52 protein-coding genes (1 of these 52 cut by a window edge) are annotated in these 56,467 nt (G+C 71.1%); 27 read left to right on the top strand and 25 right to left on the bottom strand.

The genetic code is table 11. From position 1 onward, the window contains the following. Positions 1-183: 183 nt before the first annotated feature. From ACSC1Q_RS18525 to ACSC1Q_RS18535, 3 genes are read right to left on the bottom strand one after another with little or no spacing between them, the layout of a single operon-like run. The gene (locus ACSC1Q_RS18525) at positions 184-1,269 is read right to left on the bottom strand and encodes an alcohol dehydrogenase catalytic domain-containing protein (RefSeq protein ID WP_436759950.1); all 1,086 of its coding nucleotides are present in this window, start codon (positions 1,267-1,269) and stop codon (positions 184-186) included. An 11-nt stretch (positions 1,270-1,280) separates the two neighbouring features. After that, positions 1,281-1,475, bottom strand: coding sequence for a ferredoxin (locus ACSC1Q_RS18530; RefSeq protein WP_436759951.1), 195 nt, complete (start codon positions 1,473-1,475; stop codon positions 1,281-1,283). 9 nt (positions 1,476-1,484) lie between these two features. Continuing rightward, positions 1,485-1,949, bottom strand: coding sequence for a pyridoxamine 5'-phosphate oxidase family protein (locus ACSC1Q_RS18535; RefSeq protein ID WP_436759952.1), 465 nt, complete (start codon positions 1,947-1,949; stop codon positions 1,485-1,487). Positions 1,950-2,025: 76 nt separating this feature from the next. Between ACSC1Q_RS18535 and ACSC1Q_RS18540 the strand changes: the two genes are divergently transcribed. After that, on the top strand, positions 2,026-2,673 hold the full coding sequence (locus ACSC1Q_RS18540; RefSeq protein ID WP_436759953.1) for a class I SAM-dependent methyltransferase: 648 nt from the start codon (positions 2,026-2,028) through the stop codon (positions 2,671-2,673). On the opposite strand, the gene ACSC1Q_RS18545 is transcribed toward ACSC1Q_RS18540, so the two are convergent. The 6 genes from ACSC1Q_RS18545 to ACSC1Q_RS18570 all read right to left on the bottom strand — a co-directional run bounded on the left by ACSC1Q_RS18545 (position 2,609) and on the right by ACSC1Q_RS18570 (position 10,378). Beyond that, positions 2,609-3,712: an enediyne biosynthesis protein UnbU gene (locus tag ACSC1Q_RS18545; protein ID WP_436759954.1), complete on the bottom strand. Its 1,104-nt coding sequence runs from the start codon at positions 3,710-3,712 to the stop codon at positions 2,609-2,611. The genes ACSC1Q_RS18540 and ACSC1Q_RS18545 overlap by 65 nt on opposite strands. Then, on the bottom strand, positions 3,709-5,835 hold the full coding sequence (locus ACSC1Q_RS18550; RefSeq protein ID WP_436759955.1) for a CRTAC1 family protein: 2,127 nt from the start codon (positions 5,833-5,835) through the stop codon (positions 3,709-3,711). The genes ACSC1Q_RS18545 and ACSC1Q_RS18550 overlap by 4 nt, the downstream gene beginning before the upstream one ends. Before the next feature lie 34 nt (positions 5,836-5,869). After that, positions 5,870-7,168: a DUF1702 family protein gene (locus tag ACSC1Q_RS18555; protein WP_436759956.1), complete on the bottom strand. Its 1,299-nt coding sequence runs from the start codon at positions 7,166-7,168 to the stop codon at positions 5,870-5,872. A gap of 141 nt (positions 7,169-7,309) precedes the next feature. Beyond that, positions 7,310-8,362 (bottom strand): prenyltransferase, encoded by a 1,053-nt coding sequence (locus ACSC1Q_RS18560; RefSeq protein ID WP_436759957.1) that lies wholly within the window; start codon positions 8,360-8,362, stop codon positions 7,310-7,312. A 17-nt stretch (positions 8,363-8,379) separates the two neighbouring features. Next, positions 8,380-9,093: a class I SAM-dependent methyltransferase gene (locus tag ACSC1Q_RS18565; RefSeq protein WP_350969293.1), complete on the bottom strand. Its 714-nt coding sequence runs from the start codon at positions 9,091-9,093 to the stop codon at positions 8,380-8,382. 40 nt (positions 9,094-9,133) lie between these two features. Further along, positions 9,134-10,378: a glycosyltransferase family 4 protein gene (locus ACSC1Q_RS18570; protein WP_436759958.1), complete on the bottom strand. Its 1,245-nt coding sequence runs from the start codon at positions 10,376-10,378 to the stop codon at positions 9,134-9,136. A 292-nt stretch (positions 10,379-10,670) separates the two neighbouring features. On the opposite strand from ACSC1Q_RS18570, the gene ACSC1Q_RS18575 reads away from it, so the two are divergent. Further along, positions 10,671-11,699, top strand: a complete 1,029-nt coding sequence (locus ACSC1Q_RS18575) for a GDP-mannose 4,6-dehydratase (protein WP_436759959.1) — start codon at positions 10,671-10,673, stop codon at positions 11,697-11,699. 187 nt (positions 11,700-11,886) lie between these two features. Beyond that, positions 11,887-13,086, top strand: coding sequence for a macrolide family glycosyltransferase (locus ACSC1Q_RS18580; protein WP_436759960.1), 1,200 nt, complete (start codon positions 11,887-11,889; stop codon positions 13,084-13,086). Positions 13,087-13,098: 12 nt separating this feature from the next. On the opposite strand, the gene ACSC1Q_RS18585 is transcribed toward ACSC1Q_RS18580, so the two are convergent. Together ACSC1Q_RS18585 and ACSC1Q_RS18590 are read right to left on the bottom strand one after the other, a co-directional pair. Beyond that, the gene (locus ACSC1Q_RS18585; RefSeq protein WP_436759961.1) at positions 13,099-13,533 is read right to left on the bottom strand and encodes a DNA-binding protein; all 435 of its coding nucleotides are present in this window, start codon (positions 13,531-13,533) and stop codon (positions 13,099-13,101) included. A 58-nt stretch (positions 13,534-13,591) separates the two neighbouring features. Then, complete coding sequence (locus ACSC1Q_RS18590) at positions 13,592-14,317, bottom strand: TetR/AcrR family transcriptional regulator (RefSeq protein ID WP_436759962.1); 726 nt, start codon at positions 14,315-14,317, stop codon at positions 13,592-13,594. 87 nt (positions 14,318-14,404) lie between these two features. Between ACSC1Q_RS18590 and ACSC1Q_RS18595 the strand changes: the two genes are divergently transcribed. After that, complete coding sequence (locus ACSC1Q_RS18595) at positions 14,405-15,349, top strand: ATP-binding cassette domain-containing protein (protein WP_436759963.1); 945 nt, start codon at positions 14,405-14,407, stop codon at positions 15,347-15,349. Next, positions 15,346-16,167, top strand: coding sequence for an ABC transporter permease (locus tag ACSC1Q_RS18600; protein WP_436759964.1), 822 nt, complete (start codon positions 15,346-15,348; stop codon positions 16,165-16,167). Before ACSC1Q_RS18595 ends, ACSC1Q_RS18600 begins: the two co-directional genes overlap by 4 nt. Before the next feature lie 128 nt (positions 16,168-16,295). Here ACSC1Q_RS18600 and ACSC1Q_RS18605 read toward each other — a convergent pair whose 3' ends face one another. Next, on the bottom strand, positions 16,296-17,501 hold the full coding sequence (locus ACSC1Q_RS18605) for a cytochrome P450 (RefSeq protein WP_436759965.1): 1,206 nt from the start codon (positions 17,499-17,501) through the stop codon (positions 16,296-16,298). A 387-nt stretch (positions 17,502-17,888) separates the two neighbouring features. Next, positions 17,889-21,107 (bottom strand): glycosyl hydrolase family 95 catalytic domain-containing protein, encoded by a 3,219-nt coding sequence (locus ACSC1Q_RS18610; RefSeq protein WP_436759966.1) that lies wholly within the window; start codon positions 21,105-21,107, stop codon positions 17,889-17,891. Positions 21,108-21,574: 467 nt separating this feature from the next. Here ACSC1Q_RS18610 and ACSC1Q_RS18615 point away from each other — a divergent pair, with 467 nt between their 5' ends. From ACSC1Q_RS18615 to ACSC1Q_RS18645, 7 genes are all read left to right on the top strand, one after another. Then, positions 21,575-22,417, top strand: coding sequence for a fumarylacetoacetate hydrolase family protein (locus tag ACSC1Q_RS18615; protein ID WP_436759967.1), 843 nt, complete (start codon positions 21,575-21,577; stop codon positions 22,415-22,417). Then, positions 22,414-23,781, top strand: coding sequence for an L-fuconate dehydratase (locus ACSC1Q_RS18620; protein WP_436759968.1), 1,368 nt, complete (start codon positions 22,414-22,416; stop codon positions 23,779-23,781). Before ACSC1Q_RS18615 ends, ACSC1Q_RS18620 begins: the two co-directional genes overlap by 4 nt. Next, the gene (locus tag ACSC1Q_RS18625; RefSeq protein ID WP_436759969.1) at positions 23,774-24,520 is read left to right on the top strand and encodes an SDR family NAD(P)-dependent oxidoreductase; all 747 of its coding nucleotides are present in this window, start codon (positions 23,774-23,776) and stop codon (positions 24,518-24,520) included. Before ACSC1Q_RS18620 ends, ACSC1Q_RS18625 begins: the two co-directional genes overlap by 8 nt. Positions 24,521-24,585: 65 nt before the next feature. After that, entirely contained in the window at positions 24,586-25,650 is a 1,065-nt protein-coding gene (locus tag ACSC1Q_RS18630; protein ID WP_436759970.1) for a sugar ABC transporter substrate-binding protein, read from the top strand. Continuing rightward, positions 25,650-27,146, top strand: a complete 1,497-nt coding sequence (locus tag ACSC1Q_RS18635) for a sugar ABC transporter ATP-binding protein (RefSeq protein WP_436759971.1) — start codon at positions 25,650-25,652, stop codon at positions 27,144-27,146. Before ACSC1Q_RS18630 ends, ACSC1Q_RS18635 begins: the two co-directional genes overlap by 1 nt. Further along, positions 27,143-28,156 carry an ABC transporter permease gene (locus ACSC1Q_RS18640; RefSeq protein WP_436759972.1) on the top strand — a complete coding sequence of 338 codons (1,014 nt, stop codon included), beginning with the start codon at positions 27,143-27,145 and terminating at the stop codon, positions 28,154-28,156. Before ACSC1Q_RS18635 ends, ACSC1Q_RS18640 begins: the two co-directional genes overlap by 4 nt. 245 nt (positions 28,157-28,401) lie before the next feature. Then, entirely contained in the window at positions 28,402-29,337 is a 936-nt protein-coding gene (locus ACSC1Q_RS18645; RefSeq protein WP_436759973.1) for an aldo/keto reductase, read from the top strand. A 109-nt stretch (positions 29,338-29,446) separates the two neighbouring features. Here ACSC1Q_RS18645 and ACSC1Q_RS18650 read toward each other — a convergent pair whose 3' ends face one another. From ACSC1Q_RS18650 to ACSC1Q_RS18660, 3 genes are read right to left on the bottom strand one after another with little or no spacing between them, the layout of a single operon-like run. Next, positions 29,447-29,680, bottom strand: a complete 234-nt coding sequence (locus tag ACSC1Q_RS18650; protein ID WP_436759974.1) for a hypothetical protein — start codon at positions 29,678-29,680, stop codon at positions 29,447-29,449. Then, positions 29,677-29,997, bottom strand: coding sequence for a hypothetical protein (locus ACSC1Q_RS18655; RefSeq protein ID WP_436759975.1), 321 nt, complete (start codon positions 29,995-29,997; stop codon positions 29,677-29,679). Before ACSC1Q_RS18655 ends, ACSC1Q_RS18650 begins: the two co-directional genes overlap by 4 nt. Further along, entirely contained in the window at positions 29,994-30,368 is a 375-nt protein-coding gene (locus tag ACSC1Q_RS18660; RefSeq protein WP_436759976.1) for a hypothetical protein, read from the bottom strand. The genes ACSC1Q_RS18655 and ACSC1Q_RS18660 overlap by 4 nt, the downstream gene beginning before the upstream one ends. A gap of 148 nt (positions 30,369-30,516) precedes the next feature. On the opposite strand from ACSC1Q_RS18660, the gene ACSC1Q_RS18665 reads away from it, so the two are divergent. Then, a complete protein-coding gene (locus ACSC1Q_RS18665) occupies positions 30,517-31,884 on the top strand; it encodes a helix-turn-helix domain-containing protein (RefSeq protein ID WP_436759977.1) in 1,368 nt (455 codons plus the stop codon). Between the two features lie 405 nt (positions 31,885-32,289). Then, a complete protein-coding gene (locus ACSC1Q_RS18670; RefSeq protein ID WP_436760262.1) occupies positions 32,290-32,904 on the top strand; it encodes a phosphotransferase family protein in 615 nt (204 codons plus the stop codon). 298 nt (positions 32,905-33,202) lie between these two features. Here ACSC1Q_RS18670 and ACSC1Q_RS18675 read toward each other — a convergent pair whose 3' ends face one another. Further along, positions 33,203-33,868 (bottom strand): LysE family translocator, encoded by a 666-nt coding sequence (locus ACSC1Q_RS18675; RefSeq protein WP_436759978.1) that lies wholly within the window; start codon positions 33,866-33,868, stop codon positions 33,203-33,205. 98 nt (positions 33,869-33,966) lie between these two features. Next, positions 33,967-34,710: a metallophosphoesterase gene (locus tag ACSC1Q_RS18680; protein ID WP_436759979.1), complete on the bottom strand. Its 744-nt coding sequence runs from the start codon at positions 34,708-34,710 to the stop codon at positions 33,967-33,969. Between the two features lie 241 nt (positions 34,711-34,951). Here ACSC1Q_RS18680 and ACSC1Q_RS18685 point away from each other — a divergent pair, with 241 nt between their 5' ends. Continuing rightward, positions 34,952-35,569 (top strand): CGNR zinc finger domain-containing protein, encoded by a 618-nt coding sequence (locus ACSC1Q_RS18685; RefSeq protein ID WP_436759980.1) that lies wholly within the window; start codon positions 34,952-34,954, stop codon positions 35,567-35,569. A gap of 94 nt (positions 35,570-35,663) precedes the next feature. On the opposite strand, the gene ACSC1Q_RS18690 is transcribed toward ACSC1Q_RS18685, so the two are convergent. Then, positions 35,664-36,662 carry a TIGR03564 family F420-dependent LLM class oxidoreductase gene (locus tag ACSC1Q_RS18690; protein WP_436759981.1) on the bottom strand — a complete coding sequence of 333 codons (999 nt, stop codon included), beginning with the start codon at positions 36,660-36,662 and terminating at the stop codon, positions 35,664-35,666. A gap of 245 nt (positions 36,663-36,907) precedes the next feature. Between ACSC1Q_RS18690 and ACSC1Q_RS18695 the strand changes: the two genes are divergently transcribed. The 3 genes from ACSC1Q_RS18695 to ACSC1Q_RS18705 all read left to right on the top strand — a co-directional run bounded on the left by ACSC1Q_RS18695 (position 36,908) and on the right by ACSC1Q_RS18705 (position 39,145). Further along, the gene (locus ACSC1Q_RS18695) at positions 36,908-37,489 is read left to right on the top strand and encodes a dihydrofolate reductase family protein (protein ID WP_436759982.1); all 582 of its coding nucleotides are present in this window, start codon (positions 36,908-36,910) and stop codon (positions 37,487-37,489) included. A gap of 73 nt (positions 37,490-37,562) precedes the next feature. Next, positions 37,563-37,919, top strand: coding sequence for a YciI family protein (locus ACSC1Q_RS18700; RefSeq protein WP_436759983.1), 357 nt, complete (start codon positions 37,563-37,565; stop codon positions 37,917-37,919). Positions 37,920-37,927: 8 nt separating this feature from the next. After that, the gene (locus tag ACSC1Q_RS18705; RefSeq protein ID WP_436759984.1) at positions 37,928-39,145 is read left to right on the top strand and encodes an RNA polymerase sigma factor; all 1,218 of its coding nucleotides are present in this window, start codon (positions 37,928-37,930) and stop codon (positions 39,143-39,145) included. A 101-nt stretch (positions 39,146-39,246) separates the two neighbouring features. On the opposite strand, the gene ACSC1Q_RS18710 is transcribed toward ACSC1Q_RS18705, so the two are convergent. From ACSC1Q_RS18710 to ACSC1Q_RS18725, 4 genes are all read right to left on the bottom strand, one after another. Continuing rightward, positions 39,247-39,921, bottom strand: coding sequence for a FadR/GntR family transcriptional regulator (locus ACSC1Q_RS18710; protein WP_436759985.1), 675 nt, complete (start codon positions 39,919-39,921; stop codon positions 39,247-39,249). A 37-nt stretch (positions 39,922-39,958) separates the two neighbouring features. After that, positions 39,959-40,978 carry an MBL fold metallo-hydrolase gene (locus tag ACSC1Q_RS18715; protein ID WP_436759986.1) on the bottom strand — a complete coding sequence of 340 codons (1,020 nt, stop codon included), beginning with the start codon at positions 40,976-40,978 and terminating at the stop codon, positions 39,959-39,961. A 225-nt stretch (positions 40,979-41,203) separates the two neighbouring features. Next, positions 41,204-42,361 carry a steroid 3-ketoacyl-CoA thiolase gene (locus tag ACSC1Q_RS18720; protein ID WP_436759987.1) on the bottom strand — a complete coding sequence of 386 codons (1,158 nt, stop codon included), beginning with the start codon at positions 42,359-42,361 and terminating at the stop codon, positions 41,204-41,206. A gap of 278 nt (positions 42,362-42,639) precedes the next feature. After that, entirely contained in the window at positions 42,640-43,245 is a 606-nt protein-coding gene (locus tag ACSC1Q_RS18725; protein WP_436760263.1) for a TetR family transcriptional regulator, read from the bottom strand. 298 nt (positions 43,246-43,543) lie between these two features. On the opposite strand from ACSC1Q_RS18725, the gene ACSC1Q_RS18730 reads away from it, so the two are divergent. The 5 genes from ACSC1Q_RS18730 to ACSC1Q_RS18750 all read left to right on the top strand — a co-directional run bounded on the left by ACSC1Q_RS18730 (position 43,544) and on the right by ACSC1Q_RS18750 (position 48,582). Then, complete coding sequence (locus ACSC1Q_RS18730; protein WP_436759988.1) at positions 43,544-44,638, top strand: acyl-CoA dehydrogenase family protein; 1,095 nt, start codon at positions 43,544-43,546, stop codon at positions 44,636-44,638. Further along, positions 44,638-45,792 (top strand): acyl-CoA dehydrogenase family protein, encoded by a 1,155-nt coding sequence (locus ACSC1Q_RS18735; protein WP_436759989.1) that lies wholly within the window; start codon positions 44,638-44,640, stop codon positions 45,790-45,792. The genes ACSC1Q_RS18730 and ACSC1Q_RS18735 overlap by 1 nt, the downstream gene beginning before the upstream one ends. Next, entirely contained in the window at positions 45,789-46,928 is a 1,140-nt protein-coding gene (locus ACSC1Q_RS18740) for a bifunctional MaoC family dehydratase N-terminal/OB-fold nucleic acid binding domain-containing protein (protein ID WP_436759990.1), read from the top strand. The genes ACSC1Q_RS18735 and ACSC1Q_RS18740 overlap by 4 nt, the downstream gene beginning before the upstream one ends. Continuing rightward, positions 46,928-47,338, top strand: coding sequence for a MaoC/PaaZ C-terminal domain-containing protein (locus ACSC1Q_RS18745; RefSeq protein WP_386162404.1), 411 nt, complete (start codon positions 46,928-46,930; stop codon positions 47,336-47,338). The genes ACSC1Q_RS18740 and ACSC1Q_RS18745 overlap by 1 nt, the downstream gene beginning before the upstream one ends. A gap of 71 nt (positions 47,339-47,409) precedes the next feature. Then, the gene (locus tag ACSC1Q_RS18750) at positions 47,410-48,582 is read left to right on the top strand and encodes a lipid-transfer protein (RefSeq protein ID WP_436759991.1); all 1,173 of its coding nucleotides are present in this window, start codon (positions 47,410-47,412) and stop codon (positions 48,580-48,582) included. 166 nt (positions 48,583-48,748) lie between these two features. Here the strand turns inward: ACSC1Q_RS18750 and ACSC1Q_RS18755 are convergent, their stop codons facing one another. Beyond that, positions 48,749-49,822 (bottom strand): glycoside hydrolase family 19 protein, encoded by a 1,074-nt coding sequence (locus tag ACSC1Q_RS18755; RefSeq protein WP_436759992.1) that lies wholly within the window; start codon positions 49,820-49,822, stop codon positions 48,749-48,751. Positions 49,823-50,304: 482 nt separating this feature from the next. Between ACSC1Q_RS18755 and ACSC1Q_RS18760 the strand changes: the two genes are divergently transcribed. Further along, positions 50,305-51,288 carry a helix-turn-helix domain-containing protein gene (locus tag ACSC1Q_RS18760; protein ID WP_436759993.1) on the top strand — a complete coding sequence of 328 codons (984 nt, stop codon included), beginning with the start codon at positions 50,305-50,307 and terminating at the stop codon, positions 51,286-51,288. Positions 51,289-51,341: 53 nt separating this feature from the next. Here ACSC1Q_RS18760 and ACSC1Q_RS18765 read toward each other — a convergent pair whose 3' ends face one another. Continuing rightward, positions 51,342-53,462 carry a hypothetical protein gene (locus ACSC1Q_RS18765; protein WP_436759994.1) on the bottom strand — a complete coding sequence of 707 codons (2,121 nt, stop codon included), beginning with the start codon at positions 53,460-53,462 and terminating at the stop codon, positions 51,342-51,344. Positions 53,463-53,772: 310 nt separating this feature from the next. Here ACSC1Q_RS18765 and ACSC1Q_RS18770 point away from each other — a divergent pair, with 310 nt between their 5' ends. From ACSC1Q_RS18770 to ACSC1Q_RS18780, 3 genes are all read left to right on the top strand, one after another. Beyond that, positions 53,773-55,023 carry an ABC transporter ATP-binding protein gene (locus tag ACSC1Q_RS18770; protein WP_436759995.1) on the top strand — a complete coding sequence of 417 codons (1,251 nt, stop codon included), beginning with the start codon at positions 53,773-53,775 and terminating at the stop codon, positions 55,021-55,023. Next, positions 55,016-55,678: an ABC transporter permease gene (locus ACSC1Q_RS18775; RefSeq protein WP_436759996.1), complete on the top strand. Its 663-nt coding sequence runs from the start codon at positions 55,016-55,018 to the stop codon at positions 55,676-55,678. Before ACSC1Q_RS18770 ends, ACSC1Q_RS18775 begins: the two co-directional genes overlap by 8 nt. Positions 55,679-55,811: 133 nt before the next feature. Then, positions 55,812-56,467, top strand: the 5' portion of a protein-coding gene (locus tag ACSC1Q_RS18780; RefSeq protein WP_436759997.1) for an ABC transporter permease. The gene runs 16 nt beyond the window's last position; 656 of the gene's 672 nt are visible here — the first part of the coding sequence; it begins with the start codon at positions 55,812-55,814; its stop codon lies off the right edge, out of view.

Here is a 56,467-nt window from a genome sequence, read left to right on the forward strand (position 1 = left end):
CCTGGCCGTCATCCGCAGGCTCAACGCCATCACCCCGCCCACCGCCGCCTTCGACGCCGCCTTCTCCTCGGAGTGACCTTCCGGCCAAGGCGCGCGCGGTGAGAACGGTGAGAAGGGCCGGGCCGCCGGTCCGCCCCGCTCAGGTGGGCGGCCCGATGGCCCGGCTCCCGGATGTGCCGACCCTCAGTCCATGACGACGATCTGGCGCAGCACCTCGCCGCCCCTGAGCGCCGCCACGGCGTCGTTGAGGTCGGCCAGCTTGATGCGAGAGCTGATCATGCTCTCCAGGTCGAGTTTGCCCGCCTTGTAGAGCCCGGCGAAGAACGGGAAGTCGCGGCGGACGTCCGAGCCGCCGTACAGCGAGCTGAGGATGTTCTTGCCCTCGAACAGCAGGCTGAAGGCGCTCAGCGGGACGTTGTCGTCCACCGCGCCCGCGCCCACCACGATCGTGTCGCCGCCCCGGCGGGTCGCCTGCCAGGCCGTCATGATGGCGGCGGACTTGCCGACGGCCTCGAAGCCGTAGTCGAACCCGGCGCCGCCGGTGAGCGTGCCGACCGCGTCCATGAGCTGGTCCGGGGTGATGGCGTGGGTCGCGCCGACCTTCTTGGCGAGGGCGTGCTTGGACTCCAGGGGGTCGATCGCGAGGATCGTGGTGGCGCCGGAGATGCGGGCCCCCTGGATCACCGACAGGCCGATGCCGCCCGCGCCGACCACGGCGACGGTCGAGCCCGCCCGTACCTTGGCCGTGTTGAGGGCCGCGCCGACGCCGGTGGTGATCCCGCAGCCGATCAGGGCCGCCGCCTCGAACGGCACGTCGGGATCGACCTTGATCGCGCCCTGCCAGGGCACGACGATCTCCTCGGACCAGGTGCCGCACCCGGCCATGCCGAACGCCGGGGTGTCGCCGCCGTAGCGGAAGCGGGCGTTGACGAAGCTGTCCATCACGTACGTCATGCACAGGAACGGCTGGTTCACCAGGCAGTTCGCGCAGCTGCCGCAGGCGGGGGTCCAGTTGACGATGACGTGGTCGCCGGGCCGCACCGAGGTCACGTGGTCGCCGACCTCGACGACCTCGCCCGAGCCCTCGTGACCGGGAATGATCGGCAGCGGCATGGGCAGCACGCCGCTGATCACCGACAGGTCCGAGTGGCAGACGCCGGTGGCCCTGATCTTGACGCGGACATCCGCCGGGCCTACCGGCGCGAGGGTGAAGTCGTCGCGGATGTCGAGCTTGTCGTCGCCGACGGCATGCAGAAGCGCACCACGCATGGGGGGTCCTCCTAGTTCTCCTCAAGGGAGAGGGCGGCTTTGGGACAGGACCGGACCGCGTGCCGGACGCGGTCCATCATCTCCGGCGGCGGCTCAGGCACCAGCAGGTGCAGCTGGTCGTCGTCGTCGAGCTCGAAGACCTCTGGGGCGAGTCCCATGCAGACCGCATTGGCCTCGCAGACCAGATAGTCGACGTTGATTTTCATACGGGCCTCCTAACCGGGAATGGCGAGCTTACGGTGATCCCAGGAGATCACTCGACTCGGCTCGACCACGAAGGCGACCCTCTTCCGGCCGGTGTAGGCCACGTATTCGGTGAGCGACTCCTCCGCGTCGGGCATTCCGGCCATCCGTCTGGCCACGTTCATGCCGACATCGAGGATGCCCTCGGGGTCGTCGATCCTCCGCGCGACCCCGTAGACCAGGACACCGCGCAGGTCGGAGTATTCGTCCCCGGCCTCGATCAGGCAGCTCACCCGGGCGTCGCGCTGGATGTTGAGTGTCTTCTGCGCCTTGCCGTAGGTCCAGAACGAGATCCTGCCCTCGGTCAGCCCGTAGAACATGGTCACCATGTGCGGTGTACCGTCCGGGTTGATCGTGCCGAGTTGCAGTTTCCGCGACTCGCCGACGAAAGCCGTCACCTCGTCGTCGGACATCACGATGCGGGCGCGCTGGTTCACGGTGCAAAGTAGAACACGTTCCACAAGGTCGGGCAAGGGCATTCGGAATGTTGTTCGGTCTCGGTAGTCTGCTGCGATGAGCATCGCCACCATGCCGGCCGACCTGCTGTACGTCGCCCAGCGCGCCAAGGGTTTCATGCCACACCAGGAGGGGATCGCGCTGTTCGAGACCGCCGCCGAGTACGGGCCACGCGGCCCGATCTGCGAGATAGGCAGCTACTGCGGGAAGTCCGCCGTCTACCTCGGGGCGGGGGCCCGGCAGGCCGGGTCCGTCGTCCTCACCGTCGACCACCACCGGGGCTCCGAGGAGATCCAGCCGGGCTGGGCCCACCACGACCCCACGATGATGGACCTCCGCTTCGGCAAGATGGACTCGCTGCCCACGTTCCGCACCACCATCGCCTCCGCCGGTCTGGAGGACGAGGTCGTCGCGATCGTCGGCAGGTCCGAGCGCGTCGCCGCGCTGTGGAACACCCCGCTCGCGATGCTCTTCATCGACGGCGGCCACTCCGAGGACCCGGTGACCAAGGACTACGAGGGGTGGGCGCCGCACGTCATGCGGGGCGGCGCCCTGGTCTTCCACGACATCTACCCGGACCCGGCCAAGGGCGGGCAGGCCCCGTACCGCGTCTACCAGCGGGTCCTCGCCTCCGGCGCGTTCAAGGAGGTCCGGCAGGAGGGCTCGCTGCGGGTGCTCGAACGGGTCGGTCCCGGTATCGGCTGAGCTCCCCGCACGGCACCGGCCGACTGGCGCCGGGCGGCCGGAACCGGGCCCGCAGGGCCACCCGGAGTCCCCGGCCCGCGCCGACGAGCACCAGGGCGAGGAACAGCCCGGAGACGGCGTGGAAGTGGACCAGCAGCCCGTGGACCGCCGCCGTGGCCAGGCCGAACGCGACCTGGTCACGCGGCTTCGCCGGGGACGTGGCGGGGTCGACGATCAGGTATCCGGTGTACAGGGCGAAGGCCGTCCCGGTCATCGGCAGCAGGGCGCCGACCGTCGACATGTCGGTCAGCCCTCCCCTGACCAGCGCCTGCAGGACGAACCCGCAGACCCAGCCGAGGACCAGCGGCAGCCGCCCCGCGAGCCTGGCGTTCACCGCCGTTCCCCAGGCCAGCACGGCCAGCGGCACGACCAGGTCGAACGGCCCCGAGACCCACGCGGTGAACTGGTACGCCGGGGCGAGGCCGACCCACGGGAACAGCAGCGGCACGGCGACGACCCCGAGGGCCGCCGGGTTCAGGAACGGCCTGCCCGGCGCGTCCTCGGAGGCCTGTCGCGCCCTCCCGGCCTCTCTCACCGTCTCCGGCGTCTCCCTGGCCCTCGGGACCCGCGGCGTCTGTGGTGCCGGCGTCACGCGGAAGACGTACGTGCCGCCGACGCCGATGAGGACGGCCAGCACGACCGGCATCAGGTGCCCGTTGCCGTACAGCAGCATCGCGCAGAGCAGGCCGCAGACGTAGGAGGGCAGGAAGAAGGCGACGACCCGGGCGCGGGGCACCCCGAGGTAGCGGGGCGGGCGCCGTCGCGACCACGCCTCCACGGTCTCCAGCGCGAACTCGGCGGTCACGCCGGTGAGCACGCCGACCACCGGAGCCAGGCAGGACTGCTCGAACCCGAGCACGGTGTGCCCGAGCACGGTGATCACGGTGAGCGACTCCGCCAGCCGCCGGAACGCCTCGTCCCGCTTCCGGCCGCGCGGGCTCCGGTCGTGCCGGTTCCGGAGGTTCCGGTCCTGGTTGTCTCGTCTCGGGTCGGTGTTCATCGCCGCCGGATCTCCGAGGCGCGGCCGCCGGCCAGCAGGATCCGGTGCCAGCCGGGCTCCAGGGACAGCGACGCGGTACGGGCGCCGCCGCAGGCGTCCCTCCAGGAGATCTCGACGGGGACGGTGGCGCCCGGCAGGTCGTCGCCCAGGCCGAACAGCAGCTCGGGCGCGGAGACGCCGTTGTGGCCGTTGGCGGGGTAGAGCTGCCTGCTGCGCGTCACCCCGCCAGGCAGGCGCACCGTGGCCACGGCCCCGACGGCGGCCCGCGTCGGCCCGGGGGGTACCGGCTCGGGTCGTGCGGACCTGGGGTGCGCCTGCCCGGGGCTCGCCGGTTCGGGGTGCGCCAGGCTGGGGTTCGCCGGTCCGGGGCGCGTCGGCTCGGGGGGTGTCTGTCCCGTACGCGTCCGCGCGGGGGGTGTCGCGGGGGGCGTGCCGCAGGCACCGGCGGGAAGGCGGAGCCTCAGGCCCACGAACGGGGCCGTCGGGCCGTGGTTGCGGTAGAGCACCGACGCGGACCACTGGTTGGCGACCGCGAAGTCCAGCCGCCCGTCGTCGTCGACGTCGCCCACGGCGAACGCCCGGCCGACCGTGCCGCCGTCACCGTCACCGTCACCGTCACTGTCACCGTCGTCGCCACTGTCATCGTTGCCGCCGCTCACCCCGGCCCGCCGCGCCACGTCCACGTAGCGGCCGTCCGGGCCCCTGGTGAAGAAGGTGTTGGTGTCACGGCCCGACAGGTCGTCACCGGCCCGCAGGTCCGGCCACAGCGAGGGGTGGGAGAGGAGCAGGTCGTTGACCGACGACGCCTCGCGCAGCCGCGCCCACCGGTCGGCCTCACCCCTGACGAACCCGGTCGCGTGCATGATCTCGTCGACGCCGTCGTTGTCGAAGTCGGCGGCCTTGACGTCCCAGGACCAGCCGCCGCGGCTCAGCCCCAGCTCCTCGCCGAGGTCGTCGTACGGCGCGTGACCCTCGTGGAGCCCGCCGGGCCGGGACACGAAGGCGAAGTTGCTCTCGTGCGGCGCGTGGTCGCCGGTGAGGTTGCTCACTAGGATGTCCGGCCTGCCGTCGGCGTTGAGGTCGGTGAAGGCCACCCCCATCCCCTTGAACGAGTCGCGGCCGAGCACCCGGGAGTGGGGAGTCGCCAGGCCCGGGGCGCCCCGGGCCTCGGTGAACCGGATCCTGCCGGGCACCGACTCGTTGACCAGCAGGTGGTCGGGACCGAAGTCGTTGGCCACGTACAGTTCCGGCCGCCCGTCGCCGTCCAGGTCCTGGGTGCCCAGCGCGAGTGTCCAGCCCCCGCCTCCGCCCTCGCCCTCGATCTCGTCGAACACCCCCTCGGCCTCGGTGAACAGCGCGGGACCCGTCGCCCGGTAGAGCCGGTCGCCGCCCCCGTTGGCGGCGGCGGACAGCGAGTCGGGCATCACGGCGTCGCCGTGGTCGGCGCCGCCGCCCAGCACCCTGACGCCGTCGGGGAAGTAGTTGCCGAAGACCAGGTCGAGGCGGCCGTCCCCGTCGAAGTCACCGGCCGTGGCGGCGCTGGTGTTCCAGATCTCCGGTTCGCCGGTCAGCGCGCGGTGGCGGAAGGCCGCGCCGGACGGGGGCGTCCCGGGCACGCGCAGGAACAGGGAGGGGGAGCGGCCCCAGTAGTAGACGACCAGGTCCTCCCAGCCGTCCTGGTCGAGATCGGCGGGCAGGCACCCGGTGGGCGCCTCGTGCCGCCCGCGTTCCGGGGGGACCAGCGTGAACGGCCGGTAGCCGCGGGAGGTCCCCGGTGCGGGCCTGACGGTCACCGTGTCGCGGCGGGGATCGACCAGGCACAGGTCGTCGGCGACGATCTCGTCGTCCACGTCGAACAGGGCCACCCCGGCGCCCAGCGCCGACACCCGGCTCCGTAGGTTCGCGTATCCGGGCGCGACCGGCCGCAGGACGCGGTCACCGGGCTCCGCGGGCGGGCCCAGCCGTCTCGCGTGGAAGGAGAAGTCGGCGGACGCCTCCACGGCCGAGGTGTCCGGCAGGGCGGTCAGCCTCCACCCGGCGGTCGCGGCCACCAGGGCCAGGACTCCCGCCGCGTACCTGCGAACCCCCGGCACCGTTCCCACCGCCCTCCGAGTCGTGATCATGAGTGGTCGTGAGTGGTCGTACGTGTCACGGGCGTCATGAATCGCGGTCGCGTCGTGCCCAGGCCTTCCTGATCCCCGCCCGCCAGGCCTGGTAGTGGTCGTCGCTGTGCGCGTTGTGGCCCAGCGCGACGAGCGCGGTGTCGGTCCAGCCCGCCGCCTCGTCCACCTCGGCCCCGCACAGCACGGGGGCGGCGGCGACGGTGTGCTCGGGGACGACGTCCGAGATCAGCCGGGCGGCGCAGGCGAGGGCGCAGCCCTGGGCGAGGTGGGCGCGGAAGCCGTCCTCCGCCGCGGCCGAGGCGAGCCGCCACAGGTCCGCGGCGCTCGCGCCCCCGGTGTACGTGGCGGCGAGGCCCACCCCGCTCCACAGGTCGGCGCGGCGTCCCGCGGGGAACTCGGCGACGCGCATCACGACGTCGTCCGCCCCCGCGCACTCGTGGAACCAGAGCATCCGCCCCAGCCCCTGGTCGAAGATCGCCCGCCGTGTCCGGTCCATCAGCCCGGCCGTGCGCTGGCGTCCCACCGTCCGGTCGGAGGAGAGGAAGCCCTGGTGGAAGCCGAAGCCGTCGTGGGCGAGCCAGCGCAGCAGCGGGTGCACCGAGTGGACGCCCCACATCGGCCGCAGCCGCATGCGGGCGTACGCCCGGCCGGTGCCCATGTGGACGAGGTGCGGGTAGCGCAGGCCCTGCCCGCTCAGCAGCTCCCTGAGACGGCGCCCGCCGGTGAGGGTGAGCACGTCGAGGGTGGCGCAGGCCATGCCCGCGCCCTCGTACGCGAAACCGCGCAGGTCCTCGCGGAGGTCGTCGATCCGCCCGGTCTCCCCGGCGACCACCGCGTTGAAGCCGGAGACGAACGCCTCTCCCGTGCTCTCCAGGAGCTCGCGCGCCGGGCCCAGCCGGAACCGCCGCACCCCGAACCCCATCCGGGCGGGATCCTGCCACAGCAGCCGGGCCACGCCCTTCGGCCTGGCCGGGGTGAGGGACCTCGGTGGCCCCGCGGACGGATCCGACGCCTCCTCCGGCGGGCCGGAGGGCTCGGAGGGGTTCTCCGGGGCTTCGGGCGGGTTGGCGGGATCCGCCGGGCTCGGGGGCTCGCGGTGGGAGGGAGGGGAGGCCGGGGGGTCCTGAAGGCCCTGGAGGTCCTGGAGGTCCTGGAGGTCCGGAGGGGCGGGAGGGAGTGGGAGGTCGACGAGGTCGGGAAGGCCCGGGGTGTCCGGCGCGCCGGGAGATCGCGGGGGATCCGGCGTGTCGGCGGCCTCGGTGCCGGTCCTCGCGTCGGCCGTCCCGGCGCCGTCTCCCTGAGTGACCGTCCGGGTGCCCTCCGCGTTGCTCACGGACCCGAACGTAGTGAGCCGCCCCCGGCCCTTCAAGTACCGCGTTTCCGATTCAGGGCAAAGAATTCCGCGCGGGGAAACGCGGGGAAACCGCCGGGGGCCCGGCCGGGAGTCCCCGCGGCCAGGCCGTGACGGGGGGGTTCAGCCCAGGGAGCGGGCGTGGCTGCAGCCGCAGGCGGCGGTGGGCCGGTCGGTCACGTACGTGCCCGCGTCCCGGAAGACGCCCGACGCGGGGGTGTACCCGGCCAGCGCGTCGGCGGCGAGCACGACCGCGGCCGCGGTGTAGGCGGAGCGCTCGTGCGGGAAGTGCTTCTCGTTCACGAACTGCCAGCCGGTCCAGTACGAACCGTCCTCGTGCCGCAGGTGCTGCATGTCCGAGAAGAGCTTCGACGCCCGCTCCCGGTCGCCCAGGGCGTCGAGGGCGAGCACCAGCTCGCACGTCTCGGCGCCGGTCACCCACGGCTGGTCGGAGACGCAGCGGATGCCGAGGTCCGGTTCCACGAACGTGTCCCACTCCTCGGCCAGCCGCGCCTCCGCCGCCGGGCCGCGTACCGCGCCGCCCAGGATCGGGTAGTACCAGTCCATCGAGAAGCGGCTCTTGTCGGCGAACGCCTCCGGGTGGGCGGCCAGCACGTGGCCGAGCTGGTCGGCGGCGAGTTCCCAGTCGGGCTGCGGGTCGCCCAAGTGCTCGCCGAGCAGCACACCGCAGCGCAGCCCCTGGTGGACGGAGGCGCAGCCGGTCAGCAGGGCGTACCCGGCGGGCCTGCCGTCGGCCGCGCGCTCCCAGACGATCTCACCCCGGGTGGTCTGCAGGCCGACCACGAAGTCCAGCGCGGCCCGGACGACCGGCCACATCCGCCGGGCGAAGTCCTCGTCCCCGGTCACCAGCAGCTCGTGCCAGACGCCGACCGCGACGTACGCGGCGTGGTTGGACTCCCCGCCCTGCTCGACGGCCTCGCCCCCGACCAGCTTCATCGGCCAGGAACCGTCGGCCCGCTGGGTGCGGACCAGCCAGTCGTACCCCCGGCGGACCGGCCCCGTCAGTCCCGCCACGCTCATCGCCATCAGGCACTCGATGTGGTTCCAGGCGTCCACGTGCCCCTCGGGCCACGGGACGCCCCCGTCGGGCTCCTGCACCGCCGCGATGCTCCGCGCGGTCTGGACGACCTGTTCCCACTCCACGGAGGCGTTCACCGGTTCCCCTCCGGAGCTCACGCAGGCTTCCGGACGTAGAGCACCACGCTCTTGCCGATGAGCGGGTTGAGCACGGCCTCGGCGATCCTGGTGGCGGCGGGGCGCTTCATGATGTCCCAGACCAGCAGCTCGTGGTACGCCTTGGCCAGCGGGTGGTCGTCGTTGCCGACGCCGACCGCGCACTTGATCCACCAGTACGGCGCGTGCAGGCCGTGGGCGTGGTGGTGCGGGCCGACGGTGAAGCCCGTCGACTTGAGCTTCGCGCTCAGCTCGGCCAGCGTGTAGATGCGGACGTGCCCGCCGGGAGCGGTGTGGTACGCCTCGTCGAGGGCCCAGCAGATCCGTTCGGGCAGGAAGCTCGGCACGGTGACGGCCGCCTGGCCGCCCGGCTTGAGCACCCGGAAGATCTCCCGCATCGCGGCCATGTCGTCGGGGATGTGCTCCAGCACCTCGGCCGCGATCACCCGGTCGAAGCTGCCGTCCTCGAAGGGCATGTCGAGCGCGTCGCCCGTCACGGTGTCGCCCGTCGCCTCGGGCGGCACCTCCCCGGCCTTGTCCATCGCGGCGAACATGCTCGCCACGCCCTCCAGCTCCCTGGCGTCCATGTCGAAGGCCACCACGTCGGCGCCGCGCCGCAGCACCTCGAAGGCATGCCGTCCGCCGCCACAGCCCAGGTCCAGGACTCGGTTCCCCGGTCCCACGGGCAGCCGGTCGAAGTCGACAGTCAGCACTCGCCGCTCCTCTTCACAGTTGGTGGTTCGGGGGTGTCGCTCACGTCGCGCGGCGGGCCTGGATGGCCTCGTGGTAGGCCTCCACGGTCCGCTTGGCGACGACGTTCCAGGTGTAGCGCTCCATCACCCGGTCGTAGCCCTTCCTGCCCACCGCGGCCCGCTCCTCGGGGGAGTCGTGCAGGCGGCGCAGCACCGCGGCCAGCTCCTCGGGGTCGCCCGGCGCCACCTGCACGGCGGCGTCGCCGACTACCTCGGGCAGCGCCCCGGTGCGGCTGGCGACCAGCGGGGTGCCGCAGGCCATGTGCTCGACGGCCGGGAGCGAGAAGCCCTCGTACAGGGAGGGGACGACCGAGATCTCCGAGGTGGCGATCAGCTCGCCCAGCTCGGTGTCGGAGATGCCGTGGACGAACTTCACCCGGTCGTGCAGCGCCAGCTCGGCGACGAGCTTCTCGGTCGGGCCGCCGGGGGTGGGCCTGCTGACCACGGTGAGGTTCACGTCGCGCTCGGTGGCGAGCTTCGCCACCGCCCGCAGCAGCGTCGCGACGCCCTTCATCGGGGAGTCGGCGCTGGCCACCGCGACGATGGAACCGGGCCGCTTGGGCATCTCCGGGCGCGGGTGGAAGTAGCGGGTGTCGACGCCCAGCGGGATGAGCCGCATGTTCTTCTGCGGCACGTTGAAGTCGCGGTGGATGTCGGCGAGGGACGACTCGCTGACGGTCAGGATCGGGTTGAGCCGGGGCGCGACCTTGGCCTGCATGCGGACGAAGCCGTACCAGCGCCGCATCGGGATCTTCTTGCGCAGCGTCGCGGCCTTCAGCTCGATGCGCCGGTCCACGCTGATCGGGTGGTGGATGGTCCCGACCACCGGGAACAGCTTCTGGATGCCGAGCACGCCGTAGCCGAGGGTCTGGTTGTCCTGCACGACGTCGAAGTCGCCGACGCGCTTCTTCAGCTCGCGGTAGGCCCGCAGGCTGAAGGTGAGCGGCTCGGGGAATCCGGCGGTCCACATGGTGCCGACCTCAAGCAGGTCGATCCAGTCGCGGTACTCGCGCAGCCCGGGGGTGCGGAAGGGGTCCTCGTCGCGGTACAGATCCAGGCTGGGGATCTTGGTGAGGACGACGCCCTCGTCGAGCTCCGGGTAGGGCTGGCCGGAGAAGACCTCCACGCTGTGCCCGAGGGCGACCAGCTCGCGGCTGAGATGACGCAGGTAGACGCCCTGCCCACCACAGGTCGGCTTGCTGCGGTACGACAGCAGCGCGACGCGCAGTGATTCAGCACCCGGCACGGCAACCCCCTTCTCAACCTGTCCGAAAAGGGGACAGGTACCGTGAAAGATGACCTTAGTCCTCGGACCCTACCATTCGGGAGCTCTGTTGCACCTGATGTGGAATTGTGCCTAGATCGTGCTTCACGGGGCGCGAACTGGGAAGTTAGCCTTACCGAGCGTGATTCGGTGTAACGCGTTCTAGGTGCGCCGCGGGGTGATGGTGCCCCTTCGGGAGGTGTGCGGGTACATTCGCCATCAAACGGCACAAGACCAGGCATAGGTCGCCGCCCCCGCAAGCGAGGAGGACGCGTTGGCCAGGCGCGCGCTGATCACCGGTATCACCGGGCAGGACGGTTCCTATCTGGCCGAGTGCCTGCTCAATCAGGGCTACGAGGTCTCCGGCCTCGCCCGAGGGCAGGCCAACCCCCGTGTATCGCGGCTCCGCAAGCTTCTCCAGGACGTCCAGCTCGTCCGGGGCGACCTGCTCGACCAGGGTTCGCTGATCTCCGCCGTCGAGAAGGTCCAGCCCGACGAGGTCTACAACCTGGGCGCCATCTCGTTCGTCCCCATGTCGTGGGAACAGGCCGAGCTCACCGCCGAGGTGACCGGCATGGGCGTGCTGCGCATGCTTGAGGCCATCCGGGTCTGCTCGGGCATCTCCTCCTCGCGCACGGTGGCCGGGTCGGACCAGATCCGCTTCTACCAGGCCTCCTCCTCGGAGATGTTCGGCCAGGTCCGCGAGACCCCGCAGACCGAGATCACCCCCTTCCACCCCCGCTCGCCGTACGGCGTGGCCAAGGCGTACGGGCACTTCCTGACGCAGAACTACCGCGAGTCGTACGGCATGTACGCGGTGTCGGGGATCCTGTTCAACCACGAGTCCCCGCGCCGGGGGGCCGAGTTCGTCACCAGGAAGGTGACGCTCGGCGTGGCCAGGATCAAGCTCGGCCTCGCCTCCGAGCTGCGCCTGGGCAACATGGAGGCGCGCCGCGACTGGGGCTTCGCCGGGGACTACGTCCGCGCGATGCACCTGATGCTCCAGGCGGGCACGCCGGAGGACTACGTGATCGGCACCGGCCGCACCCACACCGTCCGCGACCTCGTGGAGGCCGCCTTCACCGCCGCCGGTCTCGACTGGGAGCGGTACGTGGTCACCGACCAGACCCTGCACCGCCCGGCGGAGGTCGACCTGCTCTGCGCCGACCCGAAGAAGGCCCGCGTCCAGCTCGGCTGGGAGCCCACGGTCACCTTCGAGGAGCTCGTGGCGATGATGGTCGAGTCGGACGTGAAGCTGCTCTCCGAGGGCGGCGACCCCGACCAGGACTCCTCCTGGCCCTGAGTCTTCCCGCTCTCCCTTTTCCGGGTGCCGGGACCGCCTGAGCCGACCCGGCGGGTTCCCGCTCGCTAGACGAAACGGAACGTCTCGTCTTGACGGCATGCCCGAGAGGGGCGATGCTGTACCTATTGGCGAGACGGTACGTATCGTTTCCCGTAGGCCCGGAAAAGATGTCGACAGAGGAGAAACCATGTCCCGACGTGCGCATATCGCGATGGTCAGCATCCCCGCGCCGGGCCACGTGAACCCGAGCATCGAGGTGATCAGGGAGCTGGTGGCGCGCGGGCACCGGGTGACCTACGCCAACGACCCCTCCTTCGCCGAGGTGGTCACCGGCGCCGGGGCCGAGCTCGTCCCGTACGCCTCGACCCTGCCCATGGGCGACACAGCCGAGTGGCCGGAGGACACGATCGCCCAGCTCGACGTCTTCCTCGACGACGCGATCTCGATGCTGCCGCAGCTCCGCGCCGCGTACGAGAACGACCGGCCCGACCTGTTCCTCTACGACATCGGGGGCTACACCGCCCGGGTGCTCGCGGAGAACTGGGACATCCCCCTGATGCAGCTCTCGCCGACCTACGTGGCCTGGGAGGGCTACCGGGAGGACATGGCGCCGATGATGGCCGAGCTGAGGAAGGCCCCCGGCGGGGCCGAGCACTACCGGCGGTTCGAGGAGTGGCTGCGCGGCAACGGCATCCACGGGATCGACTCCGACGACTTCGGGGGCCGCCCGCCACGGGCGCTCGCGCTCATCCCGAAGGTCGTGCAGCCCAACGCCGAGCGGGTCGACCCCGCCCGGATCACCTTCACCGGGCCCTGCTTCGCCACCCGCTCCCACCAGGAGCCCTGGACCCGCCCCGAGGGCGCGGAGAAGGTGCTGCTCGTCTCCCTGGGTTCGGCCTTCACCAACCTGCCGGACTTCTACCGCTCCTGCCTGGCGGCCTTCGGCGACCTGCCCGGCTGGCACGTCGTCCTCCAGGTCGGCAAGTTCGTGGACCGGGCGGAACTCGGCGCGATCCCCGCCAACGTCGAGGTGCACCCCTGGGTGTCGCAGCTCTCGATCCTGGAGCGGGCCGACGCGTTCGTCACCCACGCGGGCATGGGCGGCACGCAGGAGGGCCTGTACTGCGGCGTCCCGATGATCGCCGTCCCGCAGGCCGCCGACCAGTTCGGCAACGCCGACAGGCTCGTGGAGCTCGGGGTCGGCCGCCGGATCGACACCGGGGAGGCCACCCCCGAGGCGCTGCGCGCGGCCCTGCTCGACCTCACCTCGGACCCGGAGGTGGCGGCGCGGCTGGCCAGGCTCGGGGACGAGGTCCGGGGCGAGGGCGGTACCACCCGCGCGGCCGACCTGATCGAGGAGCTGCTCGCACCTCGCGCGGTTTCCTGATTCGTTCCTGACTCAGTGGGCGGAGGTGCGGCCCGCCAGGCGTTCGTACCGCTGCTTGGCGGCCTGGGGGGTGGCGAGGCCGAGACCGAACGCGATCTCCTGCCAGGTGAGGCCCCGGCCCCGCGCCACGAGGAGGAGCGCCGCCTCCAGCTCGTCCATCTCCGCGCGGGCCCGGGGCAGGAGGGTGAGGGCGGCGGTGATGTCGGCGTGGTCCACCTCCGGCTCACCCTCCTCGCGATGGGCGCCGCCGCTCAGCAGGAACGTCACGAGCCTGACGGCCTCGTGGGGTCCGAGGACCGTGGGGTGGACCTGCCGGAGGCGCCGGCCCTCGTCGGACGCGTGGCGCTCGGCGATACGCGAGAGGGAGGCGTACTCGCGGTGCGCCCTGGTCAGGGCCGGGTCGGGGGGCGTGAAGGGGTCGGATGATCCGTCATGGGAAGCGGGCATGCGACCAGGATGCGCCATTAAACACCCCGTTGTCAACGTAGTGAGTTAAACAGAATGTTTAAGCGGTGGCCGGGGGGAGCGCCGCGGCGATGCAGTCGAGGACGCGCTCCAGCCCGTTCCGGAACTGGTCGTCGCGGCTCAGGTGCGGCTGGCGGGCCTGCATCACGATCTTGGTGAAGATCGGGTAGTCCCCGCTGCTCAGCAGCTGGTGGACGCGTGAGGAGCTCCGCTTCATCCACTCCGACTCGCTGAGCCCGCTGCGACGGACCTCCTCGGCCCAGCTGACCTCCTCGCGAGCGGCGCCCTCGACGTAGCCGTTCAGCATGGCCATGAGGCCGAGGTTCTCGTCGATGGAGACGTGGGCGTCGAGGACGCCTATCACCCGTTCGATCACGAGCAGCTGGTTGGGGCCGAAGCCGGGGAGCGACCGCTGCACGGTGGCGATCCACGGGTGGCGCAGCCACATCGCCCGCAGCCCGTCGGCGTAGCGCGTCAGGTCCGCGCGCCAGTCGCCGGAGGGCAGTCCCGCGACGTCGATCTCGCCCTGCAGGTGGTCGGCGATGAGCTCGACGAGGTCGTCGCGGCTCGGGACGTACCGGTAGAGGGACATCGCGCCCGCGCCGATCTCGGCGGCGATCCGCCGCATGGTGGCGGCCTCCAGCCCCTCGGCGTCGGCGATCCGGATCGCCGCCTCGGTGATCCGTGCGCGGCTGTAGGCCGGTTTCGGCCCCCGGGCCGGGCGCTCGGGCCGCATCCAGATGCTCACGTACTCGGCGTCGGTCACCGTCCCACCCCCTACTTGCGTACATGGTACCCAGTAATTTACCCTGGCCGTCATAACCGAGTACAACGTACCCAGTTAGGGGGGATCATGGCGGAACCGATCGTGGTCGCCGAGGGGCTGCACAAGTCCTTCGGCGACGTCCACGCCCTGCGCGGCCTGGACCTACAGGTCCCGAGGGGAACGGTCTGCGGCGTGCTGGGCCCGAACGGCGCGGGGAAGACGACCGCGGTGCGCATCCTGGCGACCCTGTCCGATCCCGATGCCGGGCACGCCCGCGTCGCCGGACACGACGTCGTCCGCGAGGCGGGCGAGGTGCGGGCCATGATCGGGCTCGCGGGCCAGCACGCCGCCGTGGACGAGAAGCTCACCGGCCGTGGCAACCTGCGCATGTTCGGGCGCCTCTGTCACCTGTCCCGGCGCGACGCGCACCGGCGGGCCGACGAGCTGCTCGAACGATTCGGCCTGACGGACGCCGCCGACCGGCAGGTCACCGGCTACTCCGGCGGCATGCGGCGCCGCCTCGACCTGATCACCAGCCTCATCCTGCGCCCCGAGGTGCTCTTCCTGGACGAGCCGACCACCGGCCTGGACCCGCGCAGCCGCGGCGAGATCTGGGACAGCGTCCGCGAGCTGGTGGCGGACGGCACCACGGTGCTCCTCACCACGCAGTACCTGGAGGAGGCCGACCGGCTGGCCGACGACATCGCCGTCGTCGACCACGGGCGAGTGATCGCCACCGGCACTCCCGACGAGCTGAAGGCCACGATCGGGGACCGCCTCGACCTCGTCCTCGAAGACCCGGCCGCGCTGCGCCCGGCGGCGGCCGTACTGAACGCCCTGACCGGGAACGATCCCACGACGACGGGCGCCGACCGGCTCAGCGTCGTCCTGCCCGGCGACGGCTTGCGGCTCGCCGACATCGTGCGCGAGCTCGACCGCGCCGAGGTCGCCGCGGCGGACGTGCGGCTGCGCCGTCCCACCCTCGACGAGGTGTTCCTGCGCCTCACCGACCGGAAGGAGCCGGTCCGATGACCGGCCTCGCCCCGTCACCGGGCCGCCGCCTGCGGTGGACGTTCACCGACGGGCTGACCCTGGTCGGCCGCGAGCTGGGACGGCTGCGACACGATCCCGGCGAACTCGTCGCGGCGCTGATCTTCCCGGCCGTCATGGTGGTGCTGTTCGGATACGTCTTCGGCAGCGCCGTCCAGGTGCCGGACGGCGGCGACTACCGCGAGTACCTCATGCCCGGCCTGTTCGCGATGGTGACCTTCTCCGCGGTGATGGGGGTCATGACGCGGATGGCCACCGACGCCTCCCGCGGTGTGATGGACCGGTTCCGCTCCATGCCGATGGCGCGCCTGGCGGTGCCGTTCGGGCAGACCGGCGCCGACTCCCTGATCGGCCTGCTGATGCTGGCCGTCATGGTGGGCGCGGGCCTGCTGGTGGGCTGGCAGCCGCACCGCGGCCCGGTCCCCACGGCCCAGGCGTTCCTGCTGATGATCGTGCTGCGGTACGCGCTGAGCTGGGTGGGCGTCTACGTGGGCCTGGCGGTGAGGAACGAGCGGGTCGCCGACGCGATGGTGCCGCTGTTCCTGCCGTTCACGATGCTGTCGAACGCGTTCGTCCCGACCGGCGGCATGCCGGGGTGGCTGCGGTTCCTGGCCGACTGGAACCCGGTGAGCGCGCTCACCGCCGCCTGCCGGGAGCTGTTCGGCAATCCGGGCGTGACGTCCGGGGACGTGGCCTGGCCGCTCGCGCATCCGGTGGCCGCCGTCCTGCTCTGGTCGGCCGCGCTGCTGGTGGTGTTCGTCCCGCTGTCGGTCCGTGCCTACCGGCGCGGAGGACGGTGAGAGCCCGCCCGGGCGGGCCGGGACGGTTGAGGATCCGCTGCTCGCGGCGGTGAGGTTCCGTCCGGCACCTCCCCCGCTCGGCACCGGCGAACGGGGGAGGGGGACGAAGGACTTTCCGGCGCGGGACCTCAGGCGACGGAGACCGGCAGGTCCTTGATGCCGTTGATGAAGTTGGACCGCAGGCGGCGGGCCTCTCCGGCCTGCTCCAGGCCGGGCAGCCGCTCGGCCAGCACCTCGAAGAGGACCCGCAGCTCCAGCTTGGCGAGGTGGTTGCCCAGGCAGAAGTGCGCCCCGCCGCCGCCAAAGCCGATGTGCGGGTTGGGGTCGCGGCCGATGTCGAAGACACCGGGGTCGGCGAACACCTCCTCGTCGCGGTTGGCGGAACTGTAGAAGATCACGACCTTGTCGTCGGCCTTGATCTCCTGCCCGCCGATCGTCGTGTCGGTGGTGGCCGTACGGCGGAAGAGGTTCACCGGGGCGACCCAGCGGACGATCTCGTCGGCCGCGGTGCGGGCGAGGGCGGGGTCGGCGACCAGCCGCCGCCACTGCTCGGGGTTCTCGAAGAGGGCGAGCATGCCGCCCGAGGCCGCGTTGCGGGTGGTCTCGTTGCCCGCCACCACGAGCAGCAGCACGAACAGGTCGAACTCCTCCTCGGTGAGGGTCTCCCCGGCCGCGTCGGGCATGATCAGCTTGGTGACGATGTCCTCGCGGGGCTGCGCGCGCCGCTCGGCGGCCAGGGTGTTGGCGTAGGCGTAGACCTCCGCGGCCGCGTTCGTGCCCTCGTCGGGGTCGGCGGCGTAGTCGGGGTCCTCGGCGCCGATCATCTGGTTGGACCAGTTGAAGATCTTGTCGCGGTCCTCGACGGGGGCGCCGAGCAGCTCGCAGATCACGTACAGCGGCAGCGGGGCGGCGATGTCACGGACGAAGTCGACCGAGCCGCGTCCCTTGGCCTCGTCCACCAGCTCGTGGCAGATGTCGCGGATGTGCCCCTCCAGGGCGCCCATCATGCGCGGGGTGAAGCCCCGGTTGACCAGGGAGCGCCGCCGGGTGTGGTCCGGCGGGTCCTGGTTGAGCATCATCATCCGCTGCAGGGCGATCTGGTCCTCGGGCATCTCGTTGAAGAGCGCGAGCTTCCTGCTGGACGAGAAAAGGTCGGAGCGGCGGGAGACCTGCACCACGTCGGCGTGCCTGGTGACCGCCCAGAAGCCCGGCCAGCCCCGCTCGGCGTCGCCCGGGTGCGCGTAGACCGGCGCGTTCGCCCGTAGCCAGGCCAGCTGATCGTAGGGCGCGCCGTTCCGCCAATAGAAGTCCTGGTCGACCAGATCGATATCCATTGGTCCTCCTGCGAGCCGGTCGGCGTTCTCGTGACGCGGTGACACGGTTCATTGTCGGTGCGGCCTGGGGGTGCGGTCAGCGGCGTACCCTACCGGTTCGCTGAGAATCCATCGCGAACGCGGTGATGACGGGACTTTCCGATGTTCCCGCCTCCCGTCCGGGGCACGCCGAGTCACCAAGCGCTTGATCAGGCGTTTGGAGATTCTTCTTTCTGAAACGTGTTCTATTACGGCGGGGGACCCTCGTCAAGTTGGGACCCCCTGGCGCCCGTCCGTCCGCACACGGCCGTGAGGCCCGGGACGCGTGCGCGTCCCGGGCCTCACGGGATGGGATTCGGGATCGGCCCCGTCAGGAGATTGGGGATGGATCGCGTACGGGAGGGTGGATCAGAACGCGATGTCGCGCCAGGTGCCCACCTCCGCGGCGGTGAGGGCCCTCGGCAGGATGGCCATCCGGTCGACCGCGCCGGTCAGGCGCTGGCCGCCGTCCTGGTCGGCGGCGAAGCGCAGCGGCCGGGAGGTGCAGCCGGTGATGCCGTCGGTGGTGGCGTTGCCGCCGCCGACCCGGGTGCCGTCGACGTAGGTGTTGATCGCGCCGTTGCGGTTCATGGTGACGACGAGGTCGATGTAGCGGCCGGTCGGGATCGTCCCGCTCAGCCCCACGTTCTGCCCGGCGCCGATGAAGCGCAGGGTGTTGGAGGGGGTGAGGTCGATGATGATCCCGTCGGTGCCGGGGTTGCCGCCCGGCTGGGAGTCGAAGAGCCTCCGGTAGCCGGTCCCCCCGATCTTGACCTCGGCCGCGAACGTCGCCTCGGGCATGTAGCCCAGCAGCGTGTTCGCCGTGTTGAGGTAGGTCGAGCCGTTCAGGACCAGCCCGCTGCCGCTCGGGGCGGTGGCGTCGTAGGTCGCCGTGCCGACGACGTTGGCGTTCCTGCCGCTGCCGGAGCTGTCGGTCACGGTCGTGCCCGACGTCGGGTCCCAGGCGACGACGGCCCTGTCCGTCGGCGGGGTGACGCACGGGTTGAGGCCGACGGCGGCGGAACTGCCCGCCTTCCAGCCGTCGCCCGAGAGTTCCGCCGCGATCCGCGCGGACCTGGTCCCGTTCGCGGGGCCGACGGCCACGGAGAACGAGAAGGTCTTCGGGCTGCCCGGTGAGACGGCGGGCACCTGGACCGACGAGCCGGGGGTGGCGGTCCAGCCCTGCGGCAGGGCGAGGGTGAGCGTTCCGGCGGGCACGTCCTTCGTGCCGGGCGCGGTGACGGTGACGGTGACCGGGATCGACTCGCCGGCGCCCGCGATCACGGGTGCGGTGATCTTGACGGTCACCCCGTTGACGATCGTGAAGGACTCCCCGGCCTTGGCGTCGATGGTGATGACGTCACCGTCGCGGGGCGGGTTGATCGTCTTACCGCTCTCGTCCTCGACGTGGGAGAGGCCGCCGAGCATGGCGGCGCGGACCTTGAGGGGACCGGTCCTCCCGGCGTGCACGGTGACCCTGTCGGCGTTGCCGTCCTTCCACGAGGCGTCCACGGTCGCGTCGCCCCGGGCGCGCAGGCCGGTGACCGAGCCGTCGGTCCAGGCCGACGGCAGCGCGGGCAGCACGTGGATCGTGTCGTGCTGGCTCTGCAGCAGCATCTCGGCCATGCCGGAGGTGGCGCCGAAGTTGCCGTCGATCTGGAACGGCGGGTGGGTGTCCCACAGGTTGTCCAGCGTGGAGCTCTTGAGCTGCTCGCTGAGCATCTTGTGCGAGTGGTCGCCGTCCAGCAGGCGGGCCCAGAAGTTCACCTTCCACGCCTTGCTCCAGCCGGTGCCGCCGTCGCCCCGCGCGGTGAGCGAGATCTTGGCCGCCTCGGCCTCCGGGGTACCGGCCGTGATCTGCCGTCCGGGGTGCAGGGCGAAGAGGTGGGAGACGTGCCGGTGGTCGTTGCGAGGGTTGTCCAGGTCCGCCTTCCACTCCTGGAGCTGGCCCCAGGAACCGATCCGGATGCCCGGGTCGAGCTTGTCCAGCGCGGCCCGCAGCTCGGCCTGGAAGGGCTTGTCGTTCTTCAGCTCCTTCGCCGCCTCCAGGGTGTTGGTCAGCAGGTCGTAGACGATCTGCTGGGACATCGAGGCGCCCGCCGTGAAGTCGCCCTGCTCGGGGGAGTAGCTGGGGGAGACCACGAGCTTGCCGTCACGCGGGTCGGTGTAGAGGGTGTCCAGCCAGAACTCGGCCGCGCCCTTCATCGCCGGGTACGCGGTGCCGCGCAGGTACTTGTTGCTGCCGCTGAAGCGGTAGTGGTCGTACATCTGCTGGGTCAGCCACGCCGCCGCGTCGGGGAACCAGAACGAGCTGGCCCAGTTGTGCACGCCGGTGAAGCCGAACGGGTTGGTCTCGTTGTGCACCACCCAGCCGCGCGAGCCGAACATCTCCTGTGCGGTCTTCTGACCGGGAGCGATCATCGACTGGACGTACTTGTCGTACGGCTCGGTCGTCTCGGCGAGGTTGGTCTGCTCGGCGAGCCAGTAGTTCATCTGCAGGTTGATGTTGACGTGATAGTCGGCCGACCAGGGTGGATTGGTGGAGTTGTTCCACACGCCCTGGAGGTTGGCCGGGAGCGACCCCTCCCTGGAGGAGGCGATCAGCAGGTAGCGGCCGTAGGAGAAGAACAACGCCTCCAGCGCCCGGTCGTCGGCCGAGGCGCCGCCGGTGTACGCCGCGCGCAGCCTGTCGGTCGGGATGGCCGGGGCCTTCTGCCCGAGGTCGAGCTTGACCCGGTCGAACAGGTTCCGGTAGTCGGTCAGGTGCTTGGACTTGAGCCCCTCGTACGACCTGCCGGCGGCCGCGTCGACCGCCGCGGTCACCTTGGCGTGCGGGTCCACGGTCCGGTAGGTCGGGTAGACGTCGGAGTAGTCGGTGCCCGCGGACAGCACGAACATCGCGCTGTTGGCGCCCGTGACGGTGACCCTGTCGGTGCCGTCGGTGCGGGTGCCGCCCTGGGTGACCACCTGGACCTGCGACTCGAACTTCATGCCGTTGTCGGCGAGCACACCCTTGACGGTGAGGCGGCCCTTGGAGACCGAGACCTGCTTGTCGTTGCGGGGCGAGGAGGTGCGCAGCGTGAAGGAGACTTTACCGGCCTTGTCAGCGGAGATCCGGCCGACGACGACGTTGCTGGGGTGGCTGGCGAAGTACTCGCGGGAGTAGGTCACCCCGTCCGCGGTGTAGCCGACCTTGGCGACCGCGTCGCGCAGGTTCAGCTCCCGCCGGTAGTCGCTCGCGGCGCCCGCGGGGATCTGGGGCATGTCCAGCCAGAGGTCGCCGAAGGTCTGGTAGGAGCCGAAGCCGCTCTTGGGCTGTCCAAGCTTGGCCGCCACCGCCTCGGGGGACATCTTGCCGTCGCGGTCGATCTGCGCCCTGACCTCGGCGATCGCGTTCGGCCTGGGGGAGGTCCAGTTGCCGAAGTCGTAGTTGTTCGCGCCGGGGCCGCCGGTCCACAGGGACTTCTCGTTGAACTGGATCTGCTCGGTGTTCACTCCGCCGAACACCATGGCGCCCAGCGCGCCGTTGCCGATCGGCAGCGCCTGGGTCTCCCAATCGGTGGCCGGTTTGTCATACCAGAGTGTCAAGTCATCGGGTGTATCTAGCCGTGTCACATTTGCTGACAGCTCGGCGTTGGCCGAACTCTGGCCATATAGCCCGGTGGCGAGGGTAAGGGCGGCAAGGAGGGCGACACCTAGACGGCGTCGTGGGGGGCGGGGCAACGGATTCCTCCGATCACAGGGCGGGACTGTTTCAAGGAGATAGCACCGAAATTCCGCCGTAACAAGCCTCATCCTCCGATGTTTATCGACGATTGATCACTTTTGTGCCTTTCACCACCGCGAACGTCCTAGATGATCTCCGTTTCCGCCCGCGCGAGGAAATCCGATGACCGGAGGTCAAAGTTCGGGAGGGATCCGGTATAACCCCTGCAAGCTGCGGTTTCTCCTCGATAACGGATCGGACGTATCGGCCTGTGAGGGGTTGACACCGAGGTTCGGCGTCGTTCAGCATCACGAGACAAGACATCCGATGTATCAACGAAGGGTGCGGTGTGAAGCTGCTGCGAGTGGGACCCGTCGGCCAGGAGCGACCGGCCGTCCTGGACGGGGCCGGTAACCTCCGCGAAATCTCGGAAGAGATCGACGGGGCTTTCTTCGCTTCCGGGGGAGTGGCTCGTGTCCGAGAGGCGCTGGAGCGGGACGAGCTTCCCGTGCTGGACGCCGAGGGGCTGCGGATCGGCCCCCCGATCGCGCGGCCAGGGAAGATCGTGTGCATCGGGCTCAACTACCGCGACCACGCGGAGGAGACGAACGCCGCGATCCCGGCCGAGCCGATCATCTTCATGAAGGCCCCCAACACGATCGTCGGGCCCGACGACGAGGTGCTCATCCCCAGGGAGAGCGTGAAGACCGACTGGGAGGTCGAGCTCGCCGTCGTCATCGGCGAGACGACCCGCTACGTCGAGACGCACGAGGAGGCGCTGTCCAAGATCGCGGGCTACGCCATCTCCAACGACGTCTCCGAGCGCGAGTTCCAGCTGGAGCGCGGCGGCCAGTGGGACAAGGGCAAGTCCTGCGAGACCTTCAACCCGCTCGGCCCCTGGCTGGTCACCGCCGACGAGATCGCCGACCCGCAGTCCCTGGGCCTGCGGCTGTGGGTGGACGGCGCGCAGTTCCAGAACGGCGACACCAAGAACATGATCTTCACGGTGGCGGAGGTCGTCCGCTACCTCAGCCGGTTCATGGTCCTCGAACCCGGCGACCTCATCAACACCGGCACCCCGGCGGGCGTCGCGCTCGGCCTGCCCGACAAGCCCTACCTGCGGGCCGGGCAGATCATGGAGCTGGAGATCGACGGCCTCGGGAGCCAGCGACAGACCGTGGGGCAGGCATGAGCGACATCATCGACACCCGCGAGGAGACGGGTGGCGCGGTGGAGGCGGCAGAGGGAGTCCTGGCCGGGGTGGGCGCGTACCGCATCACCTCGATGGAGACCCACGACATCCGCTTCCCCACCTCGCTGGAGCTCGACGGCTCCGACGCGATGAACCCCGACCCCGACTACTCGGCCGCCTACCTGGTCCTGCGGACCGACGACGGGTTCGAGGGCCACGGCTTCGCCTTCACCATCGGGCGCGGCAACGAGGTGCAGACCGCCGCGATCAGGGCCCTGGAGCCGTACGTGCTCGGCAGGGACGTCGAGGACATGGGCACGCTCTGGAAGGACATGGTCCACGACTCCCAGCTGCGCTGGCTCGGCCCGGAGAAGGGCGTCATGCACATGGCGATCTCCGCCGTGGTCAACGCGCTCTGGGACCTCAAGGCCAAGCGGGCGGGCAAGCCGCTCTGGCTGCTGCTCGCCGAGATGTCCCCCGAGGAGCTCGTCGCGCTCGTCGACTTCCGCTACCTCACCGACGCGCTCACCCCGCAGGAGGCGCTGGACATCCTGCGCGCCGCCGAACCCGGCAGGCGCGAGCGCGTGGCCCACCTGCGCGAGCACGGCTACCCGGCCTACACGACCTCCCCCGGCTGGCTCGGCTACGGCGACGACAAGCTGCGCCGCCTGTGCAAGGAGGCGATGGACGAGGGCTTCACCCAGATCAAGCTGAAGGTCGGCGCCGACCTGGAGGACGACAGGCGGCGGATGCGCATCGCCCGCGAGACCTGCGGCGAGGACTTCCCCATCGCGATCGACGCCAACCAGCGCTGGGACGTCGACACCGCCATCGCCTGGGTGAACGCCCTCGCGGAGTTCCGCCCGCACTGGGTGGAGGAGCCGACCAGCCCCGACGACGTGCTCGGCCACGCCGCCATCGCCCGGGGCATCGCGCCCATCCCGGTGGCCACCGGCGAGCACGTCCAGAACCGCATGGTCTTCAAGCAGCTCCTGCAGGCCGGCGCGATCTCCTACCTGCAGATCGACGCGGCCCGCGTCGCGGGCGTGAACGAGAACGTCGCGATCCTGCTGCTCGCCGCCAAGTTCGGCGTCCCGGTCTGTCCGCACGCGGGCGGGGTCGGCCTGTGCGAGCTGGTGCAGCACCTGTCGATGTTCGACTACGTCGCGGTCAGCGGCTCGATGGAGGGCAAGGTGATCGAGTACGTCGACCACCTCCACGAGCACTTCATCGATCCCGTGGTGATCGAGAACGGCGCCTACGCCGCGCCGGGCCGGCCCGGTTTCGGAGCGGCGATGCACGCCGCCTCGATCATCGACTACACCTACCCCGACGGCCCGGTATGGAGGTCCCTCAATGGGTGAGCTCGACGGCCTGCGCGCCCTGGTCACCGGCGGCGGCTCCGGCATCGGCCTGGCCACCGCCACCCTGCTGGCCGAGCGGGGCGCGAGAGTGGCCTCCCTCGACGTCAACTCCTCCGGCGGCCCGTTCATCGAGGTCAAGGCGGACGTCACCGACGAGGAGGCGGTCGGCGCGGCCGTCGCCCAGGCCGTCGAACAGCTCGGCGGCCTGGACATCCTGGTCAACAACGCCGGGATCGGCGCCGCCGGGACCGTCGAGGACAACCCCTACGAGGAGTGGTCCAGGGTCCTGGACGTCAACGTCCTGGGCATCGTCCGGGTTACCCGGGCGAGCCTGCCGCACCTGCGCCGCTCGGCGCACGCCGCGATCGTCAACACCTGCTCGATCGCGGCGACGGCGGGCCTGCCCCAGCGGGCGCTCTACAGCGCGTCCAAGGGGGCCATCCTGTCGCTGACCCTGGCGATGGCGGCCGACCACGTCCGCGAGGGCATCCGGGTCAACTGCGTCAACCCCGGCACCGCCGACACCCCCTGGGTGCAGCGGCTGCTCGACGCGGCCGAGGACCCGGCGGCCGAGCGGGCGGCCCTGGAGGCCCGTCAGCCGACGGGCCGCCTGGTGAGCGCACCCGAGGTCGCCGCGGCGATCGCCTACCTCGCGAGCCCGCTCGCGGCGGCCACCACCGGCACGGCCCTGGCCGTGGACGGTGGGATGCAGGGGCTTCGGCTCCGACCGAAATCATGACCGGGCTCCACGCGTCGGTCGAGAAATAGTTCACCCCCCATATAGCTTTGAATCGAGGCAACAGTATGAAAATCGGACCCGCGGCGACAGGTGCGGCACTGCTCGCGATCTCCTTCACCCTCTCCGCCTGCGGATCGTCGGAGCCCGCCACCACCGCGGCCCAGCCGTCCGGTGACGCGTCCGCCGCCGCCCCCGCGGGCGGCAAGGTCGGCATCGACTTCCCCCGCACCGACTCCGACTTCTGGAACTCGTACAACAAGTACGTCCCCCAGATGGCGACCGAGCTGGGCGTCGACCTGATGCCGCCGACCAACTCGCAGAACGACGTGGCCAAGCTGGTCGCCAACACCCAAGCCCTCACCGGCCAGGGCGCCAAGGTGATCGTGATGGCCCCGCAGGACACCGGCGCCATCGCCTCCACGCTGCAGACGCTGGAGGGCAAGAACATCCCCGTCGTCACCGTGGACACCCGCCCCGACAAGGGCAAGGTCTACATGGTCGTGCGCGCCGACAACAAGGCGTACGGCACGCAGGCCTGCGAGTTCCTCGGCGAGAAGCTCGGCGGCAAGGGCAAGGTCGTCCAGCTCATGGGCGCGCTCTCGTCGATCAACGGCCGTGACAGGGCCGAGGCGTTCCGCGGCTGCATGAAGGACAAGTTCCCCGGCATCACGGTCTTCGAGGAGCCGACCGAGTGGGAGGGCACGAAGGCCGCCTCCATGCTCCAGACCCGTCTTGAGCAGCACCCGGACATCAAGGGTGTCTACATGCACGCCGGAGGCGTCCACCTCGCCCCCACCCTGCAGGTGCTCAAGGCCAAGGGCCTGATCGTGCCGCCGGAGGACCCCAAGCACGTCTTCGTGGTCTCCAACGACGGCATCCCGCAGGAGTTCGAGGCGATCCGCAAGGGCGAGATCGACGCCACGGTCTCCCAGCCGGCCGACCTCTACGCCAAGTACGCGCTCTTCTACGCCAAGGCCGCCGCCGAGGGCAAGACCTTCCAGCCCGGCCCGACGGACCACGACAGCACGATCATCCAGCTGCCGAACGGTCTTGAGGACCAGCTCCCCGCTCCGCTGGTCACCAAGGAGAACGTGGACGACCAGGCTCTCTGGGGTAACCAGGTCAAGTGATGACATCTTCCGTCAAGGCAGTCGAGGCGCTTGGGATCACCAAGCGCTTCGGCCCGACCACCGCGCTCAACGGTGCCGGGATCGCCATCACCGAGGGGGAGACGCACGCGCTCGTCGGCAGGAACGGCGCGGGCAAGTCCACGCTGGTGTCGATCCTGACCGGGCTCCAGCGTCCCGACGAGGGCGAGGTCCGCTTCGCCGGGCAGCCCGCGCCGTCGCCGGCCGACCGGGACGCCTGGCGGCAGAGGGTCGCGTGCGTCTACCAGAAGTCGACGATCATCCCCACCCTGTCCGTCGCGGAGAACCTCTTCCTGAACCGCCAGACAGAGCGGGGCAGGATCAGCTGGCGGAGCCTTCGCACGCGGGCCCGCCAGCTCCTTGAGCAGTACGGCGTGGACGTCGACGCGGAGACCATGGCGGGAGACCTGGGGGTCGAGCAGCGCCAGCTGCTGGAGATCGCCAGGGCGCTGTCGTTCGGCGCCCGGTTCATCATCCTGGACGAGCCCACCGCGCAGCTCGACGGCCCCGCCATCCAGCGGCTCTTCGACCGGATGCGCTCCCTGCGCGAGCAGGGCGTCACGATGATGTTCATCTCCCACCACCTGGAGGAGGTGTACGAGATCTGCCAGAGCGTCTCGGTCTTCCGCGACGCCCGGCACATCGTCACCGCCACGGTCGGCGACCTGCCCCACGACCAGCTCGTGGACGCGATGACCGGCGAGGCCACCGCCGCCTACGAGTACCGCAACCGGACGATCGCCCCCACGGCCCCCGTGGTGCTGTCCGCGACGGCGCTCAGCCTCGCCGGACGGTACGAGGACGTGGACCTCTCCGTCAGGGCGGGGGAGATCGTGGGCCTCGCCGGTTCCGGCAGCAGCGGCAAGGTCGGCCTCGCCGAGACCCTGGTCGGCCTGCACCGGGCCGACACCGGGAAGGTCGCCGTCAACGGCACCGACATCAGGCAGGGCGACGTGCCCTCCGCGCTCCGCGCCGGGCTCGGGTTCGTCCCCCAGGACAGGCACCACCAGGGGTTCGTGCCGCTGCTGTCGATCGCCGAGAACGCGACCATCCCGATCGCGCACAAGCTCGGCCGCTACGGCGTGGTCTCCCCGGCCCGCCGCCGCGAGCGCGGCGCCAGGATGATCGACCTGCTGGACATCAAGACGACGGGCCCCGACCAGCCGGTGGCCGACCTGTCCGGTGGCAACGCCCAGAAGGTGGTGCTGGCCAGGGCGCTCGCCGACGACCCGAACGCGCTCGTGGTCATCAACCCGACCGCCGGGGTGGACGTCAAGGCCAAGCACTCCCTGCTCGGCGCCGTGGAGGACGCGGCCGAGCGGGGAGCGGGGGCCGTACTGGTCTCCGACGAGCTCGACGACCTGCGAATCTGCGATCGCGTCCTCGTCATGTTCCACGGCAGGATCGTCAAGGACGTGCCGCGCGGCTGGACCGACAACGAGCTGGTGGCGGCGATGGAAGGTATCGACCACTCATGACCACGACAAAGACCCCCCCGCCCGTGCTGGCGGCCCCACAGGGCCGTCGCATCCAGCTCGGACGGTTCCGCGACCTCACCCTGGTCCCGGTGATCGTCGTTCTGCTGATCGCCGGTTCCTTCGTGGACCCGGTCTTCCTCACCACGGGCAACCTGACCAACGTGCTGCAGCAGCAGTCGGCCCTGGCGCTGGTGGTCCTCGCCGAGGCGCTGATCCTGATCGCGGGCAAGTTCGACCTGTCGCTGGAGTCCACGGTCGGCATGGCGCCCGCCGTCGGCGTGATGCTGGTCATCCCGGTGGCGGCCGGAGGATTCGGCCTGGAGCTGCCCGGCATCCTCGCCATCCCGCTGTGCCTGCTGGTCGGCGGCCTGGTCGGCGCCTTCAACGGCTTCCTGATCCTGCGGTTCCAGCTGTCGGCCTTCATCGTCACGCTGGCCATGATGATCGTCGTGCACGGCCTCCAGCTGGGACTCACCCAGGGCAAGAGCCTGTTCGAGCTGCCCGAGTCGTTCCTCTACCTCGGCAGCGCCAACTGGCTGGGCCTGCCGGCGGCCATCTGGATCACCGGCGTCCTCTTCGCGGTGGCCATCGTCGCCCTCGGCTACTTCCGGGGCGGCCGCTCGCTCTACGCCATCGGCGGCAACGCCGACGCCGCCCGCGCGGCCGGTATCAGGGTCGAGCGGGTCGTCTGGGTCGTCTTCGTCATCGGCGGGATCGTCGCCGCGCTCGCCGGAGTGCTGGAGACCGGCCGCCTGGGCGGCATCAGCGCCAACCAGGGCGTCGGCTGGATCTTCATGGCCTTCGCCGCGGCCGTCATCGGCGGCGTCAGCATGGACGGCGGCAAGGGTACGATCCTCGGCGCGCTCACCGGCGTCCTGGTGATCGGCCTCGTCGAGAACATCCTCACCCTGAAGGGCGTCCCCGGCGAGTGGAAGCAGCTCGTCTACGGCTCGATCATCCTGGTCGCCCTGATGATCAGCCGCCTGGCGGGCGGCAAGGCCCAAGATTGACGCTTTGACAGTGGCTTGAGCCACGTGGACGCGCAGCCCGTACGGAGGAGGAGGCCGTACGGGCGCGACGCTTGCGCGGGGCCGGTACTCATTACGTACGGGTACGGGGCCCGGACGGCCCGGACGGGAAAGTGAGGCCCCCGCGAGACGTGAGGCGCAGGGCGTGAAGCGCAGAGTGTGAAGCACTACAAATACATCAAGCGGCACGAGAAACATGAAGCCGTACAGAACGGACGGAGCGAGCGGTGCAGGTCAGCAGGTACGGCTTCGGCACGGCCCCGATCGGGAACCTGTTCTCGGAGGTCGGCGAGGACACGGCGCGCGCGGCGGTGGACGCGGCCTACGAGGCGGGGATCCGCGTGTTCGACACCGCCCCCCACTACGGGCTCGGCCTGTCGGAACGGCGGCTCGGCGCGGCCCTCGCGGAGCGGCCCCGCGACTCCTACACCCTGTCCACCAAGGTCGGCCGCCTGCTCGTGCCCGCCACCGGCGAGGGACCCTTCGGCCGGGACGACCAGGGCTTCGACGTCCCCGCCGACCTGCGCCGGGTGTGGGACTTCTCGCGCGACGGGGTGCTGCGGTCGCTGGAGGAGAGCCTGGAGCGGCTCGGCCTCGACGCGGTCGACATCGTCCTCATCCACGACCCGGACGACCACTGGGAGCAGGCCGTCTCCGAGGCGTACCCGGCCCTGGCCGAACTGCGCGACCAGGGCGTCGTCAAGGCCGTCGGGGTCGGCATGAACCAGGCGGCGATGCTCGCCCGGTTCGTCCGCGAGACCGGCGTCGACATGGTCATGCTCGCCGGGCGCTACACCCTCCTCGACCAGTCGGGCGAGGACGAGCTGCTGCCGCTGTGCGCCGAGCGCGGCGTCTCGGTGTTCGCCGCCGGGGTGTTCAACAGCGGCCTGCTCGCCACCCACGACCCGTCGGGCACCTACGACTACGCCCCCGCCCCCGGCCCGCTCCTTGAGCGCGCCCGCCGCATCGCCGCCGTCTGCGAACGCCACGACGTCACCCTCCCCCAGGCGGCCCTCGCCTTCCCCCTGCGCCACCCGGCCGTCGCGAGCGTCGTCATCGGCGCCCGCTCAGCCGCCGAGGTAGCCCGCAACACGGAGCTGACCGCCAAGCCCGTCCCCGAATCCTTGTGGACCGACCTGGCCACCGAGGGCCTGATTCCCTGAGCGCAGCCAGGCATCAGGCTGATCCGATGTCTGGCTCGGGACCGGAGCCGGGGCGCGGAAGCGCTGTTCCTCTCTGGACCTGCGACGTCGTGCCCGTCTACGTGTTGTGTCACGGCGCTGCCCTCAGCGGTACGCGTCGCCAGGGCTGGTTCTCCAGCCGTGTCTCCGTGTCCAGGCGACGGGCCAGTTCGGCCAGGGTCGTCCCGCACCGGATGTTGGACAGGCCGTGCTCAAGCCCGTACGCCGACATGTCCGCGCGCCGCACGGCGTACCAGCCGCCCCCGACCGCCTCCGCGATCGTCCAGGTGCGTCCGTGGAGCCTCGTCAGTTCCGCCAAGGTCACAGCGGGCTCCCGGTGCCCGGCGCGGGCGGAGCCGCCTCACACAGGCGGGTGTGGTGGAACGCGATCCGCCGGGCGGCCCGGCCGGGTTCGGCCGCCTCCTGCGAGGCGTGGACAGCGCGCCGACGTTCGGCGTTCCATCCGGTGTGCCACCAGAACCGCTCCCCGTTGCACCACACCACCAGGCCCACCCCGACCGACACCAGCGCCGGCCCGTAACCGTCGTGCACGTCGGCGACGATCTCGTAACCCGCCAGGGCCTCCCGGAGCCTCTCCGCCGCGTCCACCGCCGCCGACCCGTACGTCGCGGGCGCGGTCATGGCGTACATCCCATCGCGAGGATGAGATCCAGGACCCTTTCCGGTTCGTCACACCGGACCGTCTCCGTAGCGTTGTCGCGCGCAGCCACCAGATAGCAACCGGAACACGCCCCGACGGTCACGGTGGCGTCCCGCCCCCGGGGGCCGATCACGGCCAACTCGGGCGGATGGCGGTTCATCCACGACCGAAGCGGAGGACGGCCGGGCCACGCGGTCTCAGGAACGGTGAAGAGCCCGAGGCTGATCGTGTGATGGCGGTGGGCGCGGATGCCCCGTTCGGTGAGAAGGCGTTGCACGACCGCCAGGGCTTCGTCATGAGCCTGGACGGTGGTTTCGTCAACGCAGGGCGGGACGGATTCGCGGTTGTCCATGGATCGCACCTCTTCGCGATCGGGGAACCCCGCATGACCTTATGCGCCTGCGGAGTTTCGCTTCGTATGACGCTTACCGGTGCCATAGTCGAAGTGACTCAGCGCATGGGAAAAGACGCACAGGGTTGCGTCGGGGGTAATGCAACATGTGCAACGGATCGCGAGGGCGGACGTGACCGGACAATCGACATCGAAGAGCTCGGCGGGCTGGCAGGAGTTCGGCCGTGCCCTGCGGACCTGGCGGGAGCGGCGCGAGCTGAGCCTGCGCGGTCTCGCCGATCGGATCCGGTGGGACTACTCGCTCATCGCCAAATGGGAGCAGGGGAAGAACCGCCCGTCATTCGAGGCGATCACCCTTCTCGACGCCGAACTCGGCGCGGGAGGCGAACTCGTGACACAGGCGCTTCGTGCGGCCATGGCCGAGACCGATCGGCTGCGAAGGGGTACCGTCGAAGCAGTCGATGCAAAAGCCTCAACGTGTGATGAGGGCGGGGACATGGAGCGCAGACGACTGATGCGGGACGCCGCCGCCGTCGCTGTCGGCGGCGCGGTGGCGCCCGTGCTGGCCACGCTGACGGACGCCTGGCAGGCGTCCGAACCCCGCATCTCCGGTGCGAGCGTGTCACAGGAGATGATCGACGACTGGGAGGACGCCGCCGACCTCCATGCCCAGCGGGCGTACGTCGATCCGCCCGCCGTCGTCCTCGCCGGACTGGCCGCCGACTTCGCCGACATGGCCCCTCACCTGAGCCGGGCGCAGCCCGAGCCGGTGCAACGCGACCTCGCCCACGCCGCCGCACGGCACGCGTCCCTGATCGCGGGGAAGTGGTTCGACCTGGGAAACCGTCGCGAGGCGCGCCGCTGGTGGGGGAAGACCCGGAGCTTGAGCGAGCGCTCCGGGGACACCTTGCTGGCAGCCTGGCTGACAGGCAGGGAAGTGCTCTACCGGAGAACGGACCCGGGTGAAAATCTCGACGACGTACTTCTCCTGGCTCAGCGGGCCAGCCGTCTCGCCGGGGATCGTCCCAGTGTGCCCCTCGTGGCCGCTCTCTGCGCCGAAGCTCAGACTCTCGCCACGTTGGGCCGCCATGCCGAAGCGATGGCCATCCTGCGCGAGGCCGAGGACGTATTCGACCGGTTTCCATCTCAGATCATCGGCCTGGATTCCAACTGGGCACTGTGCGGAACGTACTTCGACCGGAGTTTGATCTACACGCTCGCCGGAGATGCCAAGCGAGCCGCCGAAGCGCAGAGCGCCGCCGAAGGCCTATATCCGCCGGAGCACCGTACGTCGGTTCTGATGGCCCTGCACAGCGCGGCACTGCATGCCCGTACGGATCCGGAACAAGGCGCGCAACAGGCGTTGAGCCTCGTGGAGGCGCTCCCGGCGACACGGTGGGATGTCCGGGTCAAGGCCACGGCCCGCATCGTGTCGGACGTCGCTCCCGAGAAGGCGCGTGCCTTGCCCGCCGTACGGGAACTGCGCGTCCTGACGACGGGGTACCGGTCGGCCTGACCCCTGCCCCCTCTGCGACAACCGACCGTAAGCTGCTGGTAATCAGCGGGACTGCGGTGTTCGACGCCGGAGAGAGAGCCTTCCCCTGAACGTGGACACCTCTCACACCGGAACCGAAGGTCTACGGGTGAACGCTCCACGGGACGCCATACTGAACGCTTTGCGTACCGCCTGCCGTCAGGCCGGGATCGACGTGTCCGGCGCGGAGCCCATCCGCTTCAGCGAGAACGCCATCTACCGGCTGCCGAAAGGGGTCGTCGCACGGGTCACGCGGGAGGGGCGGCTCCAGACCGCCACGAAGGAGGTGCGCGTAGCCCGCTGGCTGGAGACCTCCGGGGTGCCCGCCGTACAGGTCGTCCCCGACCTGGATCAGCCGGTCGGGGTGGACGGCAGGGCGGTGACGTTCTGGCGGGAGTCGCCACCCCACGAGTACGGCACCTCCGTGGACGTCGCCGCCGCGCTGAGGATGCTGCACGGTCTGACCCCTCCGGCGCATTTCGAGCTTCCTCCGCTGGCCCCGTTCGTACAGCTCGCCCAGCGGATCGACAGGCCGAGATGCTCACTCCCGAAGAGCGCGACTGGCTGCGCGAGCGGTTGGAAGACCTTGAGCGAGGGTACGCCGAGCTGCCGCCGGGACTGCCGCACTGCGTGGTGCACGGGGACGCCTGGGTCGGCAACGTGTTGTCGATCGGCGACGGTCGTGCGGTCCTGGCCGACTTCGAGCGCAGCGCCCTCGGGCCGCCGGAGTGGGATCTGGTGTCCACGGCGGTCAAGTACGACACACTCGGCGGGATCTCCGAAGCCCAGTACACCGAGTTCGTCGCGATCTACGGCCACGACGTCATGAGCTGGGAGGGTTTTCCCGTCCTGCGCGACATCCGTGAGCTTCGCATGGTCACCATGGCAGCCCAGATCGGTATGGAAAACCCCGCGACGCGCGGGGAGGCGACCTCCCGGCTGGCCGCGATCCGAGGCGAGAGCGGTCCCCGTCCGTGGAGGTACTGGCGACCGCTGAGTTGATGAGAAAACGGTTCGCGCACGGGTCGGGAAGTACTGTTCACGCACGTCAGGGGAGGACACGGTTGATGCTTGAGGCCGAACGGCTCCACGCCATGGCGGCGCTCGTCCAGGACCTGCGCCGGGTCGGCCGTATCCGCGATCGATAAAGATTGAGACCTGTCGCTCCGTTGTCGGCGGTCTGTTTGGGAAGGTGGAGCGTTTCATCTCGCGGCCGTCCTCGCCGTCATGGCGCTGATGTTCAGTCCTACGGCCAACGCCTACTTATGAAGCTCGTCACGGAACCGTTGAGGTCCCGGCGCTAGGCCGTGGCGGAACGGATGCCGAGGGCGACGAGCACGACCGCCGTGACCTTGGCGCTGGCGTTTCTGAAGCGGGGGCTCCGCAGGGCGGGTGCGGCCCTGCCGACGAGGATCGTCCACCCGAGGAGCCAGAGCGCGATCAGCAGCGCGTGGGCGGTGGCCAGGGCGAGGACCTGGCCGTCGAGAGGCTCGCCGGGGGCGATGAACTGCGGCATCAGGGTCAGGTAGACGGAGGCCGCCTTGGGGTTGAGGACGTTGGCGAGGAGGGCTTGAAGGTACGCGGAGCCGGAGAGTTCCGGCAGCCGCCGGCGCGGCCGGGAGGGCGCCGGGAACGCGGAGGACGCAGGGGATGCGGGAGACACGGGAGACACGGGAGACACGGCCGAAAGCCAGGTCCAGACGCCCAGGCCGACGAGGTAGGCCGCCCCGGCGAGCTTGACGGCGGTGAACGCCTGGCTGGAGTGCATGACGAGGGCGGACAGCCCGGCCATGGCGAGCCCGGCGTGGACGTACAGGCCGGTGACCGTGCCGAGGATGACGGGTACGGCCCGGCCGCGGCCCCCCTCGGCGACCTGCCTGACCAGCAGGGCCAGGCTCGCTCCGGGGGTGGCGATCAGCGGGAGGAGCGCCACCAGGAACCCGGCGACGGCGTAGGGATGGACCACAGAGTCTCCGGGATCGAGAGCCGCCACTGGGCGGGAAAGCCGGAAGAGGAGTCGTCGGGAGAAGGGAGAGGAGTTGTTGAGGAAAGGACGGGAGGGGGTCAGGGCACGACGCGGTAGTGGGTGGTGAGACGCCGGTCGTCGTCCAGGATGTGGAAGGCCAGGCCGGGCGGCTGGTCGAGGTCCGCGACCTCCTCGCCCTCCCAGGGCAGGCGCAGGGTCCAGGTCACGGCCGGTCCGGCGATCAGCGGGCGCGCGGCGAAGGTGGAGACGGCCGCGGTGTGGGCGTGGCCGGTGAGGACGGCGACGACCTCCGGGTGCGCGTCGAGCAGGGCGGCCAGCCGCTCGGGCCGCTGGAGCGCCGAGGAGTCGGGCAGCGGGTGGTGGAGCGCGACCGGTGGCTGGTGGAAGGCGATCAGCGCCGGGGTGTCCCGGGACAGGCCGGTGAGAGTGGTGTCGATCCATTCGAGGGTCTCGGCGTCGAGGTGTCCCTCGTCGCGGCCCGGGATGGTGGAGTCGCACATCAGGACGGCGGTGCCGGAGACGTGGTGGACCCGGTTGACGGGGCCGTCGCCGGGGACCTCCCCGAGCAGGGCCTTGCGGTAGGCCGGGCGCGCGTCGTGGTTGCCGGGGCAGGTGAGCACCGGGAAGGGGGCGGCCAGGATGCGGGCCGCCTCCTCGTACTCGGACTCCTCGCCGTGGTCGGCGATGTCCCCGGTGACCAGCACGGCGTCGGGGAGGCGGGGCAGGGCCCGCAGATAGTCCATGATCCGGGTGGCGCGCCGGGTCGCCCGTTCGCCGCCGTCCAGGTGCAGGTCGCTGATCTGGGCGAGCATCGTCGTCATCGTGTCGTTCCCCTCTCGCGGCGGGCATCGCCCGCCGGTCCGTTCCGGCGTACGCGGTCGCCCGCACCCTGGTTCCTAATGGAAAATTATCTATTTTCCATTAGGAACCTTAAGGTGGGAGCGAGGATGTGATCAAGTGGTCGGCGACCGGAATCGCGAGGCGACTCAGTTCACGAGGCGATCGGGTTCACGAGGCGACTCGGTTCACGAAGTGAACGGAGAGGGAAGGGAAGGAAGGGCCGTGGAGCGCTATCTGGCGTTGGAGCTGGCGAGCACGATCCGCCACGACGGGGACGGCGGCGTCGCCGACGACCTGGCCACCCTCCAGGGAACGGCCCGCTGGATCCGGGAGCAGGCCGGCGACATCGGCGACATCGGCGACATCGCCGACGGGCTCACCGCCGACGAGAGCCTCAGGAGCGAGGTCGTGGCCCTGCGGCAGGCGGTACGGGCACTGTTCGCCCACGCGGTCCGCCCCGGTCCGCCCAGTCCTGCCGACGCCCATCGCCTCATGCCGGTCGACCAGGCTCTGGCGCGTCTCAACGCGGCCGCGGGCGGAGAACCGGTCACCCCGCGGCTGGACTGGCCCTCCGGTGGGGTGCCCGCGACCCGGCTGCTGTCGGCAGAGAAGGACCCGCGCCTCCGTCTCGTCGCGGCGCTGGCCCGCGCCGCCATCGACTTCCTGGCCGGCCCGCGACGTGAGGACCTGCGGGCCTGCACCGCGCCGCGCTGCGTCCGCTACTTCGTCAAGCGGCACGGACGGCAGGAATGGTGCAAGCCGTCGTGCGGCAACCGGGCCCGCGCCGCCCGCCACTACCGACGGCACTCCGCAGCCGACGCGGGCCCCTCCCAGCCGTGAAACCGCCGCTAAGGATGCCGGGCTCTCAGTCCTGAAACCGCTGCTGAAGGCGCCGGGCCTGACCTGTGAGTCGTGATGAGCTGACGGACGCCGTCTACGACGCGTCGGTTCCCGGAACGGGTGCCGGTCCGGCACCGGCCGGTTCGCGCCGGTGTCTCGCGGCCAGCTCGCCGAGCAGTTTCCAGGTGCGGCGCTCGTCCTCCGCGGAACCGATCGCGGTCTGGGTGTAGACGAGTTCGGTCACGCCCGCTTCGACGTACGCGGCCACCTGGTCCGCGAGGAGCTCCTCGTCCCCGATCGCGACCAGCTCGGCGGGGTGGCCGACGCCCTCGCGGTCCAGCGCCGCGCGATAGGACGGGATGGTCCCGTAGTACCCCATGTTCTGCTCCGCGCGGGTCCGGGCGCCCGCCACGTCGGCGGTCACCACGCCGGAGACGATCGCGGCGACCCGGGGTGCCGGTCGCCCGGCCGCCTCCGCGTACCGGGTGATGGTCGGCACGGTGTACTCGGCCAGCGTGCGCGGGCCGGACAGGATCGGCAGCGCGCCGTCGGCGAGCTCGCCCGCGGCGCGCAAGGTCTGCTCGCCCGCCGCCGCGACCAGCACCGGCACCCGTGGCCGCGCGCCCGGCACGGTCATCGGCAGGGGGGTCCTGGCGACCAGCGTCTCGCCGTCCAGGTTCGCGGTGCCGTTCTCGAAGAGGTCGCGCAGCACCTCCAGGTACTCCCGCAGGTGCCGGACCCTGGGGTGTGGCGCGATCCCGTAGGTCTCCTCGACGAACGACCTGATCGACATCCCGACGCCCAGCGTGAAGCGCCCGTGGCCGGCCGCCTGCGCGGTCTGGGCCTGCATCGACATCGCGATCGGGTGTCGCGGGTAGATCGGCACGATCGCGGTGCCGACGTCGATGCCGGGCACCTCGCGCGCGGCCATCGCGGCAACCGTGATGGCGTCGTGGTCGAACCGCTGGGTGAACCAGGCCGAGGTCAGCCCCGCGGCGGCGAGCTCCTTCACCTCGCCGATCAGGGTGTCGACGGAGTTGGCTTCGGCGGACAGCCGCGTGTGATCGGTGGGCAGTGCGACACCGATGCGCATGGCGTACTCCAATCGTTCGGCCGGGGACCCGGCCAGAAATCTTTACTGAGTCAATATATTGCCTGAGGAAAGCATTTAGGTCCCGGTTCCCCTTCGAGCCCGTGGTCGCGGGCCCTCCGTCCGGCGGCCCGGGGCTTCCTCGGGGCGGAAATCTTTTCGAAGGACGGTCGATCCCGTCGGACGCCGTTCGTGTAGGGGGCGAGAAGCCGGCACGGTGCCGGTGGGCAGCCGATGGGATCGCGAAGATGAGGAAGATCGTTGTAGTCGAACACCTCACCCTCGACGGGGTGATGCAGGCACCGGGCGCGCCGGACGAGGACGTGCGCGGCGGGTTCGAGCACGGCGGCTGGGCGGCGTCCGGCAACGACGCGGTGATGGGCGGCGAGATGGCGAAGGGGATGGGGGGTTCCGAGCTACTGTTCGGGAGGCTGACCTACGAGAGGTTCCACTCCTTCTGGCCGAACCAGCCGGCCCCCAACCCGTTCACCGAGGTGCTGAACAACACCCGCAAGTACGTCGCGTCGACGACGCTGACCGGGCCTCTCCCGTGGGTCAACTCCACGCTGCTGGCGGGCGACGCCGCGAAGGCCGTGGCGGAGCTCAAGAAGGAGCCGGGCGCGGACATCGCGGTGCTCGGCAGCGGGGAACTCGTCCGGTCGCTGATGCGGCACGACCTCGTCGACGTGTACAAACTCATGATCCACCCGCTGGTCCTGGGGGCGGGCCGGCGTCTCTTCCCCGAGGGCGGCCCGCTCGCGGGGCTGAGGCTCACCGACTCCGTCACGACCACCACCGGTGTGGTGATCGCGACCTACGGCCGGACGTGAACCCGGACGCCGTTCGGGTGGTGGGTAGGAAGACGGCGACGGCGCCGCACCGGTCGTCCAGGAGGGACGCGCGATGAAACAGTATCTGCTCAGCGTTTACCAGCCCGGCGGAGGTCCTCTCGACCCCGAGGCGCTGGAGCCGATCACCCGGAACCTGGAGACCCTGGAACGGGAGATGAGGACCGCCGGTGTGTGGGTCTTCTCCGGCGGCCTGCACTCCCCGGACACGGCGACCGTGGTCCGGGTCAAGGACGGCGACACGCTCATGACCGACGGCCCGTTCGCCGAGGGCAAGGAACACCTCGGCGGGTTCACGGTCATCAGGGCGCCCGACCTCGACGCCGCGCTCGAATGGGGTCGCAGGCTCGCCCTGGCGATCGGCCTCCTCCCCATCGAGGTGCGGCCGTTCCAGGGCGAGGTGGACGGCTGACGTCCGGTATGCCGGGCGTCCCCGCCTCGGAGATCGACCGCGTGTTCCGTGCCGAGTACGGGCGCGCGGTCGCGGTCCTGGTGCGTCTCCTCGGCGACATCGACCTCGCCGAGGAGGCGGTCCAGGACGCGTTCACCGTGGCGGCGGGCCGGTGGCCCTCGACCGGCCTGCCGCCGAGCCCGGCGGGGTGGATCATCACGACCGCCCGCAACCGGGCGATCGACCGCTTCCGGCGGGAGGCGATCCGCGAGGACCGCCATGCCCAGGCGGCCCTGCTGCACGCCGACGACGAACCGCTGGAGGAGGGCGCCGTGCGCGACGACCGGCTCCGCCTGATCTTCACCTGCTGCCATCCCGCGCTCGCCGTCAACGCCCAGGTCGCGCTGACGCTGCGGCTGCTGGGCGGGCTCACCACCGCCGAGATCGCCAGGTCCTTCCTGGTGCCCGAGCCGACCATGGCCCAGCGCCTGGTCCGGGCCAAGAACAAGATCCGCGACGCGGGGATCCCGTACCGTGTCCCGGCCGAGGCCGATCTCCCGGACCGGCTGCGGGCCGTCCTGGCCGTGGTGTACCTCGTCTTCAACGAGGGCCACACGGCGAGCTCGGGCGAGAGGCTGGTCCGCGAGGACCTCTGCGCGGAGGCCATCCGGCTGGGACGGCTCCTGGCCGGGCTCATACCCGACGAACCCGAGGTCATGGGGCTGCTCGCGCTCATGCTGCTCGTCGAGTCCCGCCGGGTCGCCCGCACCACGCCGGACGGCGCCCTGGTGCTGCTGGCGGACCAGGACCGGGGCCGCTGGGACCGCGACCTGATCGCCGAGGGACAGGACATCGTCCGGTGGTGCCTCCGGCGCGACCGGCCGGGCCCGTACCAGATCCAGGCCGCGATCAACGCCGTCCACAGCGACGCGCCGACCGCGGCCCTCACCGACTGGTGGCAGATCCTGGCCCTGTACGACCGGCTCCTGACCCTGACCCCCAACCCGGTCGTGGCACTCAACCGCGCGGTCGCGGTGGCCGAGACCGACGGTCCGGGGGCGGCGCTCACCCTGGTCGACGGCCTCGGCCTCGGCGGCTACCACCTGTTCCACGCCGTCCGTGCCGACCTGCTCCGGCGTCTGGGGCGCACCGCCGAGGCGGCGCGGGCCTACGAGGAGGCGATCGCCCTCACCCGCAACGCGGCCGAACGCGACTTCCTGCGCCGCAACCTCCAGGCGCTCCCCTGATCCGGGCGCACACCCGAGTCCGGCGCGCCCGTACCGGCGCCCGTGCGGCGGCCGGGCCCCCGCGAGGATCACCGGGTCGCACGGGGCGACCGCCGGGACCGTCAGGCGAGGGCGCTGCGGAGCCACTCCTCGACGCCGGCGATGTGGACCGTGGCCCAGGCCCGCGCCACCTCCGGCTGGCGGGCGGCGATGGCGTCGCAGATCGCGGTGTGCTGCTCGCGGGTCTTCTCCAGGGCGTTCTCCTGGGTGAGGCCCCGCCAGATCCTGGCCCTCGTGGTGGGCCCCGAGAGGCTCTCGATGAGGGAGCACAGCACCGCGTTGCCCGAGCCCGCCGCGATGCGCTGGTGGAACTCCAGGTCGTTGGCGACCAGCTGCTCGACGCTCGGGTCGGGAGGCAGCTCGTCGAGGATCTTGCGCAGCTCGGTGACCTCGGACTCGGACATGCACGTCGCCGCCATCGCGGTCGCCGCGGGCTCCAGGATCCGCCGGACCTGGAAGAACTGCAGCACGGTGTCGTCCTGGTGGAAGTCGACCACGAACGACATCGCGTCGAGCAGCAGCCTCGGCTCCAGGCTGGTCACGTATGTGCCGTCGCCCTGGCGCACGTCCAGCACGTTGATCAGGGCCAGGGCCCTGACGGCCTCGCGCAGCGAGTTGCGCGACAGGCCGAGCCGATCGGCCAGGTCGGCCTCCTTGGGCAGCCTGCTGCCCGGGGCGAGCTCGCCAGACAGGATCATCTGCTTGATCTTGTCGATAGCGGCGTCGGTGACCGCCACTCTGCACCGTCCTCAGGTCGCGCCAGACATCCGATGTCTATGAGTGTATGGCGAACCGGACCGGATCCGCCCCCGTCACGCGGCGGATGATTCCGCGGACCTCCAGCGTGCGAAGGTGGGCCGCCGCCTCCCCGGCCGCCATCCCGCGCAGTACGGGGGGGAAGTCCGCCCACGGGCGGTTCCAGGTCATCCGCCCGGCGATCTCCCAGATGGTGAGCGGTTCCCCGGCCTCGGCGAGCAGGGTGGCCAGCCGTCGGAGCTTCTCCTCGTGGTGCACGCCGATCTCCGTCGCCCGAGCCGCCGTGTCCTGAAATATCCATTCATGGGCGGGTAGGGCTTCGAGGTCGCCCAGGCCCTTCACCTTCTCCAGCGACTCCAGGAAGTCGCTGAGCGGATCCACGTCCGCGCGGTCGTACGGATAGATCCCGATGTGCGGCGTGATCGCCGGAAGCACGTGGTCCCCGGTGAAGATCCGGTCGGCGTCCTCCAGGTGCAGGCAGACGTGGCCGGGCGTGTGACCGGGCGTCCAGATCGTCCGGAGCCTGCGCCCCGGCAGGTCGATCAGGTCGCCGTCGGTGAGGACGCGGTCGGGCACCGCGGGCGGCTGCGGCCGGTTCCCCGTCACCTCCTCCACCTCGACGGTTCCCGCTCCCGCCCGGCGCAGCATGTCCGCCTGGAAGTCGCGGTGCGCGTCACCCTGGAAGTCCCGCATGAGCCTGATCAGCGCGGCGTCGGCCTCGTGCATGGCGATCCACGCGCCCGACTCCTCCCTGACCCGGCCGGCCAGCCCGGCGTGGTCGGGGTGGAAGTGGGTCACGACCACCCCGCGCACGTCGCGGACGTCCATGCCGACCGCCCCCAGCCCGTCGCGCAGCGCGAGCCACGCCTCCGGGGCGTTCCAGCCCGCGTCGACCAGCACGGGGCCGGCGGGGGACTCGATCGCGTAGACGAGCGTGTAGCCGAGCGGGTTGGCGGGGATCGGGACGGGCACGCTCCACACCCCGCCGCCGGTGTCGAACGGACGCTGCTCGCTGTACGGCCTGCGGCGGGATTTCAACGGTGGTGCTCCTTGTACGGCCTGCGGGATGTCAACGGTGGTGCTTCTCGTGCGGCGGCGCTCACGGGTTCCCGAATCGCCGGTGCCGTTCACCGGGCGCTCCGGGGATGAGCCACGAGTGCTCCAGGTGATCGGTACCGCTCGGGGCGGTCCGGAGTGCCGGTGTCGCTCAAGACGCTCCAGGGGTCGGCGCCGTTCACGGGCGCCCCGGGCCGGCGGTGCCGTTCAGAGGCGCTCCAGGATGGTCGCGGTCGCGAGGGCCCCGCCCGCGCACATCGCCACCAGCGCGGTCGAGGAGTCGGACCGCTCAAGCTCGTGCAGGGCGGTGGTGATCAGTCGGGATCCGGTCGCTCCGACCGGATGGCCGAGCGCTATGGCGCCGCCGTTGACGTTGACCCGTTCCATGTCTGGCTTGTGCACCGATGCCCAGGATAAGACCACCGAGGCGAAGGCCTCGTTCACCTCGAACCTGTCGATGTCCGCCGTGCCCATCCCGGTCGCGGCCAGCACCCTGGCGGTCGCGTCCACCGGCCCGTCCAGGTGGTAGTACGGCTCGGAGCCGACGAGCGCCTGGGCGAGGACGCGGGCCCGGGGCCGCAGGCCGTGCCGGGCGGCGGCCTCCTCGCTCATGAGGAGCACCGCCGCCGCGCCGTCGGAGATCTGGGAGGAGGTGCCCGCCGTGTGCAGGCCGTCCTCGCCCATCACGGCCCTGAGCCCGGCCAGCCCCTCGACGGTGGTCTCGCGCGGCCCCTGGTCCCTGTCGACGACGCGGGTCTCGCCGGTGGGCTCCCCGTCCTGGCCGAGGACCGGCGCGGTCACCGGGACGACCTCCCGGTCGAAGCGGCCCTCGGCCCACGCCTCCGCCGCGAGCCGCTGGGACCTGGCGCCGAACCGGTCGAGCCGCTCCCGGGTCAGCCCGCGCCGCCGCGCGATCCGCTCGGCGGCGGTGAACTGGTCGGGCAGGTCGATGGCCCAGTCGTCGGGCCGGGGGTTGGCGGGCAGCACGTTGGAACCGAGCGGCGCCCGGCTCATCACCTCGACGCCGCAGGCCACGCCGACGTCGACGACCCCGGCCTGGATGAGCGCCGCGACCAGGTGCACCGCCTGCTGCGAGGAGCCGCACTGCGCGTCGACCGTGGTCACGCCCGTCTGGTACGGGAGCCCGGCGTAGAGCCAGGCGTGCCGCCCGACATGGCCGCCCTGCTCTCCGGCCTGCGTGACGCATCCGGCGAAAACCTGTTCCACCGCGGCCGGATCGATGCCCGACCTGCCGACCAGGCCGTTGAGCGCCGCGGCGAGGACCGCCTGCGGCTTCAGCCCGGCGAGCCATCCGTTGCGCCTGCCGATCGGGGTCCTCACGGCCTCGACGATCACCGCACCCATCACGATCTCCTCGCCATCCGGGTCGGAGCCCGCGGCCGTCGGGCGACCGTTCCCGCCGATCCGCCCGCCCGCGCGTCGCTCCAGAACGTCGCTCTAGTCGTTTCCGCTAGCGACTGTAACGGGTTCTAGTTTCAGGCGGAAGGAGCGGCGGGGTTTCCGGTGGAACAGCGCCTCCGGCGGAACGGCCCTCCGGGGGGCCTTCGACGGAGACGGCGCCTCGGCGGAACGGGTTCTCGTACGGAGGCGGCTCCCGGGTTTCTCGGATGTCCCCGGGTTTCTCAGGCGGGGGAGGACTGGAAGTCGGCGAGCAGGCGCCCGGCGGCGATCTCGATGCGGCGCTGGATCTGCTCGTACGTGCGGCGGCCCCTGAGCATCTCCATGAGCTCGTGCACCCAGACGCTGGACAGCGAGCCCGCCAGGGCGAACTGCTCCTCGGTGGCGGTCTCGACGGTGAGGTCGTCGCCGGCGACGCGGAGCAGCAGCCCCGCCATGCGGTCGCCGAACGGGATGTCGACATCGGCCATGATCAACGATCGGATGAGCGCGTCGGCGAGCTCGGGCTCGCGCATCAGGCCCCGGGTGGCGCGCATCAGGACGTCGACGGCCCGCCCCGAGGCCGTGGCGGCGTTGGGCGGCCGGCGCTCGATGCTGGTCTCCAGGAGGTCGATCTCCTCGCCGACGACGGCGACGACGAGGTCCATCTTGGAGGGGAAGTATCGGTAGAGCGTGCCGAGCGCGACCCCGGCGCGCTCGGCGACGGTCCGCATCTGCATCGCCTCGACGCCGCCCCGCGAGGCGAGGGCGGCGGCGGCCTGGACGATGCGCTTGCGCCGCTGGTGCTGGCTCCTGGTGCGGACACCTGTGGACGCCGATTCGCTCTGCATGCCGGAGGCCCCCTCGGTCGTGGCCGGATCGGCGTCGCTCGGGGCGTGCCTGCCGGTCCTGTGCGGGGTGACCGGCGTATCGGTGGTCACATGCGAGGTGCGCATGAGAACACGTTATCTGATTTCCGGATACTCCGATGGGTTACTCGCGAGTCACAAAGATGCCCCGCGCTTACATGGCATATGCGGTGCGGCGGTTATGCGGCGACTTATTGCGATTGGCTGGCACTGGACACAGAATAGAATCTGTTCTACTTTCCGGAAGGGCGAAGCGGCCGACAGAAACCCTGGAGCGCCAGTGGACTTCAATCTCGACGAGACACAGACCGACCTGCGCGAACTCGCGGTCGACCTCCTCGGCAAGGAGGTGACCTCGGCCAGGCTCGAAGCCCACGAGAAGAGCGGCGCGCCCTACGACACCGCCCTGTGGCGCTCCCTCGCCGGGGCCGGGCTGCTCGGCGCCACCCTGCCCGAGGAGGCCGGGGGCGCGGGGCTCGGGCCGGTGGAGATGGCGGTCGTCCTGCGGGAGATCGGCGCCCACGTGGCCCCCGTACCCGCCGAGCAGAGCCTGGTCGCGGCGCAGGTGATCACCAGGTACGGCTCCGGGGAGCAGCGCGAGGCACTGGCCCCGCTGGCCGACGGTGAGACCTCGCTCGCCGTCGCCCCCTCCGAGCCGGGCCGTGACCTCGGCGACCTCACCGCCCCGCCGGTCACGACCGCCCGCCGCGACGGCGCCGGATGGGTGCTGGACGGCGCCAAGGGCACGACGCCCTACGCCGCCCAGGCCGCGAGGATCCTGCTCCCCGCCGCCACCGCCACCGGAATCGGCCTGTTCCTGGTGGACCCCGCCGAGGCGGCCCTGCGGCCGGTGCCGACCTCCACCGGCGAACCCGCCGCCGCGCTCACCCTGGAGGGCACTCCCGGCGAGCTCGTCGGGGCCGAGGACGGCACGGCGGCCGGCGGCCTGCGGAGGCTGGCGCTGGCCGGGAACATCGCCGTCACCTCCGGGGTGCTGGCCGGGGCGCTGGCGCTCACCACCGGGTACATCAGGACGCGCAAGCAGTTCGGCCGGGCGCTGGCCGAGTTCCAGGCGGTCACCGTGCAGATCGCCGACGTCTACATCGCCGCGCGGGCCCTGGACGTGGCCGTGTGGTCCGGGGCGTGGCGGCTGGCCGAGGGGGCGGACGAGGAGGCCGAGACGGACCTGAACGTCGGCGCCCTGACCGCGACCGACCAGGCGCTGCGGGCGCTCTACACCTGCCAGCACCTGCACGGCGGGATCGGCGTGGACGTGACCTACCCGCTGCACCGCTACTTCGCCTGGGGCAAGCACCACGCCCACCTGCTGGGCGGGGTGGAAGCCCGGCTCGACACGATCGGAGCGCTCGTCTGATGCTGATCGACCTGACTCCCGACCAGAGGAGACTCCGCGACGAGCTGCGCGAGTACTTCCGGTCCTGTCTCACCGCCGAGGACCGCGCGCGGATCTCCACCGACCCGTTCGGCCACGCGTACATGGAGCACTGCCGCACCCTCGGCCGCGACGGCAAGCTCGGGCTCGGCTGGCCCAAGGAGTACGGCGGCGGCGGGTACGGCCCGCTGGAGCAGCAGATCTTCGCCAACGAGATCGCCCGCGCCGAGGTGCCGTACCCGATCATCACCGTGCAGACCGTCGGCCCCACCCTCATGCAGTACGGGACGGCGGAGCAGAAGGAGTTCTTCCTGCCCCGGATCCTGGCCGGGGAGTGCCACTTCGCGATCGGCTACAGCGAGCCGGGGGCGGGCACCGACCTGGCGTCCCTGCGCACCACCGCGATCCGCGACGGCGACCACTACGTCGTCAACGGGCAGAAGATCTTCACCTCGGGCGGCCACTACTCCCAGTACGTCTGGCTCGCCGCCCGCACCGACCCGGACGCGAGGAAACACCGCGGGATCACGATGATGATCGTCGACTGCGCCGACCCCGGCTACTCGTGGACCCCGATCACGACGATGGACGGGCGCCACCACACCAACTCCACCTACTACTCCGACGTACGGGTGCCGGTGGACATGGTCGTGGGGGAGGAGAACAAGGGCTGGGACCTCATCGTCAACCAGCTCAACCACGAGCGGGTCACGCTCGGCCCGGCGGGCAACCTCGCCCACACCTACGACCGGTTCCTGGCCTGGGCCCGCCGTACCGGCACGATCGAGGAGCCCGCGGTACGCAGGGCGCTCGGCCAGGTCTACGCCTACTTCCGGACCAACGAGCTGCTGAACTGGCAGGTCGCTGCCAACATGGACCTCGGCTGGCTGGGCGCCCCCGACGCCTCGGCCACCAAGGTGTACGGCTCCGAGCGGCTGCAGGACGTCGGCAGGATCGTCGGCGAGGTCCTGGCCCGCTTCGGGGACCCGTCGGACCCGGACACCGCGGACCTGATGGACCGGGTCGACCGCGGCGCCAAGGGCGGGCTGGTGCTCACCTTCGGCGGCGGGGTCAACGAGGTCCAGCGCGAGCTCATCGCGATGCTCGGCCTGAGCCTGCCGAGGCCGCCCCGATGACCGAGACACCCGGGACGGCGGAGACGACGGAGACGACGGAGACGGCCTCCCTGCACGAGCGGCTCGTCGCCCTGGCCGAGCGGCAGATCGCCGAGGGGGAGGTGCTCGGTGTCGCGGAGGCGGACCCGGTGAACATCCCGATGATCCGGCACTGGACCGACGCCATGGGCGACGCCAACCCGCTCTACACCGACCCCGAGGCCGCGGCCGCCGGGGTGCACGGGGGGATCGTGGCCCCACCGGCGATGATCCAGGTCTGGACCATGCCCGGCGTGGACGGGAGCGGGAGGAAGCGGGCGGGCACGCCGATCGACGCGGTGCTCGCGATGCTGGACGGCAACGGCTACACCGGCGTGGTCGCCACCAACTGCGAGCAGACCTACCACCGCTACGTGAGACTCGGCGAGTCCCTGGTCCCGGCCACCCGGTTGACCGGCATCACCGGGCCGAAGCGGACCGCGCTCGGCGAGGGCTACTTCGTCACCTGGAACATCACCTGGTACGCCGACGGCGAGGCCGTGGCCGAGATGCTGTTCCGGGTGCTGAAGTTCAGGCCCAGGGAGCGGGCCGGGGGACCGGGCGAGGACGCGACCGCGCCCGCGTCTGCTTCCGGCGGGAACGGGCTCCCGCCCGCGAGCGAGGCTCCTTCCCGTACTCCGCCCGCCCAGGACGCGCCCGCTCAGGACGCGCCCGCGACGGGCGGGGACGCGACGGGCGGGGACGCGGCCCCGCGTGCGCCGTACCCGCTGAGACCCGCGATCAACGCCGACACCGCCTTCTTCTGGGAGGGCGTCACCGCGGGCGAGCTGCGGATCCAGAGGTGCGCCGACTGCGGCGAGCTGCGCCACCCGCCGGGACCGGTCTGCCCCTCGTGCCGTTCGGCCGCCCGCGCGTTCGTGACGGTGAGCGGCGAGGGAGAGGTCTACAGCTACGTCGTCCACCACAACCCGCCGGTCCCGGGACACCGGACACCTTTCGTGGTCGCCGTGGTGGAACTGCCGGAGGGCGTGCGGATCGTGGGCAACGTGGTGGACTGCGACGCTTCGCGGGTGGGTATCGGTATGCCGGTGCGTCTGACGTACCGCCAGATGGACGACGAGCTGATCCTGCCCATGTGGGTCCCCCTGGAGGCGTGATGCGGACACTTACCGGCGACGAGGTGCGGGTCGGAGCCTCGCTTCCCGAGCTCGCGATCGACCTGAGCCCCACCGTGGTCGTGTCGACCGCGCTCGCGACCATGGACTTCACCCCCGTCCACCACGACGTCGAGGGCGCGAGGGCGCAGGGGTCGAAGGACATCTTCCTCAACATCCTGACCACCATGGGTCTCGTCGAGCGCTACGTCACCGACTGGGCCGGACCCGAGGCGATCATCCGCGGCATCAACGTCAAGCTCGGCGTCCCGGCGTACGCGGGCGACAGGCTGGCCTTCACCGGCAGCGTGGTCGCCTGCGAGGACGGCGAGTTCACCGTCGAGGTCCGGGGCGGGGTCAGCCTCGGCGACCACGTCTCGGGCACCGTCAGGTTCGCCCTCCCCGCCCGCTGACCGCGCCCCTGGCGGCCGGGAGAAGGCGGGAACACGGACACACGCAGGAACACAGAAAGGCCCCCACCACCGTGGTCTCCTTCTCCGGGAGTACGGCCGTCGCCGGGATCGGCGCGACCGAGTTCTCCAAGCAGTCGGGCAGGTCAGAGCTCCAGCTCGCGGCCGAGGCGGTGTTCGCGGCGCTCGACGACGCGGGTCTCGCGCCCTCCGACGTGGACGGTCTCGTCACCTACACCCAGGACGCCAACCAGGAGATCGCCGTGGCCCGCGAGGTGGGCATCGGCGACCTGTCGTTCTTCTCCCGCGTCCACTACGGCGGCGGCGCGGCGTGCGGGACCGTGCTGCACGCGGCGATGGCCGTCGCCACCGGGGTCGCCGAGACCGTGGTCTGCTACCGGGCGTTCAACGAGCGCTCGGGGAACAGGTTCGGCCAGCCCGACGCCCGCATCGGCGGCGAGCCCTCGTCCCAGGGCCTGGAGATGAGCTGGCACGTGCCGTACGGGCTGATGACCCCCGCCGCCTGGGTCGCCATGTTCGCCCGGCGCTACATGCACGCGTACGGGGCCACCTCCGAGGACTTCGGCCGGGTGGCGGTCGCCATGCGCAGGCACGCCTCCACCAACCCTTCCGCGTGGTTCCACGGCCGCCCGATCACCCTGGAGGAGCACCAGGCGTCCAAGTGGATCGTGGAGCCGCTGCACCTGCTCGACTGCTGCCAGGAGAGCGACGGCGCGGTGGCGCTGGTGGTCACCTCCGCCGAGCGGGCCAGGGACCTGCGCAGGTCACCCGCCGTGATCACCTCGGCCGCGCAGGGGTCGGGCGCCGACCAGATGATGATGACCAGCTACTACCGCGACGACATGACCGGCCTGCCGGAGATGGGGGTGGTCGGCCGCCAGCTCTGGAAGCAGTCGGGACTCGGCCCCTCGGACGTGCAGACGGCCATCCTGTACGACCACTTCACCCCGTTCGTCCTCACGCAGCTGGAGGAGCTGGGCTTCTGCGGGCGCGGCGAGGCCCGCGACTACGTGGCCGGGGGCGGCATCGAGATCGACGGCCGTCTCCCGGTCAACCCGCACGGCGGCCAGCTGGGGGAGGCGTACATCCACGGCATGAACGGCATCGCCGAGGCCGTCAGGCAGATCAGGGGCACCTCGGCCAACCAGGTGGCCGGGGTACGGAACGTGCTGGTCACCGCCGGAACGGGGGTGCCGACCAGCGGGCTGGTCCTGTCGTCGGAGTGACCCGGGGCCTCGGGGGCGCCTGCCTGGAGTCGCGGTCCTGCGGTTCGCGTACGCGGCGGGGCAGGGCGGGGCGGGTGGAGACGGGTGTGACGGGCCGCGCGCCCGGTGTGGAGGCCGGGCGCGCGGTCGTTCAGCGGTTAACTTGGTGACTCGGTGACTTAACGGCTCAGCAGCTCAGGTTGCCGCCGGGGGTGGTGCCGAGGATCTGCACGAAGCGCTGGTAGGCGTTGATCCGGCTCTGCACCTGCGCGGGGTTCCTGCCGTTGCACTCCAGGCTGCCGTTGATGCTGCGGATCGTCTCGCCGAAGCCACGGCTGTTGATCATCGCGTTGTGCGGCGTCATGGTGCCGGGGCCGTTCTGGGTGTTCCAGTACCACAGGGCGGTCTTCCAGGCCACCGCCGCGTCGTTCTGGACCAGGTACGGGTTGCCGAGCAGGTTGATGCCGAGCGCGTCGCCCGCCGCCTTGTAGTTGAAGTTCCAGCTCAGCTGGATCGGGCCGCGCCCGTAGTAGGCCGCCTGGCCCGCCGGGCAGCCGTACGGCTGGCTCGCGTCGCAGTAGTGCGGGTAGTTCGCGGTGTTCTGCTCCACGACGTGGACCAGGCCGCCGGTCTCGTGGTTGACGTTGGCGAGGAAGGCGGCCGCCTCCTGCCTCTTGATGGTGTCACTGCCGGTCTTCGCGAAGCCCGGGTAGGCGCTCAGCGCGGCGGTCAGGCCGCTGTAGGTGTAGAACGAGTTCCGGCTCGGGAACATCTGGTTGAACTGGGCCTCGCTCACGACGAAGCTTCCGCCGGTGGGGGGAGGCGTCGTGCCGCCGCAGGTGTACGGCTCCCAGTACCAGGTGCTGATCACCGGGTCGTAGCCGGGGTTCTCGTTCTTGGCGCGGTAGTACTGGCCGTTGGTGTACTTGACGATGCTGCCCGCGGGGTACCAGGTGCCCGCCGCCCAGTTCGGGTGGTTGCAGTTGCCCGTGGGGGGAGGCGTCGTGCCGCCGCCGCAGGTGCCCTGGTCCGCCCACACGTCGACGGTGCCGGGGACCTCGTTCTGGGTCCACCACTTCGCCGACCAGTTGCGGCCGTTGTGGGAGGCGGTCATGCCGCCGGTGTAGACCTGCGAGGAACTCCACGGGGTCACGCAGGCCGCGGCGGCGGCGGAGGACGCGGAGGCCGTCGGCAGGGCGACCGCGAGCACGCCCGTGACCGCGAGGGCGGCGAGGGCGGCCATGATGCGCTGTCTCAACACTTGATCACTCCTTCGTGCGGTGGGGGGCCGCAGAGGTTCGAGACTGTGTGCGACCGGGGCGCGAGTGGCTCACGCGAGAGGCTTGCAGACCCAGTCAGGGCGAGTAAGGACGGAGGGGCTCCGCGTTACCTGTTTCATCGGGGACGTCGGACGGTGGGGGACGTCCGGACGGCCGGACCTCCGGGGGACGGCGGCTCGCGCCATCGGGGTTCGCGCAGCTCTTGGTCGGGTCGAACGGTTTCCCAGGGGCCGCGAATGCCTCCGTCTTAACTTTCTCTTAAGAAAGTTTCCTAAGAGTTGCCGTGATACTAGCCTTGACAGATCGCTGTCACAACCCCGATGTCCCTTGTTTCCCGCCGTCGCGGGCGAGCGCGTTCCTTGTCCGATATGACCCGCGCCCGGTTAATTCACACTGGCGTTATAAGTCCGGTTAGACAGTGAATGTAACTTTTATAGGCGTTTCGGATGTCATCATGTGCGTCATGTTGGAATCCCTCGGGCTCGATCCTGTGGAGGAGCGCGTCTACCGGTTCCTGGTCACCACCGCGGAGGCGGAGGTCACCGACCTCATAGGGAACCTGGGCATCGACGCCGAGACGGCCGAGACGGTGCTGATATCGATGCGGGTCAGAGGGCTGGTCAGGACGGTCGGTCCCGGCAGGCGGCGGTTCACGGCCGTGGCGCCGGACATCGTGCTGGGCTCACAGCTCCTTCGCCACCAGCAGGCGCTCGACTGGGCGCGGCGCGAGGTGGACCAGCTCTCGGAGGAGTACCGCGACAACACCCGCCGCCGCGACGCCGGACGGCTGGTCGAGGTCCTGCCGAACCGCGTCGTGCTCGGGGAGCATCTCGACCGCCTGCAGGAGAACGCCCGCCACGAGGTCCTCTACCTCTGCCGGGGCCGCGCGACCGCGCTGCCCGTGGAGGAGAACCTCGCCGAGCTGGACGCGCTGCGCCGCGGGGTCGAGTACCGGGTGATCTACGAGAGGTCCCTGCTGGAGGAGCAGGGCATGCAGGCCAACGTGGCGTACGGGGTCAAGCTGGGCGAGCAGGCCAGGGCCGTGCCCTGCCTGCCGGTGCGGCTGACGGTCGTCGACCGGGAGGTCGCCGTGCTCCCGCTGGTACAGGAGGCAGGAGGCTCCGAACCGACGGCGGCGCTGGTCCGGGGCGGCCAGCTGCTGGAGGCGCTGGTCGCTCTCTTCGAGGGCTGCTGGGAACGGGCGACGCCGTTGCGGATCGCCGAGGACGGTGCCCTCACCGAGGGGACGACACCCTGCCCGCTCGGTCCCGACGACCTCTATCTGGTCTCGCTGCTGGTCGCGGGCGTACCGGACAAGTCGATCGCCACCCAGCTGGGAGTGAGCCAGCGGACCGTGCAGCGGCGCGTCTCGAACATCATGGAACTCGCCGGGACCCAGACCCGCATGCAGCTGGCCTGGCGCGCCGCCACCGAACGCTGGCTCTGAGCGCCCGGCCGCGCCGACGCGGCCGGGCGGGAGTGCGGGGGTCCCGGGAGGGCCTACGGAGTGGTCATCATCGGTACCGCGAAGAAGACGATCATGGCGATCGCCACCGCGATGACGAAGCCGATCACCTCCCAGGCCCAGTCGTGGTGGGTCGCGTTCTTCATCGCCTTGTGACTGCGCGGCGCCCGTTTGCGGGAGGCCGTACCGGAGGGGGAGAGCACCGTACCGGTCTCCCCGAGGCCCGGGAGCGGCGCTGACGGCGCGGACTGTACGGACGGCTCGGTGGCCGGGGGCGTCGAGGGGATCGCCGCGAACCCGTTCCCCGGCATGGTCGCCGCGTCGTCCGGCGGCGCGTCGTACGGCGTCAGGGTGTGGTTCGGCGGCGAGGTCCTGGCGGGGGCCTCGGGCTGGTTCTCGCGCATGACCCAGCGGGGCAGGCGCAACTGCGCGCGACCGGTGGAGGCGCGAAGGTGGTCGGTCCTGGGGGACCAGACGGGGAGGGCGGTCGGGGCCTCACGGGTCTGGGCGCCCGAGGGGGCGGCGTCCGCGAACCAGTCGACGGTTGAGGGCCGGGCGGGTCCGGCGGCCCGGTGGGCCGAGCTGGGGAACGGGGGCTCGGCGCGCTCCGCCGGTGACACCTCGGGGGACGCGGAGGGCTCCGTCCGGGTGGCCCAGACCGGGAGCGAGAGCCGGGGACGGTCACCAGAGGGGGACGCGTGCCGCCCGGTTTCTCTGAAGGGGAAGGGCGCGGGGGCGGGCCGGTGACGCTCGCGGTCGGCGAGGGCGTCGAGCTGGTCGGTCTGCAGCGGCCAGCCGGGAAGGGGACGCGCGTCGTCCAGCACATCGCCGAGACCGTCGTCCAGCACGTCACCGAGGTTTCCGGGGCCCCGGAGGTTCCCGGGGTTCCTCAAGCTCTCCGCGTTCCCGAGGGGCGGGACGACGGTGAGCGGGGTGCGGGGGGTCCCGGTGGCGGGAGCCGGGCTCGGCGCCGCCTCGCGGGACGGGGCCTGGGCCTGGGCCGTCTCCGCGGCCGGAGTCCCGGCGCGGGGAGCGGCCGTGGGCTCGGCGCGGTCGGCGGCCGGGGTCTCGGTACGGGAGGCGAGGGGGGTCTCGGTGCGGGGAGCGGGCGGGGTCTCGGTGCGCGGGGCGGCGGCGACGAGCCTGTCGGTGTGGACGCGGGCCGCCCGCGCCTCGGGGGTGAGCGGGCGGAAGAAGTCCTCGCGCCCCGGGGCGTCGTCCAGCACGTCCCCGTGGATCGGGGCCGACAGCGGTGCCGCCCGGCGTGGCCGGGGGCGCTGGAGGCGGCGGCGTGGCCGCAGGGCCGCGGTGTCCAGGGCGGTGAGCACCGAATCGCCGAGCCTGGGCATCGGCTCGGTGGTGGCCTCGTGGGTGGAGACGGCGTCGGGATCCCGCGGGGCGAAGGGATCGGGGAAGCGGTCCTCCGCCATATGGTCCGGCAGGTCCGGCAGGTCCGGCACGGGGAAGGCCGGGACGCCGGTCTCCGCGAGCGGCAGCGGCCACTCGGGCGTCGTCGGCCACAGCTGCCTGACCAGCGGGGACGTCGACCGCCTGGCGGCGGGAACGGCGGGCGGCGCCTGGGGCCCGAGCACGGCGGCGCGAAGTCTCGCCGGGGGAGTGGCCCAGGGGGCGAGGTTGAGCACGTCGCGGACCGGGGCGACGGCGAGGGCGCCGAACACCTCCGTCATGTTCTCGGGGACCCTGGCCGAGGCCAGGGCGTAGCCCAGCGACTGGGCGAAGCGGCGGCAGGCGCTCACCGTCAGCTCGTCGGCGGTGTCGACGGCCACGTCGAGCACCCAGGACAGCTCGGAGGCGTCCATCTCGCACACGCCCGACAGGTACAGCACCTCACGCTGGTGCGTGCGCAGGTCACCCAGGACGCGCTCGACGAGGGCCGCGGCCGGGTCGAGGCCGATGGCGGCCGGCGCGTAGACGATGTCGCGCAGGAAGATCTCGCGGCGGGCGAGCGCGTACAGCGCGGCGCGCGGCGGTTCGGCGTCCGAGACGCCCGAGAGGACGGCCACCAGGACGTCGGAGGCAGAGTCCGCGTTGCCCAGCTGGTCGTGGGAGTAGGCGAACAGCCCTGCTGCGTGGCGGTCATAGAGCTCGGCGATGAGTTCGACGCGCGAGCGTTGACCGAGGAGCGGTTGGGTCACTGGACCGGTTCCTCTGGTGGTTCGGCGAGCGTGGTGGAGAGTCGGGGTGGCTGTGAAGCCTGTGACGTACGGTGCCGGAGGGATCAACTCCAGCGATGTGGGTAATCATGTCAAGTCATGGGCACCTCCCGCACTACTCAATGCCCTTTTGTTGAGAAATACACTTGTGGATCTCCCGCGAAGCTGGTTCGGGAAAGCCCGGAAGACAGATCGGATAAGTGGGGCATAGGCTGACCCGTGCGGGATCAGGGGGATCATGGGGACGGTTGGGGCAGGGGAGCCGTAACCCTGCGAAAACAAGAGGTTGCGCATGATCACATTCAACGGTGTCACCAAGCGCTACGCCGACGGGACCGTCGCCGTGGACAATCTAAGCCTTGAAGTGCCGACCGGGGAGATAACGGTCTTCGTCGGTCCTTCGGGATGCGGCAAGACGACGTCCCTCCGCATGATCAACAGGATGATCGACGCCTCGGACGGCCAGATCCTCCTCGACGGCGTCGACGTGAAGACCATCGACCCGCCGACACTGCGCCGGGGCGTCGGCTACGTCATCCAGCAGGCGGGGCTCTTCCCGCACCGCAAGATCGTCGACAACGTGGCGACGGTGCCCCTGCTGCTCGGCTGGGACAAGAAGAAGGCGCGCGACCGGGCGATGGAGCTGCTCGAACGGGTCGGGCTCGACCTCAAGATGGCCGATCGCTATCCCTTCCAGCTCTCCGGCGGGCAGCAGCAGCGAGTCGGCGTGGCCCGCGCGCTCGCCGCCGACCCGCCCGTGCTGCTGATGGACGAGCCGTTCAGCGCGGTCGACCCGATCGTCCGCACGAGCCTGCAGGAGGAGCTCCTGCGGCTCCAGGCCGAGCTGAACAAGACCATCGTGTTCGTCACCCACGACATCGACGAGGCCGTCAAGCTCGGCGACCGGGTGGCCGTGCTCCGCGTCGGGGGCCACCTGGCCCAGCTCGACGACCCCGCCACGCTGCTGGCCAGGCCGGCCGACGACTTCGTCCGCGAGTTCCTGGGCCGCGACCGGGGCATCAGGCGGCTGTCGTTCGTCTCGGACGAGGGGGTGCGGCTCCGTACCGACCTGCTCGTGCCCGCCTCCACCGGCACCGACGCGGCGCGTGCCACCGGGGAGCCGTGGCTGGCCGTGACGGACGGGGACGGCCCGCCGCTGGGCTGGGCCGCCGTCGAGGACCTGCCCGAGCAGGGCACCCTCGCCGACGTGGAGCTCGCGCCGTACGGGACCTTCGTCAGCGGGCGAGACTCGCTGCGCGCCGCGCTGGACGCGACGCTGCTGTCCCCGTCGGGCCACGCCGTCGCGGTGGACGGGTCGGGCAGGGCCGTGGGCGTCGCCACCCGCGCGTCGCTGGACGAGGCGCTGACCAGGGTCGCGGGAAGCGTCGGCGGACCGGCACGGAGCGCCGACGGTCCAGGCTCAAGCGGTGCGAGCTCAAGTGGCTCAGGAGGCTCGGCGGAAGGTGTCGGCGGTCCCGCCGGGGGCGACGACGGTTCCGCGGAGGGCACCGGCAGCCCGAGGGGAGGTGCCGCCGATGGATGAGGAGCCGCTGGTCCGCTGGGACTGGATCGGGCGCAACTGGCCGACGATCCAGGGCCTGCTCGAAGACCACATCGTGATGGCGCTGGTGCCGATCCTCATCGGGCTGATCATCGCGCTCCCGCTCGGGCTGGCCGGGGTGCGGTGGCGCTGGCTCTACCAGCCGACCGTCGGCGTCATGAACGTGATCTACTCGCTGCCCTCGCTGGCCGTCTTCATCGTGCTCATCCCGATCACCGGGCTCGCCACCCGGACGACCGTGATGGTCCCGCTCACCTTCTACGCCATGGCGGTGCTGATCCCCGCGGTCGTCGACGGGCTGGGCTCGGTCCCCGACCACGTACGCCAGTCCGCGGTGGCGATGGGCTTCACCCCGCTGCGCAGGCTGCTCCAGGTCGAGTTGCCGATCGCGGTACCGGTCGTGCTGGCCGGGCTCAGGGTGGCCACGGTCGCCAGCGTCAGCCTGGTCAGCGTCGGCGCGCTGGTCGGCAGGGGCGGTCTCGGCTACCTGTTCATCGACGGCTGGCAGCGGCAGTTCTACACCCCGATCGTCGTCGGCATCGTGCTGGTCGTGGTGCTCGCGGGGGTCGCCGACCTGCTGCTGATCCTGGCGCAGCGCCTGCTCACCCCGTGGTCACGGGCGAGGGGGTCCGCGTGAACCGGCCGAACGGGTTCCGGACCGTTCGCACGGACCGGCGGATCGGGTCGCGGGCCGTCGGCGGGGACCGGCCGAGTGGGTCGTGGGCCGTCGGCACGGACCGGCCGAGCGGGTCGCGGGCAAAGGAGGCCGTGTGAACTGGCTGATCGACTTCTTCGGGAACCCGGCCAGCTGGTCGGGGCCCGACGGGATTCCCAACCGGCTGCTCGAACACCTGGAGTTCGCCGGGCTCTCGCTGCTCCTCGCCATGCTGATCGCGCTCCCGCTGGGGCTGCTGATCGGCCACACCGGCAGGGGCGCGACGCTCGTCATCCTCACCGCCAACGCGGCCCGCGCCCTGCCGACGCTCGGCCTGCTGGTCCTCATCGTCCTGTTCATGGGCGTCGGCACCATCCTGCCGGTGCTCATCCCGCTGGTGGCGCTGGCCGTGCCGCCCATCCTGGTCAACACGTACGAGGGCATCCGAGGGGTCGACCCCGACCTGCGTGACGCCGCGTACGGCATGGGCCTGCGGGGCGGGCAGGTCCTCGGCCGGGTGCTGGTGCCGGTCGCGCTGCCGCTGATCCTGCTGGGCCTGCGCCTGGCGGCGATCCAGGTGGTGGCGACCGCGACCGTGGCCGCCTACGTAGGCCTGGGCGGTCTCGGCCGGTTCATCATCGACGGTCTCGCGACCAAGAACTTCCCGAGCACGATCGGCGGGGCGGTCCTCGTAGCACTGCTGGCGCTTCTCGTCCAGCTCGGGTTCACTCTGGTGCAGCGCGTAACGGTCTCCCCGGGGGTGAGCGAGCG

This window comes from Streptosporangium heterodermiicola (assembly GCF_051390675.1).
Classification (GTDB): Bacteria; Actinomycetota; Actinomycetes; order Streptosporangiales; family Streptosporangiaceae; genus Streptosporangium.

Bases quoted from the DNA above. Each gene is read 5' to 3' on its own strand.
- ACSC1Q_RS18705 (WP_436759984.1), top strand. From the start codon at position 37,928: ATGCCGGGCGTCCCCGCCTCGGAGATCGACCGCGTGTTCCGTGCCGAG.
- ACSC1Q_RS18605 (WP_436759965.1), bottom strand. From the start codon at position 17,501: ATGGATATCGATCTGGTCGACCAGGACTTCTATTGGCGGAACGGCGCG.
- ACSC1Q_RS18775 (WP_436759996.1), top strand. From the start codon at position 55,016: ATGGATGAGGAGCCGCTGGTCCGCTGGGACTGGATCGGGCGCAACTGG.
- ACSC1Q_RS18540 (WP_436759953.1), top strand. From the start codon at position 2,026: ATGAGCATCGCCACCATGCCGGCCGACCTGCTGTACGTCGCCCAGCGC.
- ACSC1Q_RS18595 (WP_436759963.1), top strand. From the start codon at position 14,405: ATGGCGGAACCGATCGTGGTCGCCGAGGGGCTGCACAAGTCCTTCGGC.
- ACSC1Q_RS18635 (WP_436759971.1), top strand. From the start codon at position 25,650: ATGACATCTTCCGTCAAGGCAGTCGAGGCGCTTGGGATCACCAAGCGC.
- ACSC1Q_RS18640 (WP_436759972.1), top strand. From the start codon at position 27,143: ATGACCACGACAAAGACCCCCCCGCCCGTGCTGGCGGCCCCACAGGGC.
- ACSC1Q_RS18720 (WP_436759987.1), bottom strand. From the start codon at position 42,361: ATGGGTGCGGTGATCGTCGAGGCCGTGAGGACCCCGATCGGCAGGCGC.
- ACSC1Q_RS18680 (WP_436759979.1), bottom strand. From the start codon at position 34,710: ATGACGACGATGCTCGCCCAGATCAGCGACCTGCACCTGGACGGCGGC.
- ACSC1Q_RS18745 (WP_386162404.1), top strand. From the start codon at position 46,928: ATGCGGACACTTACCGGCGACGAGGTGCGGGTCGGAGCCTCGCTTCCC.
- ACSC1Q_RS18545 (WP_436759954.1), bottom strand. From the start codon at position 3,712: ATGAACACCGACCCGAGACGAGACAACCAGGACCGGAACCTCCGGAAC.
- ACSC1Q_RS18550 (WP_436759955.1), bottom strand. From the start codon at position 5,835: ATGATCACGACTCGGAGGGCGGTGGGAACGGTGCCGGGGGTTCGCAGG.
- ACSC1Q_RS18660 (WP_436759976.1), bottom strand. From the start codon at position 30,368: ATGGACAACCGCGAATCCGTCCCGCCCTGCGTTGACGAAACCACCGTC.
- ACSC1Q_RS18580 (WP_436759960.1), top strand. From the start codon at position 11,887: ATGTCCCGACGTGCGCATATCGCGATGGTCAGCATCCCCGCGCCGGGC.
- ACSC1Q_RS18600 (WP_436759964.1), top strand. From the start codon at position 15,346: ATGACCGGCCTCGCCCCGTCACCGGGCCGCCGCCTGCGGTGGACGTTC.
- ACSC1Q_RS18525 (WP_436759950.1), bottom strand. From the start codon at position 1,269: ATGCGTGGTGCGCTTCTGCATGCCGTCGGCGACGACAAGCTCGACATC.
- ACSC1Q_RS18760 (WP_436759993.1), top strand. From the start codon at position 50,305: ATGTTGGAATCCCTCGGGCTCGATCCTGTGGAGGAGCGCGTCTACCGG.
- ACSC1Q_RS18725 (WP_436760263.1), bottom strand. From the start codon at position 43,245: ATGCAGAGCGAATCGGCGTCCACAGGTGTCCGCACCAGGAGCCAGCAC.
- ACSC1Q_RS18530 (WP_436759951.1), bottom strand. From the start codon at position 1,475: ATGAAAATCAACGTCGACTATCTGGTCTGCGAGGCCAATGCGGTCTGC.
- ACSC1Q_RS18630 (WP_436759970.1), top strand. From the start codon at position 24,586: ATGAAAATCGGACCCGCGGCGACAGGTGCGGCACTGCTCGCGATCTCC.
- ACSC1Q_RS18770 (WP_436759995.1), top strand. From the start codon at position 53,773: ATGATCACATTCAACGGTGTCACCAAGCGCTACGCCGACGGGACCGTC.
- ACSC1Q_RS18690 (WP_436759981.1), bottom strand. From the start codon at position 36,662: ATGCGCATCGGTGTCGCACTGCCCACCGATCACACGCGGCTGTCCGCC.
- ACSC1Q_RS18585 (WP_436759961.1), bottom strand. From the start codon at position 13,533: ATGCCCGCTTCCCATGACGGATCATCCGACCCCTTCACGCCCCCCGAC.
- ACSC1Q_RS18700 (WP_436759983.1), top strand. From the start codon at position 37,563: ATGAAACAGTATCTGCTCAGCGTTTACCAGCCCGGCGGAGGTCCTCTC.
- ACSC1Q_RS18695 (WP_436759982.1), top strand. From the start codon at position 36,908: ATGAGGAAGATCGTTGTAGTCGAACACCTCACCCTCGACGGGGTGATG.
- ACSC1Q_RS18620 (WP_436759968.1), top strand. From the start codon at position 22,414: ATGAGCGACATCATCGACACCCGCGAGGAGACGGGTGGCGCGGTGGAG.
- ACSC1Q_RS18655 (WP_436759975.1), bottom strand. From the start codon at position 29,997: ATGACCGCGCCCGCGACGTACGGGTCGGCGGCGGTGGACGCGGCGGAG.
- ACSC1Q_RS18625 (WP_436759969.1), top strand. From the start codon at position 23,774: ATGGGTGAGCTCGACGGCCTGCGCGCCCTGGTCACCGGCGGCGGCTCC.
- ACSC1Q_RS18735 (WP_436759989.1), top strand. From the start codon at position 44,638: ATGCTGATCGACCTGACTCCCGACCAGAGGAGACTCCGCGACGAGCTG.
- ACSC1Q_RS18740 (WP_436759990.1), top strand. From the start codon at position 45,789: ATGACCGAGACACCCGGGACGGCGGAGACGACGGAGACGACGGAGACG.